General features: G+C 67.8%; 61 protein-coding genes, 1 tRNA gene and 1 pseudogene (1 of these 63 only partly in view). 39 read left to right on the top strand and 24 right to left on the bottom strand.

Annotation, left to right across the window (positions count from 1 at the left end):
- From MU521_RS17775 to MU521_RS17790, 4 genes and pseudogenes are all read right to left on the bottom strand, one after another.
- Positions 1-71, bottom strand: a pseudogene (locus tag MU521_RS17775) (IS6 family transposase); the annotation flags it as partial.
- A gap of 772 nt (positions 72-843) precedes the next feature.
- Positions 844-2502, bottom strand: a complete 1659-nt coding sequence (locus MU521_RS17780) for a histidine kinase N-terminal 7TM domain-containing protein (RefSeq protein ID WP_092694184.1) — start codon at positions 2500-2502, stop codon at positions 844-846.
- 245 nt (positions 2503-2747) lie between these two features.
- Complete coding sequence (locus tag MU521_RS17785; RefSeq protein WP_092694186.1) at positions 2748-3197, bottom strand: DUF3592 domain-containing protein; 450 nt, start codon at positions 3195-3197, stop codon at positions 2748-2750.
- 158 nt (positions 3198-3355) lie between these two features.
- Entirely contained in the window at positions 3356-4033 is a 678-nt protein-coding gene (locus MU521_RS17790; RefSeq protein WP_092694188.1) for an SOS response-associated peptidase, read from the bottom strand.
- 75 nt (positions 4034-4108) lie between these two features.
- Here MU521_RS17790 and MU521_RS17795 point away from each other — a divergent pair, with 75 nt between their 5' ends.
- The 5 genes from MU521_RS17795 (at position 4109) to MU521_RS17815 (ending at position 8412) form a co-directional block, all read left to right on the top strand.
- Positions 4109-5413 carry a 5'-deoxyadenosine deaminase gene (locus tag MU521_RS17795; RefSeq protein WP_092694190.1) on the top strand — a complete coding sequence of 435 codons (1305 nt, stop codon included), beginning with the start codon at positions 4109-4111 and terminating at the stop codon, positions 5411-5413.
- A 67-nt stretch (positions 5414-5480) separates the two neighbouring features.
- Positions 5481-5584, top strand: a tRNA-OTHER gene (locus tag MU521_RS17800).
- Between the two features lie 297 nt (positions 5585-5881).
- Complete coding sequence (gene glmU / locus MU521_RS17805; protein WP_092694192.1) at positions 5882-7063, top strand: bifunctional sugar-1-phosphate nucleotidylyltransferase/acetyltransferase; 1182 nt, start codon at positions 5882-5884, stop codon at positions 7061-7063.
- Between the two features lie 224 nt (positions 7064-7287).
- Entirely contained in the window at positions 7288-8139 is an 852-nt protein-coding gene (locus tag MU521_RS17810; RefSeq protein WP_092694194.1) for an SDR family oxidoreductase, read from the top strand.
- A gap of 87 nt (positions 8140-8226) precedes the next feature.
- A complete protein-coding gene (locus tag MU521_RS17815) occupies positions 8227-8412 on the top strand; it encodes a DUF7576 family protein (RefSeq protein ID WP_092694196.1) in 186 nt (61 codons plus the stop codon).
- A gap of 81 nt (positions 8413-8493) precedes the next feature.
- On the opposite strand, the gene MU521_RS17820 is transcribed toward MU521_RS17815, so the two are convergent.
- The 5 genes from MU521_RS17820 to MU521_RS17840 all read right to left on the bottom strand — a co-directional run bounded on the left by MU521_RS17820 (position 8494) and on the right by MU521_RS17840 (position 12032).
- A complete protein-coding gene (locus tag MU521_RS17820) occupies positions 8494-8928 on the bottom strand; it encodes a CBS domain-containing protein (protein ID WP_092694198.1) in 435 nt (144 codons plus the stop codon).
- Positions 8929-9024: 96 nt separating this feature from the next.
- Positions 9025-9588, bottom strand: coding sequence for a hypothetical protein (locus tag MU521_RS17825; protein WP_092694200.1), 564 nt, complete (start codon positions 9586-9588; stop codon positions 9025-9027).
- Between the two features lie 80 nt (positions 9589-9668).
- Positions 9669-10253, bottom strand: coding sequence for a hypothetical protein (locus MU521_RS17830; RefSeq protein WP_092694202.1), 585 nt, complete (start codon positions 10251-10253; stop codon positions 9669-9671).
- A gap of 91 nt (positions 10254-10344) precedes the next feature.
- Positions 10345-11466 (bottom strand): copper-containing nitrite reductase, encoded by a 1122-nt coding sequence (gene nirK, locus MU521_RS17835; protein ID WP_092694204.1) that lies wholly within the window; start codon positions 11464-11466, stop codon positions 10345-10347.
- A 161-nt stretch (positions 11467-11627) separates the two neighbouring features.
- Positions 11628-12032, bottom strand: a complete 405-nt coding sequence (locus MU521_RS17840) for a MoaD/ThiS family protein (protein WP_092694206.1) — start codon at positions 12030-12032, stop codon at positions 11628-11630.
- A gap of 131 nt (positions 12033-12163) precedes the next feature.
- Here MU521_RS17840 and MU521_RS17845 point away from each other — a divergent pair, with 131 nt between their 5' ends.
- A complete protein-coding gene (locus tag MU521_RS17845; protein ID WP_092694208.1) occupies positions 12164-12469 on the top strand; it encodes a CGCGG family putative rSAM-modified RiPP protein in 306 nt (101 codons plus the stop codon).
- Positions 12470-12533: 64 nt separating this feature from the next.
- Positions 12534-13625 (top strand): TIGR04053 family radical SAM/SPASM domain-containing protein, encoded by a 1092-nt coding sequence (locus MU521_RS17850; RefSeq protein WP_092694210.1) that lies wholly within the window; start codon positions 12534-12536, stop codon positions 13623-13625.
- A gap of 30 nt (positions 13626-13655) precedes the next feature.
- On the opposite strand, the gene MU521_RS17855 is transcribed toward MU521_RS17850, so the two are convergent.
- Positions 13656-14321: a helix-turn-helix domain-containing protein gene (locus tag MU521_RS17855; RefSeq protein WP_092694212.1), complete on the bottom strand. Its 666-nt coding sequence runs from the start codon at positions 14319-14321 to the stop codon at positions 13656-13658.
- A 68-nt stretch (positions 14322-14389) separates the two neighbouring features.
- Positions 14390-15046: a helix-turn-helix domain-containing protein gene (locus MU521_RS17860; protein WP_092694214.1), complete on the bottom strand. Its 657-nt coding sequence runs from the start codon at positions 15044-15046 to the stop codon at positions 14390-14392.
- Positions 15047-15161: 115 nt separating this feature from the next.
- Here MU521_RS17860 and MU521_RS17865 point away from each other — a divergent pair, with 115 nt between their 5' ends.
- Both MU521_RS17865 and MU521_RS17870 read left to right on the top strand, forming a co-directional pair.
- Positions 15162-15440 carry a DUF2249 domain-containing protein gene (locus MU521_RS17865; protein WP_092694216.1) on the top strand — a complete coding sequence of 93 codons (279 nt, stop codon included), beginning with the start codon at positions 15162-15164 and terminating at the stop codon, positions 15438-15440.
- On the top strand, positions 15437-15778 hold the full coding sequence (locus MU521_RS17870) for a hypothetical protein (RefSeq protein ID WP_175452913.1): 342 nt from the start codon (positions 15437-15439) through the stop codon (positions 15776-15778). Before MU521_RS17865 ends, MU521_RS17870 begins: the two co-directional genes overlap by 4 nt.
- Here the strand turns inward: MU521_RS17870 and MU521_RS17875 are convergent.
- From MU521_RS17875 to MU521_RS17885, 3 genes are read right to left on the bottom strand one after another with little or no spacing between them, the layout of a single operon-like run.
- Positions 15775-16074: a cupin domain-containing protein gene (locus tag MU521_RS17875; protein WP_092694220.1), complete on the bottom strand. Its 300-nt coding sequence runs from the start codon at positions 16072-16074 to the stop codon at positions 15775-15777. The genes MU521_RS17870 and MU521_RS17875 overlap by 4 nt on opposite strands.
- Positions 16074-16301 carry a DUF2249 domain-containing protein gene (locus MU521_RS17880; protein WP_092694222.1) on the bottom strand — a complete coding sequence of 76 codons (228 nt, stop codon included), beginning with the start codon at positions 16299-16301 and terminating at the stop codon, positions 16074-16076. The genes MU521_RS17875 and MU521_RS17880 overlap by 1 nt, the downstream gene beginning before the upstream one ends.
- A 52-nt stretch (positions 16302-16353) precedes the next feature.
- A complete protein-coding gene (locus MU521_RS17885) occupies positions 16354-16725 on the bottom strand; it encodes a cupin domain-containing protein (RefSeq protein WP_092694224.1) in 372 nt (123 codons plus the stop codon).
- A gap of 88 nt (positions 16726-16813) precedes the next feature.
- On the opposite strand from MU521_RS17885, the gene MU521_RS17890 reads away from it, so the two are divergent.
- Positions 16814-18004, top strand: coding sequence for a hypothetical protein (locus tag MU521_RS17890; protein ID WP_092694226.1), 1191 nt, complete (start codon positions 16814-16816; stop codon positions 18002-18004).
- Here MU521_RS17890 and MU521_RS17895 read toward each other — a convergent pair.
- The gene (locus tag MU521_RS17895) at positions 18001-18597 is read right to left on the bottom strand and encodes a DUF7998 family protein (RefSeq protein WP_175452914.1); all 597 of its coding nucleotides are present in this window, start codon (positions 18595-18597) and stop codon (positions 18001-18003) included. The genes MU521_RS17890 and MU521_RS17895 overlap by 4 nt on opposite strands.
- 83 nt (positions 18598-18680) lie before the next feature.
- The gene (locus MU521_RS17900; protein WP_092694229.1) at positions 18681-19301 is read right to left on the bottom strand and encodes a helix-turn-helix domain-containing protein; all 621 of its coding nucleotides are present in this window, start codon (positions 19299-19301) and stop codon (positions 18681-18683) included.
- Between the two features lie 218 nt (positions 19302-19519).
- Here MU521_RS17900 and MU521_RS17905 point away from each other — a divergent pair, with 218 nt between their 5' ends.
- From MU521_RS17905 to MU521_RS17955, 11 genes are read left to right on the top strand one after another with little or no spacing between them, the layout of a single operon-like run.
- On the top strand, positions 19520-20125 hold the full coding sequence (locus MU521_RS17905) for a hypothetical protein (protein WP_092694231.1): 606 nt from the start codon (positions 19520-19522) through the stop codon (positions 20123-20125).
- Positions 20125-20841 (top strand): QcrA and Rieske domain-containing protein, encoded by a 717-nt coding sequence (locus MU521_RS17910; RefSeq protein WP_092694233.1) that lies wholly within the window; start codon positions 20125-20127, stop codon positions 20839-20841. The genes MU521_RS17905 and MU521_RS17910 overlap by 1 nt, the downstream gene beginning before the upstream one ends.
- 1 nt (position 20842) lies before the next feature.
- On the top strand, positions 20843-22246 hold the full coding sequence (locus MU521_RS17915; protein WP_092694235.1) for a cytochrome b: 1404 nt from the start codon (positions 20843-20845) through the stop codon (positions 22244-22246).
- A complete protein-coding gene (locus MU521_RS17920) occupies positions 22239-22415 on the top strand; it encodes a DUF8120 family protein (RefSeq protein WP_175452915.1) in 177 nt (58 codons plus the stop codon). Before MU521_RS17915 ends, MU521_RS17920 begins: the two co-directional genes overlap by 8 nt.
- Complete coding sequence (narG, locus tag MU521_RS17925) at positions 22412-25309, top strand: nitrate reductase subunit alpha (protein WP_092694237.1); 2898 nt, start codon at positions 22412-22414, stop codon at positions 25307-25309. Before MU521_RS17920 ends, narG begins: the two co-directional genes overlap by 4 nt.
- Complete coding sequence (gene narH / locus MU521_RS17930; RefSeq protein WP_349356964.1) at positions 25306-26379, top strand: nitrate reductase subunit beta; 1074 nt, start codon at positions 25306-25308, stop codon at positions 26377-26379. Before narG ends, narH begins: the two co-directional genes overlap by 4 nt.
- Entirely contained in the window at positions 26376-27200 is an 825-nt protein-coding gene (locus MU521_RS17935; protein WP_092694239.1) for an ethylbenzene dehydrogenase-related protein, read from the top strand. Before narH ends, MU521_RS17935 begins: the two co-directional genes overlap by 4 nt.
- Positions 27200-27901 (top strand): molecular chaperone TorD family protein, encoded by a 702-nt coding sequence (locus tag MU521_RS17940; protein ID WP_092694241.1) that lies wholly within the window; start codon positions 27200-27202, stop codon positions 27899-27901. Before MU521_RS17935 ends, MU521_RS17940 begins: the two co-directional genes overlap by 1 nt.
- On the top strand, positions 27898-28818 hold the full coding sequence (locus MU521_RS17945; protein WP_092694243.1) for a DUF8068 family protein: 921 nt from the start codon (positions 27898-27900) through the stop codon (positions 28816-28818). Before MU521_RS17940 ends, MU521_RS17945 begins: the two co-directional genes overlap by 4 nt.
- Positions 28815-29648 carry a HEAT repeat domain-containing protein gene (locus MU521_RS17950; protein ID WP_092694245.1) on the top strand — a complete coding sequence of 278 codons (834 nt, stop codon included), beginning with the start codon at positions 28815-28817 and terminating at the stop codon, positions 29646-29648. The genes MU521_RS17945 and MU521_RS17950 overlap by 4 nt, the downstream gene beginning before the upstream one ends.
- Complete coding sequence (locus MU521_RS17955; RefSeq protein WP_092694247.1) at positions 29645-30934, top strand: P-loop NTPase; 1290 nt, start codon at positions 29645-29647, stop codon at positions 30932-30934. Before MU521_RS17950 ends, MU521_RS17955 begins: the two co-directional genes overlap by 4 nt.
- Position 30935: 1 nt before the next feature.
- On the opposite strand, the gene MU521_RS17960 is transcribed toward MU521_RS17955, so the two are convergent.
- Complete coding sequence (locus MU521_RS17960) at positions 30936-31742, bottom strand: DUF7839 domain-containing protein (RefSeq protein WP_092694249.1); 807 nt, start codon at positions 31740-31742, stop codon at positions 30936-30938.
- 148 nt (positions 31743-31890) lie between these two features.
- On the opposite strand from MU521_RS17960, the gene cbiT reads away from it, so the two are divergent.
- Genes cbiT through MU521_RS18015 form a run of 11 tightly spaced genes read left to right on the top strand, consistent with a single transcriptional unit; the run spans position 31891 to position 40817 of the window.
- Complete coding sequence (cbiT, locus tag MU521_RS17965) at positions 31891-32466, top strand: precorrin-6Y C5,15-methyltransferase (decarboxylating) subunit CbiT (RefSeq protein WP_092694251.1); 576 nt, start codon at positions 31891-31893, stop codon at positions 32464-32466.
- On the top strand, positions 32463-33236 hold the full coding sequence (locus MU521_RS17970; protein WP_092694253.1) for a cobalt-factor II C(20)-methyltransferase: 774 nt from the start codon (positions 32463-32465) through the stop codon (positions 33234-33236). Before cbiT ends, MU521_RS17970 begins: the two co-directional genes overlap by 4 nt.
- Positions 33229-34107 carry a cobalt-precorrin-4/precorrin-4 C(11)-methyltransferase gene (locus tag MU521_RS17975; RefSeq protein WP_092694255.1) on the top strand — a complete coding sequence of 293 codons (879 nt, stop codon included), beginning with the start codon at positions 33229-33231 and terminating at the stop codon, positions 34105-34107. The genes MU521_RS17970 and MU521_RS17975 overlap by 8 nt, the downstream gene beginning before the upstream one ends.
- The gene (cbiG, locus tag MU521_RS17980) at positions 34107-35111 is read left to right on the top strand and encodes a cobalt-precorrin 5A hydrolase (RefSeq protein ID WP_092694257.1); all 1005 of its coding nucleotides are present in this window, start codon (positions 34107-34109) and stop codon (positions 35109-35111) included. The genes MU521_RS17975 and cbiG overlap by 1 nt, the downstream gene beginning before the upstream one ends.
- Positions 35108-36076: a precorrin-3B C(17)-methyltransferase gene (locus MU521_RS17985; protein ID WP_092694259.1), complete on the top strand. Its 969-nt coding sequence runs from the start codon at positions 35108-35110 to the stop codon at positions 36074-36076. The genes cbiG and MU521_RS17985 overlap by 4 nt, the downstream gene beginning before the upstream one ends.
- A gap of 3 nt (positions 36077-36079) precedes the next feature.
- Entirely contained in the window at positions 36080-37057 is a 978-nt protein-coding gene (gene cobJ, locus MU521_RS17990; protein ID WP_092694261.1) for a precorrin-3B C(17)-methyltransferase, read from the top strand.
- A gap of 3 nt (positions 37058-37060) precedes the next feature.
- Positions 37061-37312: a ferredoxin gene (locus MU521_RS17995; RefSeq protein WP_092694263.1), complete on the top strand. Its 252-nt coding sequence runs from the start codon at positions 37061-37063 to the stop codon at positions 37310-37312.
- The gene (locus MU521_RS18000) at positions 37309-37983 is read left to right on the top strand and encodes a cobalamin biosynthesis protein (protein WP_092694265.1); all 675 of its coding nucleotides are present in this window, start codon (positions 37309-37311) and stop codon (positions 37981-37983) included. The genes MU521_RS17995 and MU521_RS18000 overlap by 4 nt, the downstream gene beginning before the upstream one ends.
- The gene (locus MU521_RS18005) at positions 37980-39212 is read left to right on the top strand and encodes a CbiX/SirB N-terminal domain-containing protein (RefSeq protein ID WP_092694267.1); all 1233 of its coding nucleotides are present in this window, start codon (positions 37980-37982) and stop codon (positions 39210-39212) included. The genes MU521_RS18000 and MU521_RS18005 overlap by 4 nt, the downstream gene beginning before the upstream one ends.
- Before the next feature lie 14 nt (positions 39213-39226).
- Entirely contained in the window at positions 39227-39598 is a 372-nt protein-coding gene (locus MU521_RS18010) for a DUF3209 family protein (protein WP_092694269.1), read from the top strand.
- Entirely contained in the window at positions 39591-40817 is a 1227-nt protein-coding gene (locus MU521_RS18015) for an outer membrane protein assembly factor BamB family protein (protein WP_092694271.1), read from the top strand. Before MU521_RS18010 ends, MU521_RS18015 begins: the two co-directional genes overlap by 8 nt.
- Before the next feature lie 15 nt (positions 40818-40832).
- Here the strand turns inward: MU521_RS18015 and MU521_RS18020 are convergent, their stop codons facing one another.
- From MU521_RS18020 to MU521_RS18035, 4 genes are all read right to left on the bottom strand, one after another.
- The gene (locus MU521_RS18020) at positions 40833-41081 is read right to left on the bottom strand and encodes a ferritin family protein (RefSeq protein WP_092694273.1); all 249 of its coding nucleotides are present in this window, start codon (positions 41079-41081) and stop codon (positions 40833-40835) included.
- Positions 41082-41225: 144 nt separating this feature from the next.
- Positions 41226-42029, bottom strand: coding sequence for a CbtA family protein (locus tag MU521_RS18025; RefSeq protein ID WP_092694275.1), 804 nt, complete (start codon positions 42027-42029; stop codon positions 41226-41228).
- Positions 42029-42214 carry a CbtB domain-containing protein gene (locus MU521_RS18030; protein WP_092694277.1) on the bottom strand — a complete coding sequence of 62 codons (186 nt, stop codon included), beginning with the start codon at positions 42212-42214 and terminating at the stop codon, positions 42029-42031. Before MU521_RS18030 ends, MU521_RS18025 begins: the two co-directional genes overlap by 1 nt.
- A gap of 59 nt (positions 42215-42273) precedes the next feature.
- Positions 42274-44454, bottom strand: coding sequence for a VWA domain-containing protein (locus MU521_RS18035; protein WP_092694279.1), 2181 nt, complete (start codon positions 44452-44454; stop codon positions 42274-42276).
- A gap of 34 nt (positions 44455-44488) precedes the next feature.
- On the opposite strand from MU521_RS18035, the gene cobN reads away from it, so the two are divergent.
- The 3 genes from cobN to MU521_RS18050 are packed head-to-tail and all read left to right on the top strand — an operon-like array spanning position 44489 to position 49861.
- Complete coding sequence (gene cobN, locus MU521_RS18040; protein WP_092694281.1) at positions 44489-48385, top strand: cobaltochelatase subunit CobN; 3897 nt, start codon at positions 44489-44491, stop codon at positions 48383-48385.
- Positions 48375-49082, top strand: coding sequence for a precorrin-8X methylmutase (locus MU521_RS18045; protein WP_092694283.1), 708 nt, complete (start codon positions 48375-48377; stop codon positions 49080-49082). The genes cobN and MU521_RS18045 overlap by 11 nt, the downstream gene beginning before the upstream one ends.
- Positions 49079-49861, top strand: coding sequence for a cobalt-precorrin-7 (C(5))-methyltransferase (locus MU521_RS18050; protein ID WP_092694285.1), 783 nt, complete (start codon positions 49079-49081; stop codon positions 49859-49861). Before MU521_RS18045 ends, MU521_RS18050 begins: the two co-directional genes overlap by 4 nt.
- A gap of 12 nt (positions 49862-49873) precedes the next feature.
- On the opposite strand, the gene MU521_RS18055 is transcribed toward MU521_RS18050, so the two are convergent.
- The 3 genes from MU521_RS18055 to MU521_RS18065 form a co-directional block, all read right to left on the bottom strand.
- Positions 49874-51052 carry an inorganic phosphate transporter gene (locus tag MU521_RS18055; protein WP_092694394.1) on the bottom strand — a complete coding sequence of 393 codons (1179 nt, stop codon included), beginning with the start codon at positions 51050-51052 and terminating at the stop codon, positions 49874-49876.
- A complete protein-coding gene (locus tag MU521_RS18060; protein WP_092694287.1) occupies positions 51052-51693 on the bottom strand; it encodes a hypothetical protein in 642 nt (213 codons plus the stop codon). The genes MU521_RS18055 and MU521_RS18060 overlap by 1 nt, the downstream gene beginning before the upstream one ends.
- Positions 51694-51886: 193 nt before the next feature.
- Positions 51887-52672, bottom strand: coding sequence for a CbiX/SirB N-terminal domain-containing protein (locus tag MU521_RS18065; protein WP_092694288.1), 786 nt, complete (start codon positions 52670-52672; stop codon positions 51887-51889).
- A gap of 193 nt (positions 52673-52865) precedes the next feature.
- On the opposite strand from MU521_RS18065, the gene MU521_RS18070 reads away from it, so the two are divergent.
- The 4 genes in view from MU521_RS18070 to MU521_RS18085 are tightly spaced (at most 52 nt apart) and all read left to right on the top strand, a layout consistent with a single transcriptional unit that may run on beyond the window.
- Complete coding sequence (locus tag MU521_RS18070; protein WP_092694290.1) at positions 52866-54035, top strand: multicopper oxidase domain-containing protein; 1170 nt, start codon at positions 52866-52868, stop codon at positions 54033-54035.
- Positions 54036-54084: 49 nt separating this feature from the next.
- Positions 54085-54381: an Htur_1727 family rSAM-partnered candidate RiPP gene (locus MU521_RS18075; RefSeq protein WP_092694292.1), complete on the top strand. Its 297-nt coding sequence runs from the start codon at positions 54085-54087 to the stop codon at positions 54379-54381.
- 51 nt (positions 54382-54432) lie between these two features.
- On the top strand, positions 54433-54663 hold the full coding sequence (locus MU521_RS18080) for a DUF2249 domain-containing protein (RefSeq protein WP_092694294.1): 231 nt from the start codon (positions 54433-54435) through the stop codon (positions 54661-54663).
- Between the two features lie 52 nt (positions 54664-54715).
- Positions 54716-55158, top strand: partial view of a hypothetical protein gene (locus MU521_RS18085; RefSeq protein WP_092694296.1) — the beginning only. 907 nt of this gene lie beyond the right edge of the window; 443 of the gene's 1350 nt are visible here — the first part of the coding sequence; it begins with the start codon at positions 54716-54718; its stop codon lies beyond the right edge, outside the window.

Here is a 55158-nt window from a genome sequence, read left to right on the forward strand (position 1 = left end):
GTGCGCTCGTTCTCCCAAACGTCTTGACTGTCCTCTTCCAACGTCTCGCTGAGGAGGTCTGCGAGTTGCATAGGCACTTCTCGCTACAGCCTCCTCGCTTCTCAAACTCACTCAACTAGACAGTGCCCCCACGGTCTGTCTATCCAAGTGTTGTCAGGACTCGCGTGCAAGATACACGGCGCATATCGGGCGCGAGCCCGGCGGTTGCCCAGCCACGGCGGAGAGCCGCGCGTCACCGACTCCTGCCCCGTATACTCGGTCTACGGGGTTTGGGACGGTGCCTGCCAGTATCGCGTTCGTGCAGAGGCGCCGGCGACCGGCGCGAGTCTCACGTTGCCAGTCGAACTCGCGAATACCGAGGGCGACGACCCAGGGGCGGCAATCAGACCTGTGGTCAGCGGCGGGGAGTTTGATGTGTTACTGAATGAGCAGACGCGCCGACTCAACACCAGTTCTTCTTTTATAAGATGATGACCTCTCTGTAGAGTGAAGACTACCCCCACATTGCACAGTTTCTGCGGTCGTTGATATTAGGGCTAACGCGCACGCACCGGCCGGTCGGCTGAACCGACCGACCCGCAGGTCGGCCCGTCGGAAACATCCGCGACGATGACCGAACGTAATCTCATCGAAGCTGCCGTCGTCGCCACCGGCTGAAGCAGCCAAGGGCACCGTGTGACGGTCGCCTCCAGTCGATGACGATTCGATACCGACCACGTCACCGAACCGCTGTTTGGTTCGCGCCCTATCGGAGCCAGAGTCGAGTCCGAACAACCCACGGACATCGTATACGCTGCCGGTTGATCCAGCGAGAGAATCCCCCCGTTCACTGCGGGAAGGACGTCATTGGCGTGGTATGCGGATCGTAGCCGTCGTCCCCCCGGTGTCGCTCTCGAAGCTCAATGAGGCCCCAGAACGCTCGATCACCAAGTCGACGACCCACAAGCCCACACCGATCCCGTGCTCCAACGATGTTTCCCTTCCCCGGTCCCGAACGGCCAGCTCCTGTTCCGGTATTCCCGGGCCGTTATCGGTGATGCTCACCGCGACCTCGTCGTCGGTCTCCGTAAGTACCACCTCTACCGCGGGGTCCGCGGCGGTGTTGTGCTCTGCAGCGTTCTCTACGAGGTTGTCCAGTGCTAGCCTTATCGACGGGAGTGTCTCGACGGGACACGAATTGGGCAGCCGGTCGCTGAACGCGACTTCCGGATACGTCTCCCGGTGCGTCTCGAGCAGCTGCTCGACCGTCGCGGCGAGGTCGATCATTGTCGGGTTCTCGTCGCTCTCGATGAGCTGCTCGGCGACGCGGGTCTTCGAGCTGATTGAGAGAAGTCTGTCGGCGCTCGAAATGGTGGTTTCCGCCAGTTCTGCGCGTCGCCCTTCGAGTTCGACCAGCAACTGCTCGTTCTGTGCTTTGATGACATCGAGTTCGTTGCGGATGTTGTGGCGGAGAACCCGTGACTGGACCTGACTCAGCAGGTCGAGCTCACGCTCGCGTTGTTTCAACTGCGTGACCTCTCGAAACACGATGACACGAGCAAGGGGGCTGTCACCTCGGCCGTTGATTTCGGAGACGATGAGGCTGAAGTCGCGCTTGCGTCCCCCGTGGGTCACCGCGATCGTCCCCTCGGTGCCGGTTTTGAGCCGTTCGACGAGGTCCGGGAACGGTTGGAAGAACGACCCGACGGTCACGTTCTGGTAGCCCGAGTCGACATCCGAGAGGTCCCGTGCAGCGGGGTTCGCGTCGATCACCCGCCCCTCGGTGTCGATCGCTACAACCGGGTCGCTCATGCTCCGCAAGGCGCGGCCACGGCTGACCGGGACGAGGTCGAGGAAGTCGGCTCTGAGCACCGCCCAGCCGATGCCCAGTGTCATCACGACGAACCCCAGCGCTGTCCAGTTGAGCGAGGTGATGCCGAGCAGGTCCAGTACGTTCAGCGCGAGCGGCGGCACGATACAGGCCAGGAGTAGGCCGCTCTGCGTCCGACGCGCGTCGGTGGTCTCGAGAACATCAGAGAACAGTAATCCACAGGCGGCCAAGATGAGCCCATACATACAGAGGATGTGGACGATGTTCAGCGGGAGCGGGAGTACGAGCAGCGGTTCCGACTGCCGAAGGTAGATCGGCGAAAAGAACAGATGGTGGAGTGGGTCGGTGAGCGCGAGGGTCTGTACAATCGTAAAATAGCTTCCCCCCGCGGCGAACACTCGTCGATCCGGGACGATGGTCTCCGTATGCTCGCCGACGGTGACGAGCCACCCGAACCCGAGTAGGACTCCCGAGGCCACGACCACGTTGTTCGCAGCGTATACGGCCCAATCCGGAAGCGGAGTCGCGAAGAGGGTGAGCCCGAGCGAAAACAGACTCGCACCAGGTGCGACCATGAGCAGGCCGGTCGCTCCCGGTTTGTCGCGGTTTCGGAGGGCTGGAATCACGACCAGCAGCGACAGGACCGCGCCCAGCAGAGATATGACAACAAATCGAAACTGAGGGAACAGCATCACCCGTCATATACCAACGAGCTTCCGCTACGATAGGTTTGCGGTGCACGTTACCGGCCGGACGGTCGGCTTCGGACCGTGGACCACGGACGGGTCGTGAACGGCCTCAACGACCGGCCGGTCGACACGGCTCGAGGCGGGCCGAGGCGCGTCGGCCCACACGCCCGCTGGCGCCGATCCAGTTATTCGGGCGGAGTGATGTGATTCAGCGACCCAGCGGACGGACATCACCCTAACGGAGCGGTTCAAAATTGAGAAGCGACGGATTTGTAGACTGGTCTTCCGACCAGGAATAGGCCTAAGATGCCGAATATAAGTGGTAGAGGGCTACTCTCTCTTTCGAGATACGATTTTGAGGGCGAGCCTTGCACGACATAGGCCGTGGTTGTCTCACCGACATTATACTGGTCAATTCTGTCTTCCGCGGCAGTCCTTGTGTCGGACGCTTTTGTTCCGATTCCCGGTCTGATGTTGTCGGAACTGTATTGGGTTCCGTTGTACGTGTAGCTGTAAGTGACGTGGGGGGTGTACCTGTCCCCCCTTTTTGAGGAGTCCATGGTGACTTCTTTGCTCTCTACCGTGGCTTCAATCTGCACCCCGGACGAGAGGCTTTGTTGCTGAGAGTATGCCATGTATCCAGCAACTCCGAGCAGCACAACCCCCAGTATTATACTTATCAGAGACAGCTTCGACATATTCGTGGTTGTTTAGACTACTGAATGTCGCTTTCGACGTGTTTCTCACTGCGCAACACACGCTCTACATCTTGCACGCACCATGAGAAATGTCCAGTAACAAATAGGTAAAGCAGTAGATGGGGGACTCACGAGTCCACGGTTGAAGAACCACTCAGTCAGGCAAACTCGCCCAGTCCCGACTGTTCGGACTCGTCGGGTTCGATGATCGACGGCGAGTCGTTGCTGGGGTCGTTGACGGCCGTCGAGATGGGATACGCGTCGAGGTCGTCGCCGGGGTATGGCCGGCACAGGGACTCGCGCTCGTCGGGCCCCGCGGTCAGCCAGGTCGCCTCCTCGTCGCGGGGCAGGATCACGGGCATCCGGTGGTGGATGGGTTCTACCACGTCGTTCGGCTCGGTCGTGAGGACCGTGACCGTATCGAGAGTCCCGGCGCTGGTCTCGCGTCGCTCCCACAGGCCGGCCATAGCGAAGGCCACCTCGTTCTCTCGGTGGAACCGGTAGGGCTGTTTCGGACCGCGCTCGACGGGTTTCCAGTCGTAGAATCCCGAGGAGAGGACGAGACAGGGGCGAGACTCCCAGGCGGCCTCGAAGGCGGGTTTCTCGGCGGCCGTCTCCGACCGGGCGTTGATGAACCCCTCGTCGTCGGCGTCGGCCCACTCCGGGAGCAGGCCCCAGCGAAATCGGTCGATCCGATCGGGAGCCTCGTTCGTGACGACCTCGACTGGTTCGGAGGGCGCGACGTTGTACCGCGGCCGGTAGTCGTCGGGAACGGTCGCGTCGAAGCGCTCGCGGAGTTCAGCCGCCGGCGCGAACAGTGAGGTGCGGCCACACATGACTCGACCGTGGGCCGGCGAACGGTTGGGTCTGTCGGGAGCTTTTTGCCGGTCACCGCGCTACGTGGGGAGGGTATGTTACTCGCGGGGACGGTCGTCGCCGACGCCGAGACGGTGGTCGAGGACGGGGCGGTCGTGGTCGACGGGGACCGGATCGAGGCGGTGGGCTCGGCCGACGACATCCGGGAGCGGTACCCGGACCACGAGTCCCGGGAGTACGACATCCTCGCACCGGGACTCGTCGGCGGACACGTCCACTCCGTCCAGTCGCTCGGCCGCGGCATCGCCGACGACACCGACCTCCTGGAGTGGCTCACCGATCACATTCTCCCGATGGAGGCGACACTGGACGCCGAGGGAATGCGGCTCGCGGCCGAAGTGGGTTATCTGGAGGCCATCGAGTCCGGCACGACGACCGTGATCGACCACCTGTCGGTCCACCACGCGGATCGGGCGTTCGAGGCGGCCGCCGACCTGGGCATCCGCGCCCGGATGGGAAAAGTGCTGATGGACCGGGACGCGCCCGCCGGCCTGCAGGAATCCGCCGACGAGGCGCTGACCGAGAGCGGGCGACTGATCGAGCGCTACCACGACACCTGCGGCGGACGCATTCAGTACGCTGTCACGCCGCGGTTCGCGATCAGTTGCACCGAAGCCTGTCTCCGTGGCGCGCGCGAACTGGCCAATGCACACGAAGGGGTCCGGCTCCACACCCACGCCAGCGAGAACCGGGGCGAGATCGAACGGATCGAAGGGGAGACCGGCATGCGAAACGTCGAGTGGCTCCACGAGGTGGGGCTGACCGGCGAGGACGTGGTGCTGGCCCACTGCGTCTGGACCGACGAGCGCGAACGGGAGATTCTGGCCGAGACTGGGACCCACGTCACCCACTGCCCGTCGTCGAACATGAAACTCGCCTCCGGGGTCGCCCCGGTCGCGGACTACCTCGACCGCGGCATCAACGTCGCGCTGGGCAACGACGGGCCGCCCTGCAACAACACGCTCGACCCGTTCACCGAGATGCGCCAGGCCAGCCTGCTGGGGAAAGTGGACGCGCTCGATCCGACGACCCTGCCCGCCCGGACGGTGTTCGCGATGGCGACGACAAACGGCGCGAACGCCGCGGGCTTCGACCGTGTCGGCCGTCTCCGCGAGGGCTGGAGAGCGGACGTGATCGGCCTCTGGACCGACCGGATGCGAGCGGTCCCGATCCACGACGTGTACTCGCACCTGGTCTACTCGGCCCACGGCGACGACGTGGCGTTCACGATGGTCGACGGCGACGTGCTGTACGAGGACGGCGACCACGTCGGCGTCGACGCGGCGGCGGTCAGGGAGCGGGCCCGCGAGTACGAGCTGGATTGCACGGACGGCGAGTGAGAACACCCGGTCGATTTCGGGGGCACCGTAGGGTTCATACCGCTCGGAGACCAACTAATTCTCGCTTGGAAGGGTGGCTCAGTGGTAGAGCGCCGATGGTTGGAATGCCAGAAACCCGGCTATCGGTCAACCCGCAATGGGCTTCGCGTGGTTCGAATCCCGCCCCTTCCGTCCACGAACAGACTCCTCCCGCGAGACGTACCAACCTCGAGCGGTGCGTCCGTTCGTGGACGAGTGCAGATTTGAACGAGGCCAGTCGCAGCCCGGAACGACCGAGCGGAGCGAGGTCGGACGCCCGGACCGTCTGGACGTAGTTCGAATCCCGCCCTTTCCGTCCAGCGATTCGTCCGACGAGGCGCGCCAGTGCCGAGCGATGCGGCCGGCCCTGGAGAGTACAGGATACGAGTGTGCGTCCTACGGTGACGAACAGCCGGTAGGGCTATGTGGGAGCCAGCGGCAGGGCCGAACATGCAGGCTGTGATCCTCGCCGCGGGAGAGGGGACGCGGATGCGTCCGCTGACGGCGTCGCTGCCGAAACCGATGTTGCCGGTGGCCGACCGGCCGCTCTCGGCCCACACCGCCGACGCGGCGGTGGAGGCAGGCGTCGACGAACTCGTGTTCGTCGTCGGCTACGAACAGGCGGTCGTGCGGGACCACTTCGGCGACCGCTACCGGGGCGTGCCGGTGTCCTACGCCCTCCAGGAGGAGCAGCTCGGGACGGCCCATGCCGTGAAAGCGGCCGAAGACCACATCGACGGGGCTTTCGCCGTGCTGAACGGCGACGACCTCTACGATCCAGGCGCGCTGTCGGCGCTGTTCACCGGCGGCCCCGCAGTCGGCACGTACGCCGTCGAGGACCCGACACCCTACGGCGTGTTCGACGTGCAGGACGGCACTGTCACGGATATCGAGGAGAAGCCGACGGATCCGCCCTCCAGTCTGGTCAACGTCGGCGCGTACGTCTTCCCCGCCGAGGCACGGGACTGGCTGGACGTGCCGATGAGCGAACGCGGCGAACACGAGATTACGGACGTGCTGGAGCGGGTGATCGACGAGTTCGACGTGCGGACGGTCGAAGTCGAGCGCTGGCTCGGTGTCGGCCGCCCCTGGGAACTGCTGGAGGCCAACGAGTGGAAGCTCGACGAACTCGAACCCACGGTCAGGGGTGACGTGAGCGACGACGCCGACCTCCGTGGCCCGGTCGTCGTCGAGGAGGGGGCGACCGTCGAACCGGGCGTCGTGATCGAGGGACCGGCACTGCTCCGGAGCGGCGCGGACGTGGGCCCGAACGCGTACATTCGGGGCTCGACACTACTCTGTGAAGACGCCCACGTCGGCAACGGCGTCGAGGTCAAAAACAGCGTGATCATGCAGGGGACGAACGTGCCCCACCTGTCTTACGTCGGGGACAGCGTCCTCGGTCGGGACGTGAACTTTGGCGCGGGGACGCAGGTGGCGAACCTCCGGCACGACGACGAGGAGGTGAAACTGACGGTCAAGGGCGAGCGGGTCTCGACAGGCCGGCGGAAGTTCGGCGTCGTGGCCGGCGACGGGGCCAAGACGGGGATCAACACGAGCCTGCGTCCCGGCGTGACGCTCTCGCCCGGGGCGACGACCGAACCCGGCGAATCGGTCACGCGGGACCGCTGACTCAGGGGACCGAGCCAATCGCGAGCGCGACGGAAAGGGCGGCGACAGCGAGACTCACGAGCCAGACGAGGAGGCGTTTTGCGTTGGCAACGACGACCGAGGGCATGGTCGCTTGTTGGGGGCCCGTGACTTAATTTCACGCCGTTCTGTCGCGGTCCACCGCTTCCCGTAGCGACCGCCGTTGCAGGAGTTATATGAGGTATGCCAGAGTGGAACAGTCACGGATGATCGAGACACCAGACCTCAGCGGTCAGACCGCGTTCATCACCGGAACCACCCGCGGCATCGGCAAGGCGCTCGCGCTCGAACTCGCCGAGGCCGGCTGTAACGTCGTCTCGACGGGCAAGACCGTCGACGACTCCGACACCGACCTGGAGGGGACGATCCACAAGACGGCCGAGGAGTGCGCCGAGAAGGGCGTCGACACGCACGCGATCCAGCTGAACGTCCGCGACGAGGACGCCGTCGAGGCCGCCGTCGAGGAGGCCATCGCGGAGTTGGGCGAGATCAACATCGTCATCAACAACGCGAGCGCGATCCAGATGGCCAACGTCGAGCAGATGCCGGCCAACCGCTACGACCTCATGAACGAGGTCAACGTGCGTGGCACCTACCTGGTCTCCCGCGCGTTCCTCGACCACCTCAAAGAGGTCGAGGAGGACGCGTGGCTCCTGACGAACGCGCCGCCGGTCGAGATCGACCGCTCGCCCGGTAAGGCCGCCTACTCGTGGTCGAAGATGGGGATGTCGTTCATCACGCTCTCGCTGGCCCAGGAACTGGGCGGCTACGACATCGGCTGTAACTCCTTCTGGCCGGTGACCGCCATCGACACGCGCGCGACCCGGTACTTCGGCATGGGTACCGAGGACGACTGGCGGACGCCCCAGATCGTCGCGGATACAGTCATGGAGATCCTCTCGCGGGACCCCGCGGAGTTCACCGGGAACGCGGTCTACGACGAGGAACTGCTCGCCGAGGCCGGCGTCACGGACTTCAGCGAGTACAACCTGACCGAGGGCGACCCCGCGCCCATGTCGGCACAGATGTTCGACCCCGACTACGAGCGCTCGATCTGAGTCCCGACCGACGGCCCGCCGCTGTCGGGCCTCGTCGCTCGGCGGCGATATGTGGGATTAAGTACGTCGGTTGCACAGGTACACTCAATGGTCGATCCGACATCGGATATCGGCGAAGACGTATCGGAGGACGACGCGCCCGTCTGTGAGACGTGTGAGGATGTTGTCGTCGACGAACCGGACCACCGCGTAATAACGTGGATCGATGACGAAGAGGTGCAGTCGGCGCACTTCTGTGACGAGACGTGCCGGATGGACTGGGACGGCCAGTAGTACGTTTTCTCTCTGGGCGGTTTTGCGGTCGGGACGCCTGCTGTGTTCGGTCGCGAAGGGGGTACCGCCGACGGAGGTCGATTACTCGAACTCGCCGTCGGAGACGTCTTCTTCGGTCTGCCCGGCCATCTCCAGGCGGTGGTGGGGCAGGTAATGTGCCAGGTCCGTCGTCGTGACGATGCCGACGGGCTTGCCGTCCTCGGTGACGGGCAACTTCTTGACGCCGTTGTTGCCCATGCGGTCGCCGGCGTTCTCCACGGTATCGTCGGGCCGGATGGTCACGACCGGTTCGGACATCAACTGGCCGACGGTCGTGTCCGCCGGGTCCTTGCCCTGCCCGATGGACTTGACCACGTCGTACTCGGTGATGATGCCGGTGATGGGGTCCTCGCCGATAATGAGTGAGCCGACGCCTTCCTCCGCGAACACGCGCGCCACCTCTTCGACGGTCGCGTCGTTTCCGACCGTCTTGACCGGGGAGCTCATGATCTCGCTGACTGGCGTTTCGTCTGCCATAGCTGTACGTGGGCGGTCGGGCGCCGCACTCTTAAGAGTAGCCCTCCCCGGAACGAATCGGGCGACGGAGGCTGGATCTCCGGTCGTGTGCCCAAGTCACTGACTGAGGCGTTCGCGCAGCTCCTCCATCTGGGTCTGGAGCTGTTCGAACCCTTCGAAGGGCGTGCCGTCGGTCTCCTGCTGGAGTTTTTCGAGCTGTTCTTCGGTCTGTTCGAGGAAGGAGAGGGTCTGTTCTTCGAGGTCCTCGTGGGCCTGGCGAAGCTGTTCGACCTGCTGGTCGACCGACTCGACGTAAGACTCGGCGGCCGATTCGGCGTTGTCGAAGCCGGCCTCGGTGACCTCCAGCGCCTGCTCGTTGGCCTGCTGGGTCGCCTCCTCGGCGGCGTCGAACTGCTGGTCGATTGCCTCCCGGATCTGGTCGAAGTCCGTCTCGTCCTCGGGAACCATCCCCTCGATGGCGTCGAGAGTGCTGTGGATCGCCTCGCGTGTCATCTCCGAGCCGCGTTCGGACGCCTCGGCACTGCCTTCCACCCCGCTCAACATCGCCTCGTTGAGCCGCTGCTGGAACTCGATCCCCTGCTGCATGGCCTTCTGGCTCCGTTCGAGCGCCTGCCGCTGGAGTTCGAAGGCCTGGCTGACCGGATTATCGTCGTTTGCCATGTGCCGAGTGTCGGTAGCCAGCCGTTTGAAGGCTAGTGATACGAAACTGGCAGTTCGGCCTCGCCTGGCCGCCACCGGAATCAGTCGGCCGGCCCGACCTCGTAGCTGGCCAGTCGGGCGTGCATCGTCTCCAGGTCCGTCTGGAGCGTCGACAGCTGGCGGCGGAAGTCGGCCACCTGCTCGGCTTTCTCGTCCTCGTCGAGGGACTCGACGTACTCGCGCAGTCGCGCCTCGAGTGCCTCGTGTTTGGCCAGCAAGACGTTGAGCCGGCGATTGAGCGCGAGCAACACCGACCGAAGCCCGCGCTCGTAGCGGTCGAATCCCGCGTCGGCGGCGTCGACGAGTCTCTCGCCGGCGGCTTCATTCGCACTCACGAGGGCATCGAGCGGTCGCTCGGCCAGTCGCCGGAGCGGGCCCGACTGGTCGGCGGCCGGTTCGCCGCGGAGCGCGTCGTCGAGCCAGTCGGCCCCGTCACGAACGGCGTCGGCACAGAACTCGACGACCGCCTCGCGTGTGGCCACCTCCGCCTGCAGGCCGGCCAGCACCGCGTCGTCGACCTGGCGCTGGAAGACGAGTCCGTTCCACACAGCCATGCGGCCCTCGCGGACGGCCGTCCGCTGGAGACCGAACGTCCGACCGAGCGCGTCGGACTCGTGGTGTGTCATATCACACCACAGTGTTTGGGGACGAATTAACTCTGGTGTCTAGCACACCGGGCGATATCGAGGGTCGAAACGGGATTTCGGCCCCGGTCGGTCACTCGTAGAGGGGGCCTTCGTGGCTGGACCCTTTCGCGTCGGGGTCGTAGATCCGGTCGTTCCCGCTCCCGTTCACGTCGACTTCGGCGAGCAGGCCCTTCCGGGCGACCCGGGAGAGGGCGTGGTCGACGAGTTTGATCCGTTCGGGGACCGGCGTCTCCATCTCGCCGATCATACAGCTCCCTGGCGGGACCTTCATCGTCTGGATGTTCCTGTCCGCGTAGCCGGCGAAGTCGCCGTCTTCGGGGAGGCCGCCGTCGCGGTAGGCCTGACTCCAGACGTTGCCGATGGGGTGGAAGTTACTGGAGAGGTTCGGGCCGCCGTCGACCAGGAACACCCGCACGCGGTCGCCCTGATCGACCCCGACAGGGCCGTACCGTGCGGCCGCCCAGGCGTACTTCTCGCCGTTGAGGACCACGTAGGTGGGATTCTCGTCGGCCATCGACTCGAAGTCGAACCCGTGGTGGCCCTCCTCGCCGGTGTCCTTGTCCGTGTACAGTTCGTGCTGGCCGAGGTACAGTTCCGTGTCGACTTCGGGGAGCCCCTGCTTTGGCTCGACCAGGATCATCCCGAACATCCCGGCACTGATGTGGTAGTCCAGGTTCGGGACGGCGCAGTGGTAGATGAACGCGCCGGGGTAGCGAGCCTGGAACCGCATCGAGTTCTCGCTGCCGGGGTTGGCCGTCGTCGCCACCGCGCCGCCGCCGGTCCCGTAGACGGCGTGGAGGTCGACGTTGTGGGCCATCGCGTTGTCCGGCAGGTTGTCGAGGGTGAGTTCGACGGTGTCGCCCCGCCGGACCCGGATCATCGGGCCGGGGATCTGCCCGTCGAAGGTCATGTAGTCGAACGTGACGCCGGGTTCGATCTCGGCGGTCACCTCCTCGACTTCCAGCGTCACCTCGTGAGTCTTCGGGGACGACCAGTCGACGGGATCGGGGAGGTCGGTCGGGTCCGCGGCCACCTGGTCCGCGTCGGTCTCGGCCGGCCCGTCGGACTGGGTGGAGTTAGTCGTCGTCTCGGTCACCGATGGGGCCTCGTTCCCGGAACAGCCGGCGATGGTCGCCGCCGCACCGCTGATCCCGAAGGCCTGCAGCCACGTCCGCCGCGTAGAGTCGAACATTGTAAGTCACCGTACAGGTGATACTATCTGTCGGACGGGGATAAAGCGCGAAGTGCGTTCCTGCGGCGTGAGAAGCCTTCTCAGCCGGTGAGAACGGACTCGCGAAAACGCGAATCGGTTCGGATCGTTTATATTGTTGCCGGGTCGATGGCGGCTACCCATCAGAGACAGAACATGAACGGGTAGACGAGCGCAACCCGGTCGCCGTCGTCGAGACGGGTGTCGAGTCCGTCCAGTGACTCGTTGAATCGGCCGTTGACGAGCACTCGTGCGTACGCGCGAGTCTGTTCGCCTTCGGGATTCGCGTTCCACGTCCCGGGCACGTCCTCGTCCACGGGTGCCCAGCCACGGGTGGTCGCCTCCGCTTCCGTCTCGGCGATGAGCATGTCGGCCACGTCGTACTCCTCGAAGAAGGCGTCGAGGAACGTCCGGAGCGTCGTTCCGGTAAAGGTAAACTCCAGTCGCGGCTGGCCCACGGCCGACCGGACGTGTCCGGTGCAGTTCACCGTCACTGTCGTCAGTCGCTCGTCGCTTCCGGTCTCGGACCCGACGGCTGTCCCTGGCATGGACACCAGTATCCACGCGCCACCCCAAAACCCAGTGCCGAACACGTTCGCGCCTGCCACCGGGAGCGTTCGAGGGACCGAACATGTTCGCCAGAGGTGGTTCGGCGGCGCGGGTCCAACGTCGAGACGGGATGACTGTCTCACACGATTCGGTCGAGCCGGTGACGGAGTCGACCCACGACAACTCCTGGTCGGCGAATCTGGAGAAGCCCCACCACGCCGAGGAGCGGGAGCTGGTGGTCGCGCAGGCCCGCGACGCCGTCGACCACACGGTGGCGGGCAACCACGTCAACCTCGTGACCCACGGCGACCACGGCCACCCCGAGGGGTACCTGTACGAGGCACTCGACGCGACCTACGGCGAGGCCGTGGAGTACGAGTACGTCGAACAGTGTGGCTGTGGCGGCCACGTGACCCGCGTCCACGTCCGCGAGTAGTGACCGTTCCCGGGCGGTGGGAATCCTGCCCGCAGTTACGACGATCCGACGACCACCCAAATCTATGAACCGAGATCTCGACACGAGCCGGCGGCCCCTGGTGTTGATCTGGGAAGTCACGCAGGCCTGTGAACTCGCCTGCGAACACTGCCGGGCCGACGCACAGTCGATGCGTCACCCCGACGAACTCACGACCGACGAGGGGAAAGCCCTGCTCGATTCGGCCCGCGAGTTCGCCGAGAACCAGCTCGTCGTCCTCTCCGGGGGTGACCCGTGCAAACGATCCGACCTCACCGAACTGGTCCGCTACGGGTCAGAGCAGGGGCTGAGTGTGTCCCTGACGCCCAGCGGCACCGACGAATTGACCGCCGACGTGCTGGAGGACCTGTCCGAGGCCGGCCTCCGCCGAATCGCGCTCAGCCTCGACGGCGGCGACGCCGAGAGTCACGACGCTTTCCGCGGGGAGACCGGGAGCTTCGCGGCGACGGTGGACGCGGCCGAGGCCGCCCGCGATGCGGGGCTCCCGCTCCAGATCAACACGACGGTCTGTGCCGAGACGGTCGAGCAGTTGCCGACGATCCGCGACCGCGTTCGCGAACTGGGTGCGGTGCTGTGGAGCGTGTTCTTTCTCGTCCCCGTCGGCCGCGGCCAGTTGCTCGACTCCATCGACCCCGAACGCGCCGACCGCGTGATGGACTGGCTGGCCGAGACCGCCGACGAGGAACCGTTCGGTATCAAGACGACCGAAGCACCCCACTACCGGCGCGTCAAACTCCAGCGTCGGGCCGCGGACGGGGACGCGGACGACGGGAGCGCCGACGCCGGACGCCAGCGACGGGGCGGCATCGTCGCGGGCGACGGCTTCGCGTTCGTGAGCCACACCGGCGACGTGTACCCCTCGGGATTTCTGCCCGAGTCGGCTGGCAACGTCCGCGAGGACGACCTCGTGGACTGCTACCGGAATTCGGACCTGTTCACCGCGCTCCGGGACCGTGATCGGCTCTCGGGGAAGTGCGGAGCCTGTGAGTTTCGGCACGTCTGTGGCGGGAGTCGGTCCCGGGCGTACGCGACCACGGGCGATCCGCTGGCGAGCGATCCGCTCTGCCCCCACGTCCCCGATGGGTACGATGCAGGTGAGGGTGCAGCGGGCGACTAGCCGGTCCGCCAGGCTGGAAGCGACGGGCGATTAGAGCGACTCGCGGGCGACCGGTCCGAGGACCTTCCGCTGGGCCGCGGCGAGGTGTTCGGCGAGTGTCGACGGCGAGATGCCGAGTTCCCCGGCCACTTCCTCGGCGTTGGCCCCTTTCGGGTAGTCGAAGTAGCCCATCTCGTAGGCGGTCGCCAGGACCTCGCGCTGGCGCTCGGTCAGCCGCCCGGTGTCGACGGAGACGAAGCCGTTGCCGACGAGTTCGCCGGACTGGCTGAGATTGCGGACGGCCACGTCGTCGAACCGCTCGCGGGCGGCGGCGACGATCTCGCGCACCCGGTCGGGATCCGGTGCGTAGAACACCAGATACAGCGTCCCGTCGACGGCGTGCACGTCGCTGACCGGACAGCCGTAGCTCTCGACCAGATCCACCAGACAGGTCTCGGCCTCGCACTGACAGCGGTAGCGGACGCCCTCGTCGGTCCGGAACACCGGGTCGCCGTCGACGCCGTCGGCCGCGGTGTCGCTCTGGACCGTGAACTCCGTGCTGGTACTCGTCTGTGACCCGCAACTGGTCCGGGCAACCGAGTCGACCCGGGCCCCGGAATCGCTCGACGCTTCCGCGAGCGGACACTCACGCGGCCGCGTGATGGCGAGGGTCACCCTGACGCCGGCCTGGATGGGGTTGGGTTCGGTCGTGCTCATATCTGTACGTTTACACCCTCACGTCAAAACCGGCGGGCGACGTTCTCAGACTGTAGGAACGTCGACCGTCACTGGGCCTCGGCGATCAACCCCTCGTCGAGTTCCGCGACGAACTCCTTGACGATGGTCCCCTCGGCGCGGTGTAACGTCTCGCTGACGGTCGATTTCGCCATCCCGAGGTGGTCGGCCAGCTCCGTCAGCGACGACTCACGCGGCGTGTCGTAGTACCCCTGCTGGACGGCCGCCACCACGAGGTCACGCTGGCGGTCGGTCAGCAACTGGTCCGTCGAGTCGACGGTCCGCCGGACGAACTCCACGTCGAAGCTCATGCCGAACTGTTCGAGCTGGGAGCCGAACGTCGACAGTCGGTCCTGAGAGGCGGTCACCTCCACGGTCGCGCGGCCGTCGCGGATCTCGACCGGCGGCTCCAGCGGGATGCCCGACTCCTTGACCGAGAACAACAAGAGCGGTTCGGTCGTCTCGAACTGGATCAGCGTCCGGCCGTCGGACTCGCCGAGCAGATCCAGCGACACGATGGTCTCACGCTCCTGGATGCGCCGGATTACCTCCGGGAGGTTCGGGCCGCTGAGTTCGACCAGCCCGACACCGGTCTCCCCGGTCGGGAGCGCCGCCAGCACCCGAAACTCCACGTCCGGGTAGTCCGTCGAGAGGTCGCCGATCCAGGCCGCCTGCGGCAGTCGGACGCTCAGTTTGGCTCGTGGCATGGGATACCCGATACTTGCCGGCACGCCTCCCAGTACGTGTCTCCGAACATGTTCGGGGTATGGTCCGAACCAGTTCGGCATAACGGTTGGGGGTAGCCTCGACGAACGTTCGAGTATGGGAGTCGAGACCACAGACATCGCCCGCAGAGCCGTCGAGGAGACGGGTGCACCGCGCTCGGCACCGCGGGAGCGACTGGACGCGCGGGACCTCGGGCCGCCCAAACCGCTGAAGCAGACGCTGGAGCGGCTCACGGAACTCGACGACGGGACGGTCCTGGTCCAGCTCAACGACCGCGCGCCACAGCATCTCTACCCCAAACTCGACGACCGGGGCTACGCGTACGGCACCGTCGAACTGGACGCGGCCGTCGTGACCGTCGTCTGGACGCCGTGACCGGGACTGCAGAGGCCGATACGGTCGGCGAGCATCCCGGCGACGAGTCCACGGATATCGCGCGGGCCATCGAGCGTATCGACGACCGCGCGGCCACGGTCCGGGAGCGACAGGTCGAGCGCGCGCTGGCCGAACTGGAGACGGTGGGCGACCCTGACCCGGAGACACGCGCCGCGGTCCGGCGGCTGGCCGACCGGCTCACCGGGCGGCTGGTCGCGACGCCGAAAGCGGCGCTTCGACAGGGTGTGGATGGGAGCAGTAGCGAGAACGAGACGGCGGCGGGCCCGGACCCCGACGCCGAGGCTGTCCGGGTCGCGCTGGACCTGTTCGGCGACTAATCCTCGACCCGTCGGGAGAGTACCAGCAGTGCCTCGCTGTCCTCGACGGCCTTCGGGGACACCTCGCGGCGGCCGTCGAACCGGATCACGTCGTCCGGTTCGAGATCGTGGGTCTCGTCGTCGAGGTCGAGCGCGATCTCCCCCGAGAGCAGGTGCAGGACGACCGTCCGCTCGGGGTGGCGGTGCGGGTCGACCCGCTCGCCGGCCGCCAGCTCGAGCCGGATCACCAGCGGGTCGTCGAACAGTTTCGCGTGGGGTGACCCGGTCAGTTCGTCGAGTGCGACGGTTTCGGCCATCACTGCTTGGGGAACTCCGCGACGAATTTCTCGGTGTCCTCGCGGCGCACCTCGTAGTTGTCCGCGTCGAAAGCGTCGACCTCGGCCTCCATCTCGTAGTACAGCGGCTTGGGGTCGTGGTCGTTGATCAGCCGCAGGGTCTCTCCGGAGGCCATCTCCGCGAAGGTGTCCATGATCTTCGGGTGGCGCTCCTTGGGCGGAATCTCGCGCACGTCGATTTCTGGCATACACCGACAGTTCCCACCGGGTCGCCCTCCGGGTTGTCCCGAACGTGTTCGGCTACGGTTCGAACTCGCCGTTTTGCAGGCCCCGGCGGACGGGTTCGTGTTCGGCGTCGGTGGGGGGCGGTGCGGTCACCAGCACGGCTTCCAGACGCTCGCCCGCGGTGGCTCTGACGCCGCGGTCGGTGCCGGCGGGAACGCTCACGACCGAGCCCGGTTCGACCGCGTGGTCGGTGTCGCCGTCCCTGACGATTCCCCGCCCCGACTGGACGACGACCGTCACGTCGCTGTCCGGTGCGTGGACCGGGATGAACTGTCCGGGCTCGAAGTACGCACAGACAGCCTTCGAGCGCTCGGTGCGGAAGACGCCCTGGGCGCTGAACTGGTCGTCGGCGTAGTCGCGTTCGCTGTCGAGGTCCGTGGCTGGCATACCCGGAGCTACCGGCCCGCGCCGCCTGCCGGTTGTCCCGAATCGGTTCGGGACCGAGCCTTTTCACACCGGCGTACGAGACGCCGCTATGTCGACGGCGAGCGCCACGGTATCCAGATGGACCCGCCGGTTCGTCGCGGCCGGGGCCTGCTGGCTGGTTCTGTGGAGTCTCGCTGCCCTGTTCGCACTCCCGCGCCGGACCGAGGTGACACTCGTCCTCTTTGGCTTCGTCTTCCACACGCTGTTCGGGAAGGCCTACGCACTCGTGCCGTCGTACTTCGACCGCACCCTCGCGTTCCCGCGGGCACCCGCGATCCAGCTTGCCCTCTCGGTTCTCGGCACCGCCGGGCTCGCGGCGGTCGGACTGCCGTGGGTCCCCGCACTCGTCGGTGCGGCCGGCGCGCTGCTGTGGGCCGCCGGCGTCGCGGTGTTTCTCGGAACGCTCGCCTGGACGATCCGTGACAACCTCGCCGGCGCCGAGACGGGAACGGGCGACCACGACGCCGACCGACGACCGGTCGACCGGATCGCCAACGCCGCGATGCCCGTCGCCTTCGCGTATCTCGCGGTCGGGACGGCGGTCCTCGTCGCTGCCCACATCCCGGTCGACGCGCCGTTCCCGTACGCGCCCCAGCGCACGCACCTGTTCGCGGCAGGGACCGCGGCCCTGCTCGTCTTCGCCGTCGGCTTCCGACTCCTCCCCCGATTCTTCGTCGCCGACCCGCCGAAAACGCTGGTCGCGGTCGCACTGCCGTCGGGCGCGGGCGCACCGGTACTCCTCGCACTGACACTGCCAGCGGGGCCGATATTCCGGTTCGGGGCCGCCCTCGAAGCCCTCGCGGTCGTCGCCTTCGCGCTGGCCGTGCTGTGGCTGATCGCCCGGAGCGACCGCGAGCGGGTCGGCCGGTACGGGGTCGGCCTCGGAGCGATCTCGGGTGTCGCCGTCGTCGGCCTCGGTCTCTCGTTCGCGTTCGTCGGTCTCGATACCGCGCTCGTGGTTACCCACTACCGGTTCGCGCTGGTCGGCTTCCTCGGGCTGACAATCGTCGGCGTCGCCACGCAGTTCTACCCGCCAGCCGTCGGCGAATTCCCGGTGGACGGCGACCGGCTGGCACTGGGCGTGTTGGTGGCACTGGCCGGCGGACTCCTCGTCGACGCCGCGGGGCGACTGACCGATCAGCCGACCATCGCCACCGGTGGGTTGGCGCTCGCGGCGCTCGGAGCGGTCGGGTACACGTGGCTCCTGCACGGAATCTTCCGCCAGCGGGCGCGGCGCTAGAACGGCGTCTCCGGTTCCTCCGCGTATCCCGCCTCGTCGGGCACGCCGGCCTGTCCGCCGCCAGCGCCACCGCGCTCGTCCGGGAGTTCCCCGGACTCCAGATACCGCGCCTCGTGGTCGCGCAGTTCCTCGTTGATCACGCCGCTTTCGTGGTGCATCTCGTCGACCCGGACCCGGACGAGGTCGTACTCGTGGCGGTCCGCGAGACCGTTCCAGGCCCGGAACGACCCCTTCGCGAGCGTCGTACTCTGGGGGCAAAACTCCGTCGTCGGCGTGAACTCGGCGACGAGGACGCGACGGTCGCCGGCGTCGGGGCCGTCGGTCGCGCCGCGTTCGCGCGCGTACCGGTAACCGGCGTCGGGGTGGCGCACGTCGAGGTTCAACCGCGCGAGGTTGTAGCCGAAGGTCATGTCGTACACGCCGCGCTCGTCGAACAGCGTGCGGGTCAGTTGGTGGACGGCGAGGTGGTCACGGCCGGTCAGCACGTCGTGCTCGGCCAGGTACCTGCCGGGGTCGGGGATGCTCTCGGGAACGAACGCGTCGTAGTCGTCGAACGTCGCGTCGTCGCCGGAGAACGGCGAGGGGATGTTCATACGAGGCGGTACGGCCAGCCACGCCGTGGGTACAGTCCCGAATTTGTTCGGGGTCGTCCGGGCCGAGCCGGCGACCGACCGGATCAGTCCTCGTCGGCGGTCGCGCCGAACAGCGCGGCCATGAGCTTCGTCTGGGCGGCCGCGAGGTGTTCCGCGAACGTCGACGGGGCGACCCCCAGTTCGGTCGCGACCTGCTCGGCGTTGGCCCCTTTCGGCCGCTCGAAGTAGCCCAGTCGGTAGGCCGTCCCCAACACCTCGCGTTGCCGGGCGGTGAACGTCGCCTCGTCGACGAAGGCGGGTTCCGAGTGACTGCCGGTCCCGTCCGAGCGCCGGAGCGACCGAACGGTGACGCCGGTCTCCCGGATTACGTCCAGGTCTTCGGAGATGAACGACAGTTCGATGGTCCCGTTCTCGGCCGTCACGTCCCGGACCGGGCAGCCGTACTCCTCGACGCGCTCGCAGGCGCAGTCCTGGTCGGCCTGCCGCTCGACCCGGTGGACCGCTTCCGAGTCGTAGCTGAAAATCCGGTCGCCGGGCACGCCGTCCCGGGCGACCGCCTCGTCGGTCGTCACTTCGACGGTGACGCTTCCGTCGACCGGCTGTCCCTGCGAGACCGACCGAACGCGACCCCCGGTACTCATCGGCGCGACCGGACAGCAGTTCGGTTCCCTGACGGCGACGGTCGCGAGACTCCCCTCGACCATGCCGAACGCGTTGCAGGCCCCGGACTAAGCTGTTATCCCCATTTTAAAGCCCCCCTATTCAGTGGGTCGTCTTCTAACATTGGGGGCGGACCAGACTCACGTATCCGCGCGTCGGCACCGACCGAGCGGGCTGGCGGACCGACCGATATCGGGACGGCGTGGGTGTGTCCCCTTGTGGTCGGCCAGGCCGGGTCGCGAACTGACTGCACGATACCACCATGCAAGGGAAAACCATCGTCATTCTGCTCGTACTGCTGGCAGTGTTGCTTCCGACGTGGTACGTGGCGGCACAGGGTGAGCCGCCGTCGGAGGAGATCGAGATCGACCAGAGCGTCAACGAGATACGTCCGCTGGCCGGCTTCGTCGATACGCCGACGAAGCTCTCGCCGAGCCAGGTCGGCGTGGTCGTCTGGGTCGCGCTGTTCGGACTGGTGGGGGCTCTCGCCTTCTTCCACCGGTTCATGAACCGTGCGGCGAGGCCGGACGAGGGCGCCGAGGCCACGGTGACCGAGACGGCCGCCGATGGCAGAGAGGCGACCGACGGAGGCACCGTCTCGCTCCCCTGGATCGAGACAGAGGACCGCTGGCTCGTGGAGTATCACCCCTCCAGCGACGCCATCGAGGGCCTGATCGCCATGGGCGGACTGACCGCCCTGACGATCGTGTTCGCCGCGCTGTTCACCGGCGAGTACCTCACGCTGGCCCGCACCCAGTACTTCGGCGTCTACGCCTTCGGGATGTTCATGTCCCTGACCGGTCTGACGGTCTCGTACTACGCCTGGTTCATGCCCCACCTCAAGGTGGCCGAACGGAGGGGGCACTGATGGACCGCGACACACCTTCGCCGGACCTCAGCCGGTCGTACCCCACGCCCGACGAGGACGCGGGAGACACCGGGAACGAGGCCGACTGCCCCTGTTCGGCCGGTGGCGACGCCGACTCGTCCGCCGAGCCGACCCTCTACCAGGACTTCTACGGCGACGCCCGGGCGGAGATGGAACGCCGGGACTACGCGAAGGCGCTGGCGACCATCGGCGGGCTGACCGCTATCGGGAGCCTCACCGCGCCGCTGGTGGGTCTCTCGCGGGTCTTCGAGCGCGAGTACACCGGCCCGATCTACTCCGACGGGGTCGCGCTGGTCGACGACGCCGGCGAACGGATCGCCGAGGACCGCCTCGGCGAGGGCGAACAGCTCACCGTGTTCCCGGAACCGCGACCGGGGCTGGCCGACTCGCCCACCCTGTTGGTCCGGTTCCCGGAGGACGCCTACGGCGGCGACACCAAGTCCGCGTTCACCGTCTCGGGGTACGCGGCCTACTCGAAGGTCTGTACCCACGCCGGGTGTATGGTCGCCGACCGGGACGGACAGACGCTCCTCTGTCCCTGTCACTCCGGGCGGTTCGATCCGCTCTCGGGGGCCAAGGTCGTCGGCGGCCCGCCGCCACGGGCGCTCCCGCAGCTCCCGATCACGCTGTCGAGCGAGGGCTATCTCGTCGCCACCGGCGACTTCGAGGGCCCCGTCGGCACGGGGGGTGAGTGAGATGGGACGACTCGACCGCATCTACGGCTTCTTCGACGACCGACTGGACCTCGAGGAGAGCCAGTCGTTCCTCGGGAAGGCCTTCCCCGCCGAGGATTCGTTCTTGCTCGGCGAGGTCGCGCTGTTTTGCTTCCTGATCCTCGTGCTGACGGGGATGTTTCTTGGATTCTTCTTCGAGCCCAGTACGTCGGAAGTCGAGTACGAGGGGAGCGTCGCCGAGTACCAGGGCGAGGAACTGCCGGAGGCGTTCGTGAGCGTCCTGAACATCACCTACGACGTGCCGTTCGGGATGCTCCTGCGCCGGATGCACCACTGGGCGGCCCACCTGTTCATCGCCTCCATGGCCCTGCACATGTTACGGGTCTTCTTCACCGGGGCGTACCGCAACCCGCGGGAACTGAACTGGCTCGTCGGGACCGGCCTCGCGGGCACGTCGATGTTCGCGGCCTACACGGGCTATGCTCTCCCCTTCGACGAGTTCGCCAGCACCGCGGTCGGCATCGGCTACAACGTCGCGAAGTCGGTGCCGCTGATCGGCGAGACGCTGGGGCAGATCGTCTTCGGCGGGAGCTTCCCGTCCAGTGCGACCATCCCCAGGCTGTTCTTCCTGCACGTCCTGGTCTTGCCGCTGGTGATCGGTGGCCTGCTGGCCCTGCACATGCTAATCTTGATACGCCAGAAACACACCGAGGCCGAGCGGGACGGCGACGTTGTGGGCCGTCAGCCGGTCGACCAGGACGACGACAGCGTCGTGATCGGTCTGCCGGCGGTGCCCAACCAGGTGGCGGTCAGCGCCGTCGTGTTCTTCCTGACGCTGGCGCTGCTCTCCCTGCTGGCCGGCTTCCTGCCGGTCCACAACATCGCCGAGTACGGCCCCAACGACCCGGCGTCGACGCCGTCGCTGATCATGCCCGACTGGTTCCTGATGTGGGGCTACGGGTTCCTGAAGCTCGTGCCGGCGTGGCTGAGCTTCGACGTCCTCGGCGTGCACGTCAGCGCCGAGTTCGTCGGCGGCCTGCTACTGCCGGGACTCGTGTTCCTGGCCGTCGCGGTGTGGCCCTTCATCGACTACAGCGAGGAACAGACCCACTTCGCGACGAGCCCCCTCGAGCGGCCCTGGCAGACCGCGGTCGGCATCGCGGGGGTGACGTTCATCATGGTCGCCTCCATCGCGGGGATGGACGTGATCGTCGCGGACATCGTGGGCTCGACGACGGCCGCGATCAAGCCGTACCTGCTGGCCGCACTGTTCGCGGTTCCCATCGCCTCGGGGCTGATCACATACGCGGTGTTGCGCGGCGGCGGGGAAGAGCCGCCGGCGAGCGGCGAGAGCGCGGCGGCTGACGGGGGCGTGCCGGCAGCGGAGACGAGAGACAGCGGACCTGCGGAGGACACCGATGACTGAGATTACGTTGAGCCCACGGCGGTATCGCTGGCTGGATCGGGCGAGCAAACTCTGCGGGGTCGCGCTGATCGCCGCCGGCCTGGAGGTCGGCGGCGACACGGCAGCGGGCCTCGCACTGGCGGCGCTCGGAGTGCTGTGCGGACTGGCAACTGTGGTGATCGACGGATGAGCGAACGACACGACACGACCGACGAATCCGACGGTATCGAGGCCGCACGCCGGGACTTCCTGAAGGGCCTGGGCGCGGCGACCGCGGTCGGGGTCACCGGCTTCGGTCTGGGACAACAGAGCGAGATGCAGAGTCTGGAGATCGTGGACGATCCCATCGGCTCGTACCCGTACCGGGACTGGGAGGACCTCTACCGCGAGGAGTGGGACTGGGACTCGAAGGCCCGGTCGACCCACTCGGTCAACTGCACCGGCAGTTGCTCGTGGCAGGTCTACGTCCGCAACGGCCAGGTCTGGCGTGAGGAACAGGCCGGCGACTACCCGCGCTTCGACGAGAGCCTCCCGGACCCGAACCCACGAGGCTGTCAGAAGGGGGCCTGTTACTCGGACTACGTCAACGCCGACCAGCGCATCCTGCACCCGCTGAAACGCGTCGGCGAACGCGGCGAGGGCCAGTGGCAGCGCATCTCCTGGGACGAGGCGCTCACGGAGATCGCCGAGGAAGTCATCGACACCGTGCAGGCCGAGGAGTACGACGGAATCAGCGGGTTCACCCCGATCCCGGCGATGAGTCCGGTCTCCTTCGCCTCCGGGTCGCGGCTGGTCAACCTGCTGGGCGGTGTCAGTCACAGCTTCTACGACTGGTACTCGGACCTGCCGCCGGGCCAGCCGATCACCTGGGGCACCCAGACGGAAAACGCCGAGAGCGCCGACTGGTACAACAGCGACTACATCATCGCGTGGGGGTCGAACATCAACGTCACGCGCATCCCCGACGCGAAGTACTTCCTCGAAGCCGCCTACAACGGCACGAAGCGGGTCGGCATCTTCACCGACTACTCCCAGACGGCGATCCACACCGACGAGTGGATCAGCCCGGAACCGGGCACCGACACCGCGCTGGCGCTGGGCATGGCCCGGGTCATCGTCGACGAGGGACTGTACGACGAGGCCCACCTGAAAGAGCAGACCGACATGCCGTTGCTGGTCCGGGCGGACACCGGGAAGTTCCTCCGGGTCAGCGACGTGCCGGGCCTCACGACCGGCGCCGACCGGCCCGACCAGATGTTCGTGATGCAGGACGGACAGGGCAACCTCCGGGTCGCGCCCGGGTCGCTTGGCGAACGCGACGGCCAGTACGACCCCAGCGAGAGCATCTCGCTGAACTTCGACCCCCAGCTGGCCGTCGAGCGGTCAGTGCAGACGACCGACGGTGAGGTGCAGGTCCGCTCGGTCTGGAACAACCTGAACGACGAACTGGCCAACTACACGCCCGAGTACATCTACGAGGAGACGGGCGTCGGCGAGCAGACCCACCAGGAGATTGCCCGCGAGTTCGCCGAGGCCGAGAAGGCCAAGATAATCCACGGCAAAGGGGTCAACGACTGGTACCACAACGACCTCGGGAACCGGGCGATCCAGTTGCTCGTGACGCTGACTGGCAACCTCGGCGAGCAGGGCACCGGCCTCGATCACTACGTCGGTCAGGAGAAGATCTGGACCTTCAAGGGCTGGAAGAACCTCTCCTTCCCGACCGGGTCGGTCCGGGGCGTGCCGACGACGCTGTGGACCTACTTCCACGCCGGCATCCTCGACAACACCGACCCCGACACCGCCGCGAAGATCCGGGAGTCAATCGAGAAGGGGTGGATGCCGCTGTACCCGTCCGAACGCGAGGACGGCACCAGACCGGACCCCTCGATCCTGTTCTGCTGGCGTGGCAACTACTTCAACCAGGCCAAGGGGAACGTCGCGGTCGAGGAGGAACTCTGGCCGAAACTCGATCTGGTCGTCGACATCAACTTCCGGATGGACTCGACGGCGATGAACGCCGACATCGTCCTGCCGGCCGCCAGTCACTACGAGAAACACGACCTCTCGATGACGGACATGCACACGTACGTGCATCCCTTTACCCCGGCGGTCGAACCCCTCGGTGACTCCAAGACCGACTGGCAGATCTTCCGGGAACTGGCCGCGAAGATTCAGGCCCTCGCCACCGAGCGCGGGATCGACCCCGTGCCCGACAGGAAGTTCGACCGCGAGATCGACCTCCAGAGCGTCCACGACGACTACGTGCGCGACTGGCAGACCGGCGAGGACGGTGCGCTGGCCCAGGACAAGGCCGCCGCCGAGTACATCCTCGAACACTCCGAGGAGTCGAACCCGTCGGACACCGACGAGCAGTTGACCTTCGACGAGATCGACGAGGAGCCGAAACGGTTGCTCGCGACGGGCGATCACTGGACCTCCGACATCGAGGACGGGGAGGCCTACACGCCCTGGAAGCGCTACGTGCAGGACAAGGAGCCGTGGCCGACCTTCACTGGCCGCCAGCAGTACTACATCGACCACGACTGGTTCCTCGAACTGGACGAGCAGTTGCCGACCCACAAGCAGGGGCCGGTCCTGCAGGAGAAATCGGAGTATCCGCTGGGGTACAACACGCCCCACGGTCGGTGGTCGATCCACTCGACGTGGCGGGACAACACGAAGATGCTCCGCCTCCAGCGTGGGGAACCTGTCGTCTACCTCAACCCCGAGGACGCCGCGGAGCGTGGCATCGAGGACGGCGACACGGTTCGGGTGTACAACGACCTCGGGTCCGTCGAGGTGCAGGCCAAGATCTACCCCAGCAGCGAACCCGGCACGGTCCGGCACTTCTTCTCCTGGGAGAAGTTCCAGTACCCGGACCGGGACAACTTCAACACCCTCGTGCCCATGTACATGAAACCGACCCAACTCGTCCAGTACCCCGAAGACACCGGCGAACACCTGCACTTCTTCCCCAACTACTGGGGCCCGACCGGCGTCAACAGCGACGTGCGCGTGGAAGTGGAGCGGGTCGACGACGGCAGTGGTTCCACCGGCGGTCAGGGAGGTGACGCCCAGTGAGTTCCCAGTCCGACGGCGGCGGAAGCGACACCCCCGAGGACGTGGACCTCGCGGAGGGTATCGACCACCAGGTCGCGATGGTGATGGACCTGAACAAGTGCATCGGCTGTCAGACCTGCACCATCGCCTGCAAGACCAACTGGACCGAGGGGGGCGGTCGCGACTACATGTACTGGAACAACGTCGAGACTCGCCCCGGCTCGGGCTACCCGAAAGACTGGGAGGAGATGGGCGGCGGCTGGACCGACGACGGGAGCGAACGCCAGCCCGGCCAGCTCCCCGACAAGGAGGAGTACGGTCGCGCCTGGGAGTTCAACCACGAGGAGATCTTCTACGAGGGCAGCGACGAGCCCCTCCGCCCCATGGATGGCGCGGAGTGGGGCCCCAACTGGGACGAGGACCAGGGGGCCGGCGAGTACCCCAACTCCTACTACTTCTACCTGCCTCGCATCTGCAACCACTGCACCCATCCCTCCTGCGTGGAGGCCTGCCCCCGCAGTGCCCTCTACAAGCGGGAGGAGGACGGCATCGTCCTCGTGGATCAGGACCGCTGTCGAGGCTACCGCTACTGCGTCGAGGGCTGTCCGTACAAGAAGGTGTACTACAACTCGGTGACGAAGAACTCCGAGAAGTGCATCTTCTGTTACCCCCGGATCGAGGGGGAGGGGCCGGAGGGTGAGGTCAGGGCACCCTCCTGCGCGGAGGACTGTCCACCCCAGTTGCGGCTGGTCGGCTTCCTCGACGACGAGGACGGCCCGATCTACAAGCTGGTGAAAGAACACGAGGTCGCGGTCCGGCTCCACCCCGAGTACCGCACCGAACCGAACGTCTACTACATTCCCCCGTTCGCCCCGCCACAGCACTCCGAACGCGGGGAGAGTCTCGATTCGGAACGCATCCCCCGGAACTACCTCGAAGAGCTGTTCGGTCCCGAGGTCAACGAGGCGCTGAACACCATCGAACGGGAGCGCGACAAGGTCGAGCGCGGGGAGGAGAGCGAAGTGATGGACCTGCTCACGACGGAGAATCCGGCGAAACAGTACCGACTCGAAGTCTTCGACGAGGAATGACCATGAAGCACAAAGAACTCACGCTGGCGGCCGCGCTCGCGGTGGCGCTGGTCGCCACGACGGTTGCGGTACCGGGGCTGGTCGACGCGCGGCCGGCCTACGCGGTCCCGGTCCACGAGGGCGGCGAGGACGCGTCCTTCGCCAGCCCCGGGAGCGAGGACTGGGACGCCGCGCCCGCGGCGACCCTGCATCTGGCCAGCGCGGAGAGTGGCCTCCCCAACGCCAGCTCGACCAGCGTCGAGCAGGTGGACCTGCAGGCCGTGACCACGGACGACCGGCTCTACCTCAAACTCTCCTGGGCGGACGCGACCCGTGACACCTCGACGGCCGACGTGCGACAGTTCGCCGACGCCGTCGCGGTCCAGTTCCCGGTCAACGAGAGCGCTCGGCCGCCCATCGCCATGGGCGGTGCGAGCAACCGGGTGAACGTCTGGTTCTGGCGGGCGGACGGCACCGATCAGGAACTGCTCGCGGGCGGCCCCGGGACGACGACGCCGCTCGATTCCACCCTCGGGAACGCCAGCCGGTACGAGAACGGCACCTGGGAAGTCGTCCTCTCGCGTGACCGCTCGGCCGGCGGTGCAAACCGCACCGAGATCCCCGAGGCCCAGGACCTCGACGTGGCCGTCGCGGTCTGGAACGGCTCGAACGGCGAGCGCTCGGGCGTGAAAGCCGCCAGTAGCTGGCACTACCTGGCGCTGGGCGGTGGTCCACAGGGCCCGCCGTACGAACTGCTGCTGTGGGCGGTCGCCGGCGCGGCCATCGTCGTCACGACCCTGGTGACCGTCGAGGGCGTCCGCCGAACGCGAGGTGAGACCTGATGGCGACCAACGACGCGCCCGGCGGCCCGGGCCAGTTGGCCGGCGAAGTCGACACGGACGCGGGCGCTCGCGGCGCGATCTACGCCCTGCTGGCGGCCGCGTTCGATCAGCCCGACGAAGAGCTGTACCGCGCCATCGACACCGGTGCCTTCCGCGAGGAGGTCGCGGCGCTGGTCGACCGCACGGGGCTGGACGTGGACGTGCCCGACTTCGAGACCGACGACGACTACGAGAAACTCTGTGCCCGGTACAACGACCTGTTCGTCATCGGCTTCTCCGAGGTGGTCGACGCCACCGACGGGACGATGGCCCACGAGGAACCGCCGGTCTCGCTGTACGAATCCTCCCACCGGCCGGAGGTCTCCTGGAACGACGTGAACCTCGACCTGGCGCGGGCCTACGAGTACTTCGGCTGTCAGGTCGATCAGGACAAGCGCGACAACCACGATCACCTCCAGTTGCAACTGGAGTTCATGGGCTATCTCTGCCGGCGGGAGGCCGCGGTCGATCCGGACGTGGCGGCCGCGCGGCTGGACTTTCACGACCGCCACCTCCGGGTGATCGGCGAGTCCGTCGCCGACGCGCTGGCCGCCGAACCCGGCACGGAGTTCTACGGCGACCTCGGTGAATTCCTCGACGACTTCACCGCCGCCGACGTGGAAGACCTCGCCGCCCGTCGCGAAGGAGGTGGGTCGGCGTGAGCGGCGAATCGCCCACCGCTGGACCGGCCGCCGAGACAGCAGACCCGGAAGACGACGCGGAGTCGTCCGTACTGGCCGCACTGGCTCGGATCGACGTCGAGGGCGACCGGGCGGCGCTGTGGGCTGGCGGTGTATCCCTCACGGTCGTCGCTGCGGGGCTCGCGGTCAGAATCGGGCACAACACGCCGTTCGATCCGCTGGCGGTGCCGGCCGTCGTCTTCGACGCGCTCGCGGTCGGGACGCCGCTGGTACTGGGCGCGGCGCTGTTCGCGGTCGCGCTGACGACGACCGATCCGACGCGGCGCGTCGGCCTGCTGTTCGCGGGCGTGTTCGGACCGCTGGCGACGGTCTCGTCGGCGGCGACGCTCCCGGCCGTCGCTGGCGTGATCGGCGGCGGCGCACTCGCGCTGGTCGGCTCACTGGAGCGACCGACGACCTATCGAGAGGGGCGGCGAGCGGCCGTCGTCGCCGGGTTCGTCGTCGCGGTCGCCGTCTCGCTCTCCCGGGCCGTCGGCCTGCTCGATGCCGGCATGACGGTCGGTGCGGGGTTGGCGCTCGTTGCCACCGCCGCCCTCGCCCTGCTCGTGCGGATCGACCGCGTGGCCGCGCTGGCCGGACTGGCGGCCGCGGGCACCGTCGTCGGGGCGGCGGTCACTGCGCCCTACCTCACGGGAAGCGCCCTGCTCGTCGGTTTCGGCGTCGTGGGCGTGCCCCAACTGCTCGTCGCGCTGGCGCTGGGCGGCGGCGTCGCGGCCGCCGTCGCGGGCCTGCGCGATGGGGCACCACTGCTCGCGGTGGGCGCACTGCTGATCGTGCTGGCGGGGGTGCCCGCCGCGCTCCCGCGGGCGATGGCGGTCGTGCTGGGCGTCGCGCTCGTGACACGCGCGACCGGCGACCGAGAGGAGGTGGTTGCGTGAGAGACCCCGAGGAAGCCACCGACGGGCCACCCGACCCGCGGACCCATCCCGAGCAGAGTCCGGGCTTCGGCGAGAGTCCCGAGGGACTGGAGGACATCGAGGTGAGCCGTGACATCACCATCGGCGACGCGACGCCCCGGGAACTCCAGGCGACCGACCTCGCACCCGTGGCCGGCGCATCTGCGGCGGAGAAGATCGAGGATCTGCTGAACGGCGATCACGTCGAGCGTCGTCGGGCCGCGCTGGCGCTGGGCGAGGAGCGACCCGAGGAAGCAGTGCTGGACGGGGTGATCGCGGCGACCAACGACCCCGACGACGACGTGCGCCAGTTCGCGGTGGAGTCGCTGGCGGAACTGGGCGGCGAGCGCGCAGCGGCGGCAGTCGTCGAGACGCTGGACGACGACGACCCGTGGGTGCGAGCCGAAGCCGTCGTCGCTCTGGACAATCTCGACCGAATCGAGTTCGAAGACCACATCGAGGCGGCACTCGACGACGATCACCACGCCGTCCGCCGGAACGCCGCCATCTCGCTGTTCAAACACCGCGGCGAGGACCTGTTGCCGGTCCTGCTGGAGCAGTCCCGGGCCGACAGCGAGCGCCTGCGCGAGTGGGCCGCCCACCTCATGGCCGGGATCGAGGACGAGCGGGCGACCGATCGCCTGACCGAACTGGCCGAGGACGATGACGAGCCACGGATCGTCAGGAGTACGGCGGCCCGGGCCGTCGAGGCCGATCCCGGGAAGTTCCGGCGACAGTTCACCGGCGGGATCGAGGGCGAGAGCACGGCGTTGCCGGGCGAAGACCGGCTCAACCGGAGACCAGACCTATGAGTTCGGAGGATACCACCACGACGGAACCGCTCGCCGACCGCGTCGAAGCCGCGCTCCGCAACGTCCGGGACCCCGACGCCGACGTGACCGTCTTCGAGGCCGGCCTGATCGACGACGTGCGGATCGACGGCGGCGACGTGACGGTGCAGGCCGACCTCTCGGAGTTCCCACCGAGCGAGGGCCAGGCCGTCACGTCGACGATGATGCGCGCCGTCTCCGACGTCGAGGGCGTCGAGCGCGCCCACGTCGAGCAGGCACCCCGTTCGGTCGACATCGACGGCCGCGAGGTAGGCGTCGAACGGGCCGACCGCGTGATCGCCGTCGCCAGCGCGAAAGGCGGCGTCGGGAAGACGACGGTGGCGACGACGCTGGCCTGCGCGCTCGCGGCCGACGGCGACGACGTGGCGCTGTTCGACGCCGACATCCACGGCCCGAACGTGCCCGAACTGCTCTCCGTGTCTGGCCCGGTACAGAGCGACGCAGACGGCCACCCCGTCCCGGTCGACGCGAGCGCCGTCGACGCCGACGACGGGGCCGGCGACCTCGAAGTGATGAGCATCGGCCTGATGAACGACAGCCAGCCCCTGGCCTGGCGGGGTGCGATGGCTCACGACGCCCTGACCGAACTGTTCGAGGAGACGGCGTGGGCTGGCCCCGACACGCTGGTGATCGACCTGCCCCCGGGGACCGGCGACGTGGCGCTGACCACCCTGCAGGAAGTGCGGGTGGACGGCGTCGTCTTCGTCACCACGCCCTTCCACGCGGCGGTCTCGGATACCCACCGCTCGCTCCAGTTGTTCGCGGAGAACGAGGTCCCCGTCCTCGGTGTGGTCTCGAACATGGGCGAGTTCGTCTGTGACGCCTGTGGCGAACACCACGACCTGTTCGACGGCGACGACCCCATCGACGCGCTCGACGCACCCGTCCTCGCCGAAGTCCCGTTCACCGGCGATATGCAGTCCCCACCGCAGCCGACCGCCGACGGCGTGCCAGACGTGGCACTGGATCTCGGGACCGCCGTCGCCGACCGGATCGCGGAGATCTGGACGGTCGAGGTCCCCGAGAACGCGGTCGATCTGCGCGGGGTGCCGCCGGAGCAACGCCGCGACCGCGTTCGTGATGCCTTCGAAGGAATCGCATCCGGCGAGCGGTTCGAGGTCGTCAGCGACCGGAATCCCGGCCCAGTCCGGGAGTTCCTGGAAGAACAGGTAGACGACGAACTGGCGACTTTCCAGGTCAAACGGCAGAATCCGGAGACGTGGCGGTGCCGGACCGAAAAGCCCTGAGTTACTCCGCGGCGTCGACGATCTCGTAACTCACGTTGTCTTCCCGGAGACGGTCGGTGTGGCCAGCGAGGTCGGTCTCGACGACCAGCAGGAGGGCGTCCAGTCCGCGGGTCGCAGCCTCGCGGACGGCCTCCGCTGTACCGAACCGCAAATCGGGCTCGCGGTCGGCGGCGCGGGCTGCGGCCAGCGCCTCGGTTCCGGCGACCGCGAGCAGGTCCGCGTCGGCGGCGAGCTCGGCCACGCGGTCGATGTCGGCGGCGCGACTCCCGCCGTTGTCCACCCGGGGGAGCGAGACGATGGTCACGTCGCCGAGTTCGTAGTCGAGGACGCCCTCGAAGTCGGTGACGCCCACGTCCGAGCCGGCGTCGGCGTCGGTGACCGCGACAGCCGTCGCGGAGCCGGTAGTTCCCGGCGTCGCCTGGAGGGTGCCGTCGTGCATCGACAGCGAGACGGCCTGTCCCTCCTCGATGTCGCTCGTCGCCAGCGCCGTCTCGATCTCGACCTGCCCGATGACCTCCTCGGAGACGTGCGTGACGTACTCCTCTAAGCGGCTGGTGTGGGAGATGAGCCAGTCGACGCCCTCCTTGGTCACCTCGTAGCGGCCCCGGCCGTGTTTCTGAACGAAACCCTGCTTGATAAGATCCTGTAGGTAGTCGCTGACCGCCTGGGACGTGATGCCGATGGCGTCTGCGACCTCCTGCTGGCTGACCGCAGGCTGGCGCTCGGCGATCTGGACGAGGATCTGGTAGCGCGTCGCGTCCCGCTTGCTCCGGAGCACGTTCGCGTCACCGGACTCGTCCGCCGTCATGATTCCCCGTGCGGCCCGGAAACTCAAGTACTTTTGCCATACTACCGACGAGCTTTCCCGAAGGAGCGACTCTCGGCACATCTTGAAAATCTAGCTTTCTTTAGTACAACCAAAATTGTTTTATTCGAGACTCCGGTTGTATTCGGTGATGTCCCGCGTAGCGCTCCCACACGACGCGAAGGCGGGGCCGACCAAGCCCGAGGTCCGGGCCGTGTTGCTCTCGAAGCTAGGGCTCACGGACGCGGATCACTTCGTCGAGGTCGGCTCCTGTACCGGTGCGGTCACCATCGAAGCGGCCCGGCGCGCCGGTCGCGTCACGGCCGTCGAACGCAAGGAATCGCGCCTCGAGACGACACGGAAGAACCTCGACGAAAACGAGACCAGCGCCGCGGTCGACTTACGCGCGACGGAGGCGCCGGACGGCCTGCCCGCCGACGCCGACGCGCTCTTTCTCGGCGGTAGCCGAAACTACGAGGCCGTCCTCGATCACGCCGCCGAGACCGGCGTCGACCGCGTGATAATGAACGTCTCGCGGCTGGAGGTCGCCGGCGCGGCCACCGAGGCCTTTCGCGAGCGTGACCTGCTGGAGGACGTCGTCCAGTTCCAGGTCAGCCACGGCTACGAACTCGCCGGCGCGACGAGTTTCGACTCGGACAACCCGGTCTACATGCTGATCGGGAGCGGGAGTGAGACAGAAGTCGCCGCCGACGGAGGACAGCCGTGACCCTCTACGGCGTCGGACTCGGCCCGGGCGAGGCCGACCTCGTGACGGTTCGCGGCAAGCGGATTCTGGAGACCGTCGACGTTGTGTACTCGCCGGGCCGGCTCTCCCGGACGGTCGCCACCGAACACGTCCCGGAAGAACGGATCGGGGACCTCGACTTCCCGATGACCCGCGACGAGGAGAAACTCAGGCGGGCCTGGAAGGCGGCGGCGGCCGAGATCGCCCCCCGGGCACGGGAGGGTGACGCCGCCTTCGTCACGCTCGGGGATCCGAACGTCTACTCGACGTTCGGCCACCTGCGACGAACTCTCGACGCCTTCCATCCCGACGTGGACCTGGAGGTCGTCCCGGGTGTCAGCGCCATGACTGCGTTCGCGACTGCGCTGGGCGTCGAGATTCCGGCCGGGTCGGGACTCGCGCTCCGTGAGGCCGACCAGGGCCGCTCGCCGAGCGGCCCCGACCGCATGATCCTGTTCAAGGTGACCGACGCGCCCGCGACCCACCAGGGACTCGTCGACGCCGGCTACGACGTGACCTACGGCCGCCGGCTGTTCATGGAGCAGGGCGAGACGGTCGTGACCGACGATCCCGGCGAGATCGACGAACGCGATTACTACACGCTGGCCTACGCGACGCGGAGCGACGCGGCGGACGAACTGGCCACGGCGCAGTTCGAGACGGCCGACGACCGCAGTGGTCCCGTCACGGAGGAACGCGCGGAAGGCGTCGCCTGTGGCGACGAGTCCCCGGAGGTGCGTTCGGATGACTGACGCCGAGACCGACCCGCAGGACGCCATCGACGCCACCGCAGGCCGGGCCGAGCGCGATTCGCGTGTCTACGAACACAGCGCCGGCGACGGACAGGAGGGCATTCCCTTCATCGGAGCCGGCCCCGGCGACCCGAAACTGCTGACGGTTGCCGGCCGCGAACTCGTCGAGGCCGCCGATCTGGTGGTTCACGCGGGCTCGCTGGTCAACAGCGAACTGCTGGAGGAGTACTGCGCCGAGGCCGAGACGGTCTCCTCGATCGGCAAGGACCTCGAAGAGTTGATTCCGCTGATGCGGGACGCCTACGAGGACGGCGAGAACGTCGTTCGACTCCACAGCGGTGATCCCGCGATCTACGGCGCGGCGCTGGAGCAGATGGACGCGCTGGAACACGAGGGCGTGCCGACCTACTTCGTCCCCGGCGTGACCGCGGCGTTCGCCGCGAGCGCGACCCTGCGGACGCAGTTGACCCTCAACGAGGTCTCGAACCACGTCGCGTTCACCAGACCGCAGGGGAAGACGCTGGACGCCGACGAGGACCACATCGCCGAGTTCGTCGAGATGGGCGACGTGACGACCTGCGTCTATCTCGGCACCCACGCGGTCGCCGAGACGATGGACCGCCTCCTCGACCAGGGCCACGACCCCGAGACGCCCGTGGCGGTCGTCTACCACGCGTCCTGGCCCGACGAGGACGTGATCGAAGGCACCATCGCGACCATCGGCGACCGGGTGGAAGACGCGGGCTACCGCGCTTCCGCGCTGGTCATCATCGGCGAGGCGGTCGCGGGCGACGGCTACGAACGATCCTACCTCTACGACGGCTGGGCGTCACGTGGGAGCGACGACGCGGAAACGGAGGCAGACGACTGATGAGCACAGACACGGACGACACGGCGGATGGGAGTACAGACGCGGACACAGACGAATCGAGCAGCGGTCACTGTTCGACCCCCGACAGCGACGGGGAGGTCGCCGACGAAATCGCAATTATTTCCTTCGAGCGCAAGTGGGAGACCGCGGAGGAAATCCGCGACGAGATCGGAGACCGCTACGAGACCATCGACCTGATCGAGTACCACGGCGAGGTCTTCGCCGAACACTGGGGCGAGTACGACTGCTTCGTCGGCCTGATGGCGAGCGGGATCGCGATGCGCAAGACAGCGCCCCTGCTGGACGACAAGTGGGACGACCCTGCCATCGTCGTCGTCGACGAGGAACTGACGTGGGCCATCCCGATCACCGGGGGCCACCACGGCGCGAACCAGGTAGCGGACGACCTCGCCACGATGGGGGCGGTGCCGGCGATGACGACGGCCTCGGAGGCCGCGGACGAGCAGGGCGTCGAGAAGCAGGCCAAGGCGCTGGACGCCCACGTCGTCAACGGCGATTCGACCGTGGCGACGAATCTCGCCGTGCTGGACGGCGAATTGGGCCCGGTAGAGCGTCTGGATGGTCCGAAAGCGGTCGTGGTCGACGACGACGTGACCGTGCTGAAACGGAACGGCGAGGACGGCGTGGTGCTTGGCACCGGCAGTGTCTCCGGTGCGACGGCCGCGCAGTTCGAGACGGCCTGGAAAAATGCCCTCGAAGGTACCGACTACGACCTCGCGGATGTGGACTTCGTCGCGACCGGGACCCGGAAGGAGGACGAGGATGGGTTGCTGGAAGCCGCGGCCGAGCTGGACCTGGGGGTCGTCTCCTTCGAGAAGGAGACCTTGGCGGAGTTCGAGGGGCCGACACCCTCGCGGTCGAAGGAGTTGATCGGCTGGCCCGGCATCTCGGAGGCCAGCGCCATCGCGGGCGGACGCGAACACGAACTCCTCCGTGAGAAAGAGCGCTACGACGAAGCCGTAACGGTGGCGGTCGGCCGATGAGCGGGACCGAGGGAGCCGACGATGCGGGGACGCCGGGCGAGGAGTACGGCACGCTCTACGTCGTCGGCATCGGCCCCGGACTGCCCGGCGGGATGACCCAGCGGGCCAAAGACGTCATCCGGACCGCCGACTGCGTGATCGCCTCGAACCTCTATCAGGAGTTCCTCCGGAAGGACGGCACACTGCCGCCCGAGAGCGCGGCGGTCGAGGCGGCCGCCGACGGCGGTCCCGTGAGCGGAGCGAACGGGTCCGCGTCGGATCCTCGATCTGACGGTGGAACTGCGGCAGCGGACGAAGCAGGCACCGTCCTCGAACGCCCGAACGGCGACCGCCAGATCCTGGTCCGGTCGACGATGGGCCGACAGGTCGAACTCGCTCGTGAAGCCTTCGAGCGGGTTCGTGCGGGCGAGGACATCGCCCACGTCTCGGGCGGCGACCCCAACGTCTACGGGAAGAGCGACCTGCTGTTCACGATGGCCGAGGAAGACGGCGCGACGGACGTACCAATCGAGATCGTGCCCGGCGTCACGGCGGCGCTGGGCGGGGCGGCCAACCTCGGCGCGCCCCTCTCGAACGATTTCTGTACGGTCTCGCTGTCGGACAAGTGGCGCGGCTGGGACGAGATCGCCGAGAAACTGCGTGCGGCCGCCATCTCCGGCTTCGTGATCGTCCTCTACAACTGCTGGCGTGACTACGAACGCGCCATCGAGGTTGTCCGGGAGGAGCGGGCCGACGACGTGCCCGTCGCGATCATCAACGACGCCGGCCGCGACGATGCCGGCCGCAACGTCGACGGCGAGACCCACACGATCACCACGCTCGCCGACGTGACCGACCACGACGAGAAGGTCGGCGGGATGGGCTCGTCCATCCTGATCGGCACCCACGAGACCGAAGTCTGGGCGAACGAACACCGCGAATTTCTCGTCACGCCCCGCGGCGGGCGTGACGTGGAGGATTTCTGACCAATGAGTACTGACGACACCACCACGAGCGACGCGAGTACAGACACGCAGACGGAATCGAAGTGCGGTGCCTCGACCAGCGACTCCGACGCCAGCACCGAATCGAAGTGCGGCGCATCTTCGTCGAGTTCGTCCTCGGGAAGTTGCGGTGCATCGACCGACGACGAGGAGGAGGAGGTCGGCGCGACGGTCGACGACTTCGACGCCGACCCCGGCCAGCTGGTCGCGGTCGGTCTCGGCCCCGGGCAGCCCGAGGGGATGACCGACCGGGCCAAGACGGCGCTGGCCGACGCCGAACACATCGTCGGCTACACCACCTACGTCGAACTCCTGCCCGACGAGATCACCGATTCGGCCGAGGACATCTACGACACGCCGATGTGCGGCGAGGTGTCCCGGACCGAGGAGGCCATCGACCGGGCGCTGGCGGGCAACGATGTGGCGATCATCGGGAGCGGCGACCCCAACGTCTACGCGCTGGCCGGCCTCGCGCTGGAGATCGTCGAGTCCAAGGGCGCGACCGCCTCGATGCTCGATTTCGACGTGGTGCCGGGCGTCCCCGCGGCGCAGTCCTGCGCCGCCCGCGTGGGCGCGCCGCTGGTGAACGACACCGTCTCGATCTCGCTGTCGGACCACCTCACCGACATGCCGACCATCGAGTCGCGGCTCCACGCCGCCGCCAAGGAGGGGTTCACCATCTCGATCTACAACCCCTGGAGCCGCAAACGCCGCGAGAACTTCGAGAAGTGCTGTGAGATCCTGCTGGAACACCGCGATCCCGAGACGCCGGTCGGCGTCGTCCACGCCGCGGGCCGCGAGGACGAACAGGTCGAAATCGTCGACCTCGCCGAGCTTCCGGAACTGGGCGAGACCGAGCTGATCGACATGACCACGACGATTCTCGTGGGCAACGAGGACACCTACGTCTGGGACGACCGGATGGTGACTCCCCGCGGGTACGAGACGAAGTACGACTACTGATCCATGCCGGAGTACACCATCACGCTCGACCGCGGGGCCTGTGACGGGATCTTCGCCTGTCTCGTCCGCGACGACCGCTTCGTCGAGCGCGAGGACGGGCTGGCCGGTATCGAGGGCGAGGCTGCCGACGGAACCGAGCCGACCGAGGCGACGGTGACCGCCACCTTCGACGACGACCGACTCGCCGACGCCGAGCAGGCCGCCGCGGCCTGTCCGGTGGACGCGATCAGCGTCACCGAGGAGGGTAATCTATGAGCGTCGAGACCGGCGTCCCCTCGGACCTGCTGGCTAGCCACCCCGAGACGGCCTACTTCTGGGGCCGCGTCGTCGGCGACGGCGACCTCGGCGAGGACTCGATCACCGTTCGGACGAGCGACGAGACGGCGGCCCGTCGACTCGCGGCCATCGCCGGCTCCGACCAGGTCGACAAGCGCATCCGCGAGCGGGAGTACGCCCACGACACGTCGATCACCCGGACCGAGGAGGAGTACACGGTCCAGGTGTTCGGCGACCTGCCCGGTCGCGCCTCTGCGGTCTTCGGCCTGCCTCGTGATGGCCAGCCCGGCGGCTACCGGTTCGACACCTTCGCCGACCACGACCGCGAACTCCTGCGTGGCCTGCTGGAAGGCTGTGGCACCATCTGCTTCAAGAGTTCCGCAGGAACGGTCGGCCTCTCCTTCGTCGCCGACGACCGGCGACTGCTGGAGACGATCCAACGTCTGCTCGACGGACTCCCCGTCGACGCACCCAGTGAGGAAATCGCCGAGACCTCCTCGGGCGGCTACTGGTTCGGCGTCGACGACGCGGCCGTGCCGACCGTCGGCCCGTGGCTCTACGAGGGCAGCGAGGAGACAGGACTGTTCGCGCCGTCGCGGCGTCGGAAACTCCAGCGGAGCCTCGACCAGGCGGAGGGTGTCGACCCGTGAGCCGTAGCACGACCGGATCCGAGGGTGGACGGCCCTTCGACGACGAGGCGGTCCTGCTGGTCGGCCACGGCTCCCGCCGCGAGAAGTCCAACGAGCAGGTCCGGGAACTGGCGGTCGCCCTCGAGGAGCGACTGGGCGTGCCCGTCGACGCGGGCTTCCTCGAACTCGCAGAGCCGGCGATCCCCGAGGCCATCGCGGGGCTGGCGGGCGCGGTGTCGGAGATCACAGTCGTCCCGCTCTCGCTGTTCGCGGCGAGTCACGTCAAAAACGACGTGCCGCTGGCCGTCCAGCAGGCCCGAGCCGAACACGACGGGTTGACCGTCAACAACGGCGCAAACCTCGGGATTCACCCCGCAATCGTGGACCTGCTAGACGACCGCGCGGCCGCCATCGAGGCGGAACTCGGCGTCGACCGGACAGCCGAGGACGTGATCGCCGTCGTCTGTGCCCGGGGGTCGAGCGACCCCGACGCCAACGGGGACGTGCACAAACTCGCCCGCTTACTCGACGAAGGACGTGATTTCGCCCGCGTGGAGGCCTCCTTTATCGGCGTGACCGAACCTGTGCTGGAAGACACCCTGCACAGCGTCGCCAAACACCGCCCCGACGCGGTGGTCGTGATCCCGTACATGCTGGGCGACGGCGTGTTGACCCAGCGCATCCGTGACCGCGCCGACGAGTTCGACGACGAGTACCCCTACGTCGACGCGGCGGCGGGCGACCCGCTGGGCACGGATTCGCGATTGCTCGACGTGCTGGGCGACCGCTGGCAGGAGGCCCGGAGCGGGAGCGTGGAGATGTCCTGTGACACCTGCAAGTACAAGGTCGAACTCGACGGCTACGAGGAAGACGTGGGCGGCGCGCGGGCGATGCTCCGGGCGCTGACCCACCAGGAGACCCACGCCGACCGCGAGGACGTGGCCGACGACCCCCACACCCACGACGCACCCGAGAAACACGTCGCGGTCTGTACGAACCAGACCTGCGCCGCCGACGGCGCACCCGCCGTCCTCGAACGCCTCCGCCAGGCCGTCCGCGACTCCGAGGAGTGCGACGCTCGCGTCACCCGCTCGTCCTGTCTCGGCCGCTGTGGCGAAGGGCCGATGGTCGCCGTGTATCCGGACGGTGTCTGGTACGGCGACACCGACGAGGACGACGCCGACCGCATCGTCTCGTCCCACCTCGACCGGGACCGCATCGTGTCCGACCTCGTCGATCAGACGCTGTGATCGACACCTGAACTATGAGCTGTGACGAACTCGAAGCCCTGCGACTGGGCGTCATGACGGCACTCGGTATCGGCGACGAAAGCACGCGCGAACACGCGAGAACGGAACTGGAGGGCAGCATGGAGGGCCCAATCGAGGCCCTGGCCAACGCGGAGACGTTACCGGAGATCGAGCGGCACCTCGACGCGGCCCTCGTCGACCTCGAAGAGGAGGTCGCGGGGATGGATCCCGACGACCCCGAGTACGACTACGCACGGGGCCGACTCGTGGCCGTCCGGGACGCCGAGCGGGCGATCCAGCGACTGACCCAGCAGGCCGAGAGCGTCCTCGACGGCTTCGGCGAAGCCCACCACCACCTCCACGAAGCGTTCCCGGTCGATGAGTAGCCTCGGCCGCCGAACGGTCTCGCTCGGAGAGGTCGAACCGGCTGGATCGCGCCACCTGGGCAAACGGTCTACCGTGGCGCTCGCCGACGACACGGTCCTCGTCGGGACGGCCAGCGGCGACCTTCGTGCGTTCGACCGCAGTCTCTCGCCGCAGTGGACCGCCAGCGGACCCGATACCGACGACGGCAGCCTCGTTTCCATCGATACCTTCGAGGGCACAGCGGTCGTCGGCGAACGTGGTCCCTCGGGAGCGGTTCACTGTCACGACCTGGAGTCCGGAGAACTGCTGTGGCGCTACGAGACGGCCGACGACGTAGGCGAGCCACAGAACGAGACGCGGTTTCTCCTGCCGTTCGTCGCCGACGTGGTGGCTGGCGAGAAGCGAGTCTACGTCGCGGCGCGGCGGTACGAACGCGGCGACGACGGCCGAACCTTCCACAGCGTCGTCTACGCGTTCGATCCGGGCGGGAGCATCGACTGGCGCTACCGAGCGGACGCCTCCCCCATCAGTCTCGCCGTTCGGGACCGTCGCGTGGCCGTTGCCTACAACCGGTGTCCCGGCGACCACCAGTGCGGGCTGGTCGTCCTGGACCGCGAGTCCGGTGCCGAGCGCACGGCCTGGGACCCCGGGACCGACGGGGGGCGACGTGTCGGCGACGTATCCCTGCTCGCCGACGGGGTCGCCGTCGCGAGCCACGGCGACTACTGCGGGTACCGGCTGAACGACGACGGGAGTCACCGCTGGCGGGTTCCGCTGGCGACGCCCGAGCCGGTCGACGGCGAGCGCGTCTACGCCTACCCGAACCACGTCCACGCCACGTCGGCGGGGGCGGTGTTCGTGACCGGCAACACGTATCCCGAGGACGGGCGCGAGACCGAGGCACGACACCCGAACGAGCACAGGGCGGTCGGAGTCACACTCGACGGCGAGCGCGGCTGGCAGGAACCTGTCGGCGGGTTCGCGACCAGCATCGGGACCGCGGGGGACCGGGTCGCTGTGCCGAGCGCACAGCACTTCCGGGACCGCGACGCCGCGGGCCACGGCCTGCAGGTGTTCGACGCGGCCGACGGTACAGTGTCGGCCCTCGACGCCGACGGCGTGGTCACGGCCGCTGCACTCGACGACGAAATCGTGGTCGCAGTCGAAGAACCCGTCGCGTATCACGACGAAGACGAGCGGCGAGGGGCCTACCGCGCGCTCACGGCCGAACGAGAGTGAAGCGGCCCAGGTCAGTCAGAGCCGTTCGTTGAGTTTGTGAACCGCCTCGGCGGCGGCGTGTTCGAGATCGACGAACGCCGCGATGAGCCGGGCCCACTGCTCTTTCTCCTCGGGTTCCAGGGAGCCCCAGACCGCCATGTCCTCCTCGACGCCGATGGCGTCGACGAGTTTCGACACGTCCCAGGTGCCGAGTTCGATCCCCTTCTGGTACAGCTCGAACCATTTGCTGTCCATGTCCACACGGTCCGTCTCCACCACTGGCATGTCTTGCAACGACATACCGGGGCCCACGTGAACGTATCGCGTGGTGGTTCCCCCGAAAAATGTTGGCAATTTATGCCGCGACTGTCCGAAACGTACATGTTAGGCCACGAGCCGGGTGTTCTCGCGACGAAGCGCGAATCCGGCTCAATCCGACGAGGGACGCGGGTCCGACGGAACCGACCCGACGGCGCCTGTCGTCGTGGTCCCGTCGCCCTCGGCCGAGAGCCAGGCGTGTGTGCCGGCCAGCAGCGTCCAGACTATCGCCTGGCCGAACAGGACCTGCGCCCGGAACGCGGCGACGAACGCGGCCGGGAGCGATTGGGTCGTCGGGTTCGCGGGCAGAACGAACGCGAGACCGACCAGCAGACAGAACGGCACCGCCGCGCCGGCGAGCGCGTGCCCTCGGCCGCGGTCCCGGAGCCTCGTGTAAGCGTATCCGGCGAGCAGGCAGGCGCTCAGGCCGGCCAGCATCATGCCCGCGTAGAGCCAGAGCCGCGCGTCCGTCGAGAGCGCCTGCTCGACGCCCGGTGGCTGGGGCGGCAAGACGAGCCACGGCGCACCCGAGACGGTGACGAAGCCGCCCGCCGCCGCGATGGCGCTCTTGATTGCCCCCGTCCCCGGGATCGCCGGTTCGAGGAAGTAGAAGGCCAGACCGAACGTGACGACGCCGAGCAAGAGGCCCCAGAACACGCCGCCGGCGACGCTGATCAGGGGCGCGGAGACGACGCCGAGAACGCCCGACGCGCTCTCGTGGCCGCCGTGGCCGTGTCCGCCCTCGCCCGCGTGGTGGCCGCCGGAGCCGTCACTGGCGTGGTGGCCGCCGTGGTCGCCGGCCAGTCCCTCCGCCGCGGCGATCATCGGGTTGGCCAGAACCGCGACGAAGATGCCGAGTGCGACGCCGGCGACCAGCCCTGCTTTCAGCCCGCGCACCAGATACGATTCGAGCATCAGTGGCAGGTGATTCCGGCGGCGTGCCGCGCGTTGTGCAGCGAGTCGTGGACCAGCGGCTCCTGCACGAACAGGAGCGTGAACCCGACGATTGCGAGCAGTGCGAGTCCGAGCGCGACCCGCGGCGTCGTCAACGCCGGCCGCGCCGATTCGATACGTCCGTGAACGGTGTTCGCTGTCGCCATAGTAAACTACGGTTGTAAAACAGCAAGCTTGGTTGTAAAACTTTCGAGTGCGCCAAATCTCAGTTGCGTTCGGCGGCGGCGTTCACGCGGTCGGCCGACAGCGCCGACAGGGGTACGCGGTCGGCGTCGAGCGTATCACAGACGAGGTCGGTCACTCCACGGGTCCCGTCCCCGGCGTCCACGAGGACGGTCTGGGGGTCCAGCGTGGCCAGTTCGCGGGCGGCCGCGCGTGTCTCTGCGGTCGGACTCCCGTCGGCGACGTTGGCCCGGCCGTCGGTGACCAGCACGACGACCGCGGCGTCGGGGTCGGCGCGTTCCAGTACCGTCCGCGCCGACCGGAGGCCGTCGGGCAGGGGTGTCCGGTCGCCCGTCGGGAGGTCCTTGAGGTGGCGGGCCGCGCGGGTCACACTGTCGGTCGGCGGGAGGATTACCTCGGCCTCGTCGCCAGCCGCCGCGACGAACGCCACCTCGTCGCGGGCCTCGTATGCGTCCTGTAATAGTTCCAAGACGGTCCCCTTCGCGGTCCGCATCGCACCGCGCATCGACGCGCTCGCGTCGACGACGAACAGGACCAGTGCCCCCGTATCGCCGGCCCGGACCGACTGCCGGAGGTCGCGGGACTCGACCGCGGATCCGCCTCTCTGGGCTGCCGCCCGCACGGAGGCCGCTGCGTCGATACCGTCGCTCCCGTCGGTCCGAGTCGTCCGCACGCGGGCCCCCTCGGCGTCGGGACTCGGGGTCGAGCGTGCGCGCGAGCCATCGCCACCCGCCTGGCTCTGATCCAGAGAGTCGGCGGGAGACAGGTCCGGCGCGGCGGCGTCCCCGACTTCCGCGCGTCGCTGGCCGGGGAGCAGCGGCGTGGCCGGCGTGGCGTCGTCTTCGTCGTCGTCGTCCGAATCGGTCCCGGACTCCTGTTCGTGGTCACCGGGCTCGCCGTCACCGGTCGTGTCGCCGTCGGCGGTCCGTGGGGGGTGTCCGTCCCGGCCGCCACCGCCATCGGCGGAATCCCGCCCATCGGAGGGATCGCCGTCGCTATCGCTGTCGCCGGATCGGTCGCCCCCCTCGCCGTCGGCCGGTTCGGGTCCGTCGGATTCCGGTCCGTTCTCGCCGGCCCCGGCGTCCGTCGATTCTTCGGGACGCTCCTGGTCCGCGTCGGGCTCGCTCCCGTCGTCCGCCGTCCCGTCCGGATCGTCGCCGTCGGCCTCCTCGCCGTCCTCGAAGTGATCGTCGAGAACGTCCTCCGGGTCGGGCGCGTCCTCGAAGGGCCGGGACTGGAGGCGGTGCGGGAGGGCCAGTTCGGCGGCCCGGCGCACGTCGGATTCGATCACCCTTGCGCGGCCATCGAGCGCTGCGAGCGCCCGGGCCGCCCGCGCCGTGGCGATGTCCCCACGGTGGCCGTCGACGCCCGCGTCACGACACACCTCGGCGATGTCGGCCGCGAACTCGTCGGGCAGCACCACGTCCGCAATGGCGTCCCGCGCCCGTCGGAGTCGAGCGGCGGGGTCGGCATCTGTCTCTGCCGTCGAGGATTCGCCGAGCGCCTGCCGGATGATCGCCACGCGGTCCTCGATCTCCCGACAGCCCGTCACCGTGGCCTGGAGGGCAAAGCGGTCGCGCAACTGCGGCCTGAGGTCGCCCTCCTCGGGGTTCATCGTCCCGACCAGGGTAAACTCCGCGGGGTGGCTGACGCTCACGCCGTCGCGCTCGACGCGGTTGACGCCGCTGGCCGCCGCGTCCAGCAACACGTCCACCAGGTGATCGTCCAGCAGGTTCACTTCGTCTACGTAGAGGATACCGCGGTTCGCCCGTGCCAGCAGCCCCGGTTCGAACTCCGAGTTGCCGTCGAGGGCATCTTCCACGGAGAGCGTCCCGACCACCCGATCCCGGGTCGCGCCGAGCGGGAGCGTGACGAGCGGAACGGGTCGTGTCTCGACTGGGGGATCGTCGCGGTCCCGGCAGTCCGCGCACTGCCCAGTGGGATCGTCGGGCGGACAGCCGTACGGGCAATCGGCGACCGCACGTTGCTCGGGGAGGAGGTCCGCCAGCGCCCGGACGGCCGTCGACTTGGCCGTCCCCTTCTCCCCGGACACGAGCAGTCCGTCGAGGTCGTCGTTCGCCGCGACGACGAGTAAAGCCTGCTTGAACTCCGTCTGCCCGACGATCTCGCCGAACGCCGGCCGGTTGGCCCCGCGCCCGGCCCGGGCCTGCGAAGCTTTTTTGCCGTCGCCGTAATCAACCATACTTGCGTTAAGTAAACAGAGGTTTAACAACGTTATGCCGAAGATCGGCTTATACACTGCGACGGAGAACGAACTGGGCGCGGTCCAGCGCGCGGCCGCGGAGGTCGAGACCGACCTGGTCGTGCGCTCGGACGGAGACCTCGACGACGTGGCCGACGTGGACGCGTTCGTCGACGAATTGACCGACGCGACGGCGGTGGTGTTCTGGTTGCACGGCGGCCAGGACAGCATGCCGGGCTACGACCACGCCCGCGACCGACTGGCGGAGGCGGGCGTCCCGCTGATCGTCGAGTCGACCGGCGACGCCTTCGCCCGCGAGGACACGACGGTCGCCAGCGCCGAACGGGAGCGGGTCTGTGACTATCTCGAACGGGGTGGCACGGCCAACGTCGCCAACTGTCTGCGCTATCTCTCGGCTACGTACGCGACCGACGCCGACCCGGCCTACGACGATCCCGTGGACCTCCCGACCGAGGGCGTCTACCATCCCGATCACCCGGCGGCGAGCTACGACGAACTCGTCGAGACCTTCGATCCCGACGCGCCGACCGTCGCCATCTGGTTCTACGAGTCCCACTGGACACACGAGAACACGCGCTACGTCGACGCGCAGGTCCGGGCCGTCGAGGCCCAGGGCGCGAACGCGCTCCCGATCTTCTGTGAGCCCGCCACCGACGCCGACGGCCAGTGGGACGCCGAACGCGTCACCGAGGAGTGGTTGCTGGACGCTCGCGGCGAGTCCGTCGTCGACGCCGTACTCTCCTCGTTCATGTTCTCGCTGTCGATGGACGAGCGGGGCCGCAGTGCCGACGACGAGGGCGACGCCGAAGACGTGTTCCTCGACAAACTGGGCGTTCCAGTCATCCAGACCGTGACGACGATGCGCTCGCGGTCGCGCTACGAGGCCAGCGACACCGGCGTGATGGGTTTCGAACTCGCGCTCTCCGTCGCGCTCCCGGAGTTCGACGGCAACGTAATCACGCACCCGATCAGCGGCAAGGAGCGGACCGACGACACCGCGGACATCGGGAGCGCCCCGAAACAGCACTTCCCCATCGACGACCGCGTGGACCACGCCGCCCGGCTGGCGGTCAACTGGGCCGAACTGCGCCACACTCCGAACGAGGACAAGCAGGTCGCCGTCGTCCTCCACAACTACCCGCCCAGCGACGACGGCATCGGGACCGCCTTCGGCCTCGACAGCCCAGAGAGCACGGTGAATCTCCTGGACGAACTCCGCGCCCGCGGGTACGATATGGGCGGCGACGTTCCGACGGACGGGCAGTCGCTGATCGACGACCTCACCGCCCAGCTGACGCTGGACGACCGCTGGGTCGCCCCCGAGGACGTGCGGGAGTTGTCCGTCGACACGGTCGCGCCCGACCGGTACACTGACTGGTTCGCCGAGTTAGACGAGCGGTTCCGCGAGAACGTCGTCGACGAGTGGGGCGAGGCCCCCGACCGACCCTTCGCCATCCCGGGCGTCGAGTTCGGGAACGTCCTCGTCACCGTCCAGCCCCCGCGCGGGTTCGGCATGGACCCCTCGAAAGTGTACCACGATTCGGACCTCCAGCCACCCCACGACTACGTGGCCTTCTACGAGTGGCTCAAGCGGGAGTTCGCCGCCGACGCCGTCGTCCACCTCGGCACCCACGGCAGTCTGGAGTGGTTGCCGGGCAAGACCGTCGGGCTTGACGGCGAGAGCGCGCCCGACCAGTTGATCGACGCGGTGCCCAACATCTATCCCTACATCATCAACAACCCCGGCGAGGGCACGCAGGCCAAGCGCCGCTCCTACGCGGCCGTCGTGGACTACCTCACGCCGGTGATGAGCAACGCCGGGACCTACGACGACCTGGCCGACCTGGAGGAACTCGCGGATCGGTACCGTGAAGCCGGGATGGAGGACGCCCGCACGGACGACGGCGAGGCGCTGGCCGACCGCATCCGCGAGACGGTGGACGACCTCGACCTCGCGGTCGAACTCGGGATCGCCGGCGAGATCGACGAGAAGGCGGATGTTCGCGGGCCCGACGAGGCCGGGTCGACGCTGGCGGCGGGCGAGGTCGATGGTGCGGACCTCGACATCGACGAACTCGTCGAGCGCATCCACGAGTACCTCACGGACGTGAAGACGACCCAGATCCGGCTCGGCCTGCACACGATGGGTGAGCCGCCCGAGGACGACCGCCTGACCGAGTACCTGGTCGCGCTCACGCGGCTGGACAACCCCGGCGGGCCGAGCCTCCGGGAAGCCGTCGCCGGCGTCCTCGGGGTCGACTACCAGCGGATGCTCGACGAGCCCGGGACCTACGACGAGGACCTGGGGATGACCTACGCGCAGGCGGCCGACGAGGTGTACGAGACCAGCCTCGACCTCGTGGGGACGCTGGCCGACCACGGGTTCGACGTGCCCGAGAGTGAGGCCGGGGGCGACAGCGAGGTCAACATGAACCTGCTCGTGGTCGACATCGACCCGCTCGGGGACGCCCGCGTGCAGTCGGGCGCACACGAGGCCCTGCGGGAGGCGCTGGCCTTTATTTGCGAGGAGGCCGCGCCACGCGTCGCCGGTGCGAGCGAGGAGATTCCCCGCACCGCCGACGCGCTGGCCGGCGAGTACGTGCCGCCGGGCGGTTCGGGCGCACCGACGCGAGGCGGCGTCGACCTGCTCCCGACCGCGCGGAACTTCTACACGCTCGACCCCCGGAAGGTCCCGGCCAAGAGCGCGTGGGACGTGGGCCGCGAGGTGGCCGACGGCGTGGCCGAGCGCCACCGCGAAGATGAGGGCGAGTACCCCGAAGAGATCGGCGTCGTCGCGTGGGGCACGCCGACCGTCCGGACGCGCGGCGAGACCATCGCGCAGGTGCTCGCCCTGATGGGCGTCGAACCGCAGTGGACCGACGCGGGCCGCGTGGACGGCGTGGAGCCGATCCCGCTCGAGGAACTCGACAGGCCGAGAATCGACGTGACGACCCGCGTCTCCGGCCTGTTCCGGGACGCCTTCCCCGCGGCGGCAGGCGTCATCCACGACGCCGTCGACGCCGTGGTCGACCTGGACGAACCCCACGACCGAAACTACGTCAAAAAACACGTCGAGGAAGAGGCCGACGAACTCGAATCGGAGGGCCTCGACGCGAGCGAGGCCCGCGACGCCGCGAAACACCGCGTCTTCACGACCCGGCCGGGCGGCTACGGCGCGGGGACGAACAAGGCCGTCGACGAGGGGAACTGGGACGACCGGGGCGACCTCGCCGACGTGTACGTCCAGTGGGGCGGCTACGCGATGGGGTCGCGGGGCAAGGTCAGCGAGGCCCACGACGCCTTCGAGCGCCGTCTCGGCAACGTCGACGCCACCGTCAAGATCGAGGACACGGCCGAGCAGGACGAGTTCGACTCCTCGGACTGGTACGCCTTCCACGGCGGATTCATCACCGCCGTCGCCGAGACCAGCGGCGAGGAACCGGCCTCGTACGTCGGCGACTCGGCCGACCCCGACAACGTCGACGTGTACACCAACGAGGAGAAAGTCCGGAAGGCGATGCGCGCTCGCGTCCTCAACCCCGAGTGGATCGAGTCGATGGAAGAACACGGCTACAAGGGCGCGGGCGACCTCTCGACCACCGTCGACGTGGTGCTGGGCTGGGACGCCACCACCGGTGTCGTCTCCGACCACCTCTGGGAAGACGTGGCCGAGAAGTTCGCCTTCGACGAGGAGCGCCAGGACTGGCTGAAAGAGGTGAACCCCTGGGCGCTCGATTCGATCACCGACACCCTGCTGGAGGCCATCGAGCGCGGTCTCTGGGACGCCGACGAAGCCACCGAAGATCAGTTGCGCGATCTGAACCTCGACGTGGACGGTGATCTGGAGGCGCGTGCAGCTGCGGACAGAGCCGGTCGCGATTCGGAGGAGGTGACCAGCGATGACGACTGATGGCTCAAATTTCGAGGAGTACGCCGACCTCGGCGCGACCACCGAGGACGCCATGGAGATCGCCGAGACGTCGATGGATCGCGTGCGCGAACTCGTTCCCGACGAGACGCTCGCGGACCGCATCCGCCAGAAATCGGTCCACGCGACCGGCGATCCCGAGTTCCAGCACCTCGTCCGGTTCACCGGCGCAACCGACGACGAACCCGTCGTCGCCGGCGCGCGGGCAGTCGCCGACGAACGGCCCATCGTCACCGACATCACGATGGTCAAATCGGGCATCACCGGTCGCGGGCACGACTGCCCGGTCCGGAAGGCCATCGGCAACGGCGCGGACCTCGCGGCCGAGACCGGGATGACCCGCACCGCCGCCTCGGTCCTCGAACTCGACCGCGAGGGCGTCTACGACGACGCGATTGCCGTCGTCGGCAACGCTCCGACGGCGGCGCTCGCGCTGGCCGACTGCATCGAGGACGGGACGAGACCTGCCGTCGTCGTCGCGACGCCCGTGGGATTCGTCAAGGCCGCCGAGAGCAGGAAACGGCTCCGCGAGGTGGCCGCCGAACACGGCGTAGCCGCGATCACGAACGTCGGCCGCCGGGGCGGGAGCGGCCTCGCCGCGGGGCTGACGAACGAACTCGTCCACGTCGCCAGCGATCACCGCAACGGCGAACTGACGAACGGCGATCTGGACCGATGAGCGACGCCGAGGACGACGGCTACGACCTCGATTCGGGCCCCGATCCGGCCGCGGTCGCCGCGAGCAAGCCGGAGCCGGTCGATCCCGAGAACCCGATCCACGCCGTCGGCATCGGGCCCGGCAACCCCGAGTTCCTGACGCCACGGGGGCGACGGGCCGTCGCCGAGGCCGACGTGGTCGTCGGGTTCGAGACTGTGATCGAGTTCGTCGCCGACCTGACCGACGCCGACACGCTGACCTGTGGCTACCGCGACGAGGGCGAGACGCTGGCCCGGTTCGCCGACCGCGTCGCGGGTGGCGACCGCGGCACGGCAGTCCTGATGGGTGACCCGAACCACTCGGGATACCAGTTCCTCGGCAAGGTCGAGCGTGCCGCCGAGGCGGCCGGTGTGGGCCCGGTGCGAGCCGTGCCCGGTATCTCGGCGCTCCAGGTAGCGGCCTCGCGCGCCCGGACGCCGATGGAGGACAGCGAGTTCGTCACACTGCACAAGAGCGGCGACCTGTCGGCCGACCTCGAACGGCTCCGGAGTGCGGTCGGGGCGCGCCACCTGCTCGTCCTGCCCCGGCCCTACGACCTGATGCCCGGCGACGTGGCCGCCGACCTCCTCGACACCGGCGCGGGACCCGATCTGCCGGCGCTCGTGCTCGAACGATTGACCCACGACGGCGAGTCGATCGCGGAGACGACCCTCGGGTCACTGGCGGAGCAGGCCGGCGGTGACGGACCCGAGGACACCCCGTTCTCGGACCTGTCGGTGCTGGTCGTGCGGCGAAAGTAGGGCTGAAGGCGCTCAGAGACCGAATATCGGGACCAACCGGAAGGTGAGGTACGCGCCGACCGTCGCGATGGCGGGCACGATGTTCTGCATCAGGACGACGCGCGCGGTCGTCGCGGGGTCGAACAGGTCCCCCGCACTGGGGATGTCTTCGGGTTCTTCTTCGCCGATGGGCGGTAACTCTTCCCCGGGTTCGTCGGCGGCCAGCGCCTCGACGGTGACCGGCGGCGCTTCCTCCTTCCTGACGGCCTCTGGAACGGTCATCGGTCGGGTGGCTCGTCCCCACCCGAGTCCGACGATGGACATCGTGGCGATGATGACGAAACTGGCGGGAATCCCGAGGATCGAGAGGAAGACGACGAGCGTCGAACTGACCGAGGCGACGACGATAGCGGCCGTCAACGGCAGTTCCGTGATGTCACTGCCCATCGTCTCCAGCGTCCGCCGGGCGATGGTGAACGCCCCGATAGCCACGGCGATCCCGCCGAGGATGATCGCCGGGTCCATCGCCAGTTCACCGCTCCCGACCAGTGGCGCGACGGCGTTGGCGATGTTCGAGGTCCCGGAGCTGAAGGCCATCAAACAGCCGATCGCCACGACGGTGATCGTCCCGACCAGCTCCCTGCGGTTGGTCGTTCGATGGAGGTGGGGTATCGGAAGAACTCCCGAGCGGTCCCAGTCGAACAGCGGCCCCTCGCTGCGCTCCATCGCGACCAGCTGGTTGAGCCGCGCGTAGAAGTAGCGGCCGATGATCAGCGACACCCAGAACCCGATGATCGGCGAGACGACCCACCAGGTGACGATCTCCCCCATGACCACTAGATCGAGCACGTCGCCGGCCAGCGCCAGGCCTGCGATCGCGCCCACGGCAGTCATCGACGTCGACGCCGGCACGCCGAAGACGTTCCCGACGAGCAGGGCGATTCCGATGAAAAACAGGACGGCGATGGACGTTTCGAGCGTGAACACGCCGGTGTTTGTCACCAGCTCCGTCCCGAGTTTCGTCACGACGTTCCGGCCGATGGTCCAGGCCCCGAGGAAGAAAAACAGGCCCATCAGCGCCGCCGCGCCCGTCTTCGAGATCGCGTCCGCACCGACGGCCGGCCCGAACGCGGGCCCCGTGGTCGAACCGCCGATGTTGTACGCGACGAACATCGCCACGAGGACGCCGATCACGAGCAGTAGCGCGACCATCAGTTCCACCTGTCTTCGTCGAGGTCGTCCACTGATTCGTCGTCCGTCGCTTCATCGTCGGCCGCCGATTCGTCGCCATCGGCCAGTTTCCCGTCGCCCTCCAGTTGTTCTTCGAGCGTCTCCTCGACCGTCTCGGTTACCTTCTCCTCGACAGCCTCGCCGACCGTCTCTTCGACCGTCTCACCGACCGTCTCCTCGACGGTTTCGCCCACGGTCTCTTCGACCGTCTCTCCGACCTTCTCCTCGACCGCCTCGCCGACCTTTTCTTCGACGGTTTCACCCACGGTCTCCTCGACGGTTTCGCCGACAGTCTCCTCGACGGTTTCGCCGACAGTCTCCTCGACGGTTTCGCCGACGGTATCCTCGACTGTCTCGTCGACGGTCTTTTCGACCGTTTCACCGACTTTCTCTTCGACCGTCTCGTCGACAGTCTCCTGAACGGTCTCTTTGACCGCCGTGGTCATCCAGTCCGGGTCGAACCGGGCCATCTTCCAGACGACGTGGATGAGATAGGAAAGCAGGACGCCGAACCCGAAAGCCAGCCCGACGGCGTTGTCGACGACCACGATCAGCGCCACTGAAAGGGCGATCAGCAGGCCGTAGGTCAGGTCGACGATCGAGTCGACACGGCTCGGGTTCACGGCTCACCCGCCCATGGTGTACACAGTTGCGGGACGGGAGCGCGTTGCTGGGTGCCGGTTCGCGAAAGATACACGTATAAATTGTCCGAGGAGGCCACGATTCAAGAGTGTTAGCAAAGCCGCCCGAGCGTTGAGGGCGGACGGTCGACGATCTACGCCCGACGGACCGGCGAGGAGGCGACTACGGAAGCCACTAGATCGGCCCTTCGCCGTCGGTGGCGACCGAGCGCGCACCCTGAACGAGCGCGTCCTCGAAGGAGGTCGGTTGAGTGCGGTCGGCGGTCGCCAGTGCGCGCTGGCGGGTAATCTCGCCCTCGATGGCGTCGGTCACCAGCGGATGGTCGCCCAGCGGGTCGGCGTAGGCCATCCCGCCGCGGTCGAGTTCGAGTTTCGCGGGGATCCGGCGGTCGGTCGTCGCGTTGGCGGTCATAAAGAGGGGAACGGCGACGGCACGGTCGGTCTCGATGGCGTAGCGGACACACTCGACGGCGGGGTTCTGCAGGAGATAGGTGGGTTCGACGGCGGCGTAGTCGGTCCGTTCGGCGATGCGTGCGGCATGGTACTCGACCATCTGTCGGTGATACGGTTGGGAACTGCTGCCCTGACCGACGAGGACGAGCGTCCCGTCGCTGTCGGCCTCGACCTGTGCGGTCGCGCGCTCGGTCACCAGCCGCGTGATGGCCGGGCTCTGTCCGATGGGTTCACAGTACCGGACGCTCCCGTCGAAGGCGGGAAAGGTCCGTGGCAGCACGTCCGTCGTCTCGCGGCTGTGCGCCAGCGACGCCGGGAGGACGTACACCACGCCCTCGGGCAGGGAACGGAACCGCTCCCGGAGTTCCCTGCCGGGTTCCTCGGCGTACGTCACGGCGTGGGCCGCGTCGACTGCACCGCGGCGCGCGATGCGGTCCGCGTGGGTCGCCAGCGTCTCCCTGGCGTGAGTGCCCTCCTGCCCGACGAGTACGAGTGTGTCCTGGGTCATGGATCTTTTACAACCTCGCTTTGACTACAGCAAGCGAGCTTGCCCAAGGTGATGCGAGAGAGGATCAAATAAGTTGTGGTCAGGGGGGCGAGACTCACCAGGACCCCCTCTACCCGAACATGTTCGAGTGAATTCCCGGCCCGTTGGAATTCCCCGTCCCCGTATATATCAAATCCCCCAAGATGGAGGTGTCATGAGCGATCAGATGAGTGCGCCCGGAACGCGGTTCTCGCGTCGTGATTTTGTGAAGGCAACTGGCGGTGCGGCGACCGTCGCGCTGGCCGGGTGCCAGGGCGCCCCGCGCGCCGAGAGTACTGCTAGGACGCCGGAGACGACTCCGGCGTCACAGTCGAACCAATCCTCCCTGCCGGCGGCGTCTCCGCCGGAGATGATCGACCTGGCCGAGCAGGACAACACGGTCACCCTGAAGACCCAGCCGGCGCGGCTCCCGGTCCACCCCGAAGAGTCACTCGGTGGCCCCATCGAGCTTCCGCGGGTGTGGGCGTTCCAGGCCGACGACGGCCAGCCCAGTGTCCCCGGCCCCGTCCTGCGGGCCCAGGAAGGTGACGTGATCGAGGTGACGCTGGACAACACCGACGGCAAACGGCCACACACCGTCCACTTCCACGGCGTCCAGAAGGCCTGGAAGGACGACGGCGTCCCGACGACCTCCGGCATCAAGGTTCCGGCCGGGGAGAAACACACCTACGAGATCCCCGCGAACACGCCCGGGACCCACGGCTACCACTGCCACTACCAGACCCACAAGCACATCGAGATGGGGATGTACGGCATCTTCCGGGTCGACCCGAAGGGCTACGAGGAGGCCGACCGCGAGTACTTCCTCACCGTCAAGGACTGGGACTCCCGGCTCTCCCGGATGTACGCGGGCGAAGACGTGACCTACAGCGCCCACCGGCGCAAGGCCGACGTGTTCACGATCAACGGCCGATCCCTGCCGCGTACCCTGCATCCGGAGGACGGCTCGCCGTTGATCGTCAGCAAGGGCGACACGGTCCGAGTCCACCTCGTCAACGTCGGCGGCTACATGGCCCACCCGATGCACACGCACAACCACCGGTTCGAGGTGGCCGAGAAGGACGGCAGCCAGCTCCCCGACGCGCTCCGCGTCGAACAGGACATCGTCAACGTCGCACCTGCACAGCGACGCACCATCGAGTTCGAGGCCAGCGCCGAACCCGGCATCTACCTGATGCACTGCCACAAGGTCAACCACGCCACCAACGGCCTCGACGCCGCGGCGTCCTACCCCGGCGGCATGGTCACCGGCATCGTCTACGAGGAGGCGATGGACACCGACATCTTCGCCGACCTGATGGACTACGCCGGCTACGAGATGTGACGAACCGGTTCGGCACAACTGACACCCTGTCCACAGACTGAGACGAACCATGGTCGAGAAACCCGACCGCGCCCGCGTCGGCGACGCACCGCGGGACGCCACGGAACGCGAGTGGGAGGTGTTCGTCCGCGAGGAGACCGACGGCCGCATGCGGTACGTCGGGAGCGTCACGGCCCCCGACGCGGACGTAGCCTACGAGCAGGCGACGAAGCTGTTCGCCTGGTTCGCCGAGGACGTGTGGCTCTGCCCGGCCGACGCGGTCGCCCGCTACTCCACCCACGACCTCGACGAGGACGCCGACCCCGTCCCGCTCGACACGGGCGATGAACCCCGAACCGTCGAGTGAGCCGAACTGGTTCGGGGAAAGACCGACCGCGGTTTACACGAACCTCGAACTATGAGTCAGGATGCACCCACCCACAGACGGCTCGACGTGCGCGACATCGACGGCGAACCGTTCGACGAGATCATGGCGGCGCTCGACGACCTCCCCGAGGACGGCCGGCTCCGCCTGATCAACAGCTTCGAGCCGGAACCGCTGTACGGCGTGCTCACGGGACGCGGGTTCACCCACGAGACCGAACAGGTCGGCCCCGAGGAGTTCCACGTCGATATCGAGCACGCCTGAGCCGAACAGGTTCGGCCACACTCGTTTGGCCGGTCGCCACGTACCCTCGGCCATGAGCATCGTTCCTGGCGACATCGACACCGGACAAGGGCCGCCGATGACGGTCCCGCTCCGGCACTTCGTCGTCGCGGTCGGCTTCCTCGTCGGCGCGACCGCCCTCGCGGCCGCCGACGCCGCCCTCGGACTCCCTGGACTGGCGGGTCTCGCCCACGTCCACCTCCTGCTCGCCGGCTGGGTCTGCATCACGATCATGGGCGCGATGACCCAGTTCGTACCCGTCTGGTCGGGCGTCGCCCTGCACTCCCGACGACTGGCTACTGCCCAGCTGTGGCTGGTCGCGCCCGGACTCCTCGGGATGGCCGGGAGCTTCCTGCTCGGGGCACTGGGCTGGGTCCACGTCTTCGGGACGCTCGCGCTCGTGGGGTTCTGGACGTTCGCCTACAACCTCGGGCGAACTCTGGCCCGTGTCGACGGCCTCGACGTGACGGAAGCGCA

It is taken from the genome of Halorientalis regularis, assembly GCF_023698535.1.
GTDB classification, from domain to species: domain Archaea; phylum Halobacteriota; class Halobacteria; order Halobacteriales; family Haloarculaceae; genus Halorientalis; species Halorientalis regularis.

Coding starts and splice junctions, on each gene's coding strand:
- MU521_RS18015 (WP_092694271.1), top strand. CDS start 39,591: ATGAGTAGCCTCGGCCGCCGAACGGTCTCGCTCGGAGAGGTCGAACCG.
- MU521_RS17895 (WP_175452914.1), bottom strand. CDS start 18,597: ATGAACATCCCCTCGCCGTTCTCCGGCGACGACGCGACGTTCGACGAC.
- MU521_RS17935 (WP_092694239.1), top strand. CDS start 26,376: ATGACCATGAAGCACAAAGAACTCACGCTGGCGGCCGCGCTCGCGGTG.
- MU521_RS17940 (WP_092694241.1), top strand. CDS start 27,200: ATGGCGACCAACGACGCGCCCGGCGGCCCGGGCCAGTTGGCCGGCGAA.
- MU521_RS17810 (WP_092694194.1), top strand. CDS start 7,288: ATGATCGAGACACCAGACCTCAGCGGTCAGACCGCGTTCATCACCGGA.
- MU521_RS18030 (WP_092694277.1), bottom strand. CDS start 42,214: ATGGCGACAGCGAACACCGTTCACGGACGTATCGAATCGGCGCGGCCG.
- cobN (WP_092694281.1), top strand. CDS start 44,489: ATGCCGAAGATCGGCTTATACACTGCGACGGAGAACGAACTGGGCGCG.
- MU521_RS17905 (WP_092694231.1), top strand. CDS start 19,520: ATGCAAGGGAAAACCATCGTCATTCTGCTCGTACTGCTGGCAGTGTTG.
- cbiT (WP_092694251.1), top strand. CDS start 31,891: ATGTCCCGCGTAGCGCTCCCACACGACGCGAAGGCGGGGCCGACCAAG.
- MU521_RS17825 (WP_092694200.1), bottom strand. CDS start 9,588: ATGGCAAACGACGATAATCCGGTCAGCCAGGCCTTCGAACTCCAGCGG.
- MU521_RS18075 (WP_092694292.1), top strand. CDS start 54,085: ATGGTCGAGAAACCCGACCGCGCCCGCGTCGGCGACGCACCGCGGGAC.
- MU521_RS17850 (WP_092694210.1), top strand. CDS start 12,534: ATGAACCGAGATCTCGACACGAGCCGGCGGCCCCTGGTGTTGATCTGG.
- MU521_RS17840 (WP_092694206.1), bottom strand. CDS start 12,032: ATGCCAGGGACAGCCGTCGGGTCCGAGACCGGAAGCGACGAGCGACTG.
- MU521_RS17845 (WP_092694208.1), top strand. CDS start 12,164: ATGACTGTCTCACACGATTCGGTCGAGCCGGTGACGGAGTCGACCCAC.
- MU521_RS17915 (WP_092694235.1), top strand. CDS start 20,843: ATGGGACGACTCGACCGCATCTACGGCTTCTTCGACGACCGACTGGAC.
- MU521_RS17820 (WP_092694198.1), bottom strand. CDS start 8,928: ATGGCAGACGAAACGCCAGTCAGCGAGATCATGAGCTCCCCGGTCAAG.
- MU521_RS17960 (WP_092694249.1), bottom strand. CDS start 31,742: ATGACGGCGGACGAGTCCGGTGACGCGAACGTGCTCCGGAGCAAGCGG.
- MU521_RS18025 (WP_092694275.1), bottom strand. CDS start 42,029: ATGCTCGAATCGTATCTGGTGCGCGGGCTGAAAGCAGGGCTGGTCGCC.
- MU521_RS18070 (WP_092694290.1), top strand. CDS start 52,866: ATGAGCGATCAGATGAGTGCGCCCGGAACGCGGTTCTCGCGTCGTGAT.
- MU521_RS17875 (WP_092694220.1), bottom strand. CDS start 16,074: ATGGCCGAAACCGTCGCACTCGACGAACTGACCGGGTCACCCCACGCG.
- MU521_RS17920 (WP_175452915.1), top strand. CDS start 22,239: ATGACTGAGATTACGTTGAGCCCACGGCGGTATCGCTGGCTGGATCGG.
- MU521_RS17780 (WP_092694184.1), bottom strand. CDS start 2,502: ATGCTGTTCCCTCAGTTTCGATTTGTTGTCATATCTCTGCTGGGCGCG.
- cobJ (WP_092694261.1), top strand. CDS start 36,080: ATGAGTACTGACGACACCACCACGAGCGACGCGAGTACAGACACGCAG.
- MU521_RS17815 (WP_092694196.1), top strand. CDS start 8,227: ATGGTCGATCCGACATCGGATATCGGCGAAGACGTATCGGAGGACGAC.
- MU521_RS18010 (WP_092694269.1), top strand. CDS start 39,227: ATGAGCTGTGACGAACTCGAAGCCCTGCGACTGGGCGTCATGACGGCA.
- MU521_RS18045 (WP_092694283.1), top strand. CDS start 48,375: ATGACGACTGATGGCTCAAATTTCGAGGAGTACGCCGACCTCGGCGCG.
- cbiG (WP_092694257.1), top strand. CDS start 34,107: ATGAGCACAGACACGGACGACACGGCGGATGGGAGTACAGACGCGGAC.
- MU521_RS18050 (WP_092694285.1), top strand. CDS start 49,079: ATGAGCGACGCCGAGGACGACGGCTACGACCTCGATTCGGGCCCCGAT.
- MU521_RS18065 (WP_092694288.1), bottom strand. CDS start 52,672: ATGACCCAGGACACACTCGTACTCGTCGGGCAGGAGGGCACTCACGCC.
- MU521_RS17995 (WP_092694263.1), top strand. CDS start 37,061: ATGCCGGAGTACACCATCACGCTCGACCGCGGGGCCTGTGACGGGATC.
- MU521_RS17900 (WP_092694229.1), bottom strand. CDS start 19,301: ATGGTCGAGGGGAGTCTCGCGACCGTCGCCGTCAGGGAACCGAACTGC.
- MU521_RS18055 (WP_092694394.1), bottom strand. CDS start 51,052: ATGGTCGCGCTACTGCTCGTGATCGGCGTCCTCGTGGCGATGTTCGTC.
- MU521_RS17880 (WP_092694222.1), bottom strand. CDS start 16,301: ATGCCAGAAATCGACGTGCGCGAGATTCCGCCCAAGGAGCGCCACCCG.
- narG (WP_092694237.1), top strand. CDS start 22,412: ATGAGCGAACGACACGACACGACCGACGAATCCGACGGTATCGAGGCC.
- MU521_RS17955 (WP_092694247.1), top strand. CDS start 29,645: ATGAGTTCGGAGGATACCACCACGACGGAACCGCTCGCCGACCGCGTC.
- MU521_RS17860 (WP_092694214.1), bottom strand. CDS start 15,046: ATGCCACGAGCCAAACTGAGCGTCCGACTGCCGCAGGCGGCCTGGATC.
- MU521_RS17795 (WP_092694190.1), top strand. CDS start 4,109: ATGTTACTCGCGGGGACGGTCGTCGCCGACGCCGAGACGGTGGTCGAG.
- glmU (WP_092694192.1), top strand. CDS start 5,882: ATGCAGGCTGTGATCCTCGCCGCGGGAGAGGGGACGCGGATGCGTCCG.
- nirK (WP_092694204.1), bottom strand. CDS start 11,466: ATGTTCGACTCTACGCGGCGGACGTGGCTGCAGGCCTTCGGGATCAGC.
- MU521_RS17830 (WP_092694202.1), bottom strand. CDS start 10,253: ATGACACACCACGAGTCCGACGCGCTCGGTCGGACGTTCGGTCTCCAG.
- MU521_RS17985 (WP_092694259.1), top strand. CDS start 35,108: ATGAGCGGGACCGAGGGAGCCGACGATGCGGGGACGCCGGGCGAGGAG.
- MU521_RS17865 (WP_092694216.1), top strand. CDS start 15,162: ATGGGAGTCGAGACCACAGACATCGCCCGCAGAGCCGTCGAGGAGACG.
- MU521_RS17855 (WP_092694212.1), bottom strand. CDS start 14,321: ATGAGCACGACCGAACCCAACCCCATCCAGGCCGGCGTCAGGGTGACC.
- MU521_RS17975 (WP_092694255.1), top strand. CDS start 33,229: ATGACTGACGCCGAGACCGACCCGCAGGACGCCATCGACGCCACCGCA.
- MU521_RS18080 (WP_092694294.1), top strand. CDS start 54,433: ATGAGTCAGGATGCACCCACCCACAGACGGCTCGACGTGCGCGACATC.
- MU521_RS17910 (WP_092694233.1), top strand. CDS start 20,125: ATGGACCGCGACACACCTTCGCCGGACCTCAGCCGGTCGTACCCCACG.
- MU521_RS17885 (WP_092694224.1), bottom strand. CDS start 16,725: ATGCCAGCCACGGACCTCGACAGCGAACGCGACTACGCCGACGACCAG.
- MU521_RS18000 (WP_092694265.1), top strand. CDS start 37,309: ATGAGCGTCGAGACCGGCGTCCCCTCGGACCTGCTGGCTAGCCACCCC.
- MU521_RS18020 (WP_092694273.1), bottom strand. CDS start 41,081: ATGCCAGTGGTGGAGACGGACCGTGTGGACATGGACAGCAAATGGTTC.
- MU521_RS17790 (WP_092694188.1), bottom strand. CDS start 4,033: ATGTGTGGCCGCACCTCACTGTTCGCGCCGGCGGCTGAACTCCGCGAG.
- MU521_RS18035 (WP_092694279.1), bottom strand. CDS start 44,454: ATGGTTGATTACGGCGACGGCAAAAAAGCTTCGCAGGCCCGGGCCGGG.
- MU521_RS17785 (WP_092694186.1), bottom strand. CDS start 3,197: ATGTCGAAGCTGTCTCTGATAAGTATAATACTGGGGGTTGTGCTGCTC.
- MU521_RS17890 (WP_092694226.1), top strand. CDS start 16,814: ATGTCGACGGCGAGCGCCACGGTATCCAGATGGACCCGCCGGTTCGTC.